Raw genomic sequence first — 56,957 nt, forward strand, 5'->3', positions numbered from 1 at the left:
CCCCGGCACGGCTTTGAAGCCGTGCCGGGGCCCACCGCCGTCCGCGGACGTCCCCCGTGGTGTGCGGGAGGGCGCGAGCGGACCGGGCTCAGATCCTGAGCAGCCGTTCGGCCAGTTCCCGGTAGTCCCGCAGGACCAGTCGGAGCTGCTCGGTGTCGGTCTTGTCGTCACCGGTGTGCCACGACGAACGCAGGGTGCGCCGGCGTTCGGCCACGGCGTCGGTGAACCGCTCCGCGACCTCCTGGAGCACATGGTCCGCCTCCTCGACCGAGCCGCGCGGCCCGTCGACGAACCCGGCGACCGCCTGCTGGAGCCGCCCCGACCACTTCTCTCCGTCGTCGTGGGCCATCAGCCGTCCACCGGTCGAGCCGTGGCCGGCCGTGCCCTTCCCGTGCGCCGCGTGGTCGCGGTCGCCATCGTGGTCACGGTCGTGGTCGCGGTCGTGGTCGCGGTCGCCGGAGAGGCCGCCGCGCTCGCCGTCCCGGGCCGCCGTACCCGTCGCGCCGGTGACGCCCGCGGGGGCACCCGTACCGCGTCCGCCGACGACGTCCTGGCCGGAACCGGGCTTCAGGCCCTCACGGGCACCGGGCCTCGACGGGGCGTCCGCCGTTCCGGGGGTGCGTGCCGGGGTGGCCGCGGGGGTGCGGGCGCCCTCGAACTCCACGGTGTCCCGGCCACCCGGGCCGCTGCCGCCGGACGCGGGTTTCCGCTCGGCCGGAATGCCCTCGCGCACCGCCGCGTCCGCACGGGCGGCGGCTCCCTCGGAGGCCGTACGGCCCTCCCGGGCGTCCTTCGCGGCGATGTCGTCACGGTCCTTGCGATCCGTGCCGTCCGTGCGGGCGGGACCGGTCGTGCGTGCGGGACCGGTCGTCTCCGGTGCCTTCGCCGCGTCGTCGCGCCCGCTCCGCTGCCCGATCGGCCGACCGCTCTCGGTGTTGTCCGGCATGCTTCTCAACTCCCCTTCACCTGACGCTTGTTGAGCGCCCACGGCGCGTGTGCGCGACCGCGGGGGCTGGTGTTCCCGGTGTCCGCGGGAGTCTCGTCGACGGTCTCCCTGGACTGTGCCCTGCGGCCCCCGCGGCTCTCGCGGCCCGATCCCGTCAGGGCGTCGAAGAGTTCACGGGCCTCGATCAGGGCCTCCCGCAGGTCCTCCGTCGAACCGGTACGGCCCCGGTCGCCGCCCGTGCCGGGGGTGTGCGCGGCCGAGTGGACGCGCCGGAAGCCGTGCACGTGGTGCGCGTGGTGCACCGACAGCGCGTCGAGCTGGTCCTCGTGGCGGTCGCCCGGGAAGCCGCGCGCCGCGGCCACTTCGCCGATCAGCCGGTCCGCCTCCACGACGGCGTCGCGGGGCGAGTCCACGAACTGCTCCTGCACGGCGGTCCAGCGGACCGCGTACCGTTCGAGAGCCGCGGGCTCCAGCGGCTTCTCCTCCAGCGAGCCGTGCCGCTGCACCCGCTCCTGGAGTTCGCGCTCGGCCGCCGCGGTGTCGCCGTCGTGCCGGGCCAGCACCCGGTCGTACTCGGGCCCGAAGCGCCGCTTGAGGCCGCGCCCGCCGCCTCCACCACGGGCCGCCACGAGCCGGGCGGCGACGAGGGCCACGAGAGCCACCGCGACCACGATCAGAAGGATGATCACGCCTGTGGACATGGAATGCCTTCCGCGTTCTGGGCCCAGCGGGCCGGTTCTCACACCGGGTTGCCCGGACTTCGGCGCCCAAACGGGCCGACCCTGCTTCCGTGCGCGACCCGTTCGGGCACGGCCCCCCGGTCGGGCGCGCGAACGGCCACCGCCGCGCGCGCCCCGGGCCCCCTCGGACAAGGCGACTTGAGCGGTCGGAAGCGACGGGGCCGGCGGGTCCGACGGGTCCGACGGGTCCGACGGGTCGGGCGGGTCCGGCGGGTCGGGCGGGTCCGGCGGGTCGGGGCCACGACGACGTGACCGCCCGGGGCCCGGGGCCCGGCGCCCATATCGACCCGCGCCGGCCGCGACCGCCGCCCGGAGGGGAGCCGGCAGCCGCCGGGGGCACGGCCCGGTACGTCCGGCAGGGTCACGGGGCCGGCGACACGGCACGGTACGCCCGGCAGGGCCACAGGGGGACCGGGACCGCCGCGCGCGGCGCCGACGTGTGCGGCGGGAGCCGGTTCGGCGAGCGCCTCAGTCGCCGGGCCGCGCCCACCGACGGACCCCGCTCCCCCGCACGGCCGCACTCATTTGCCGAGCCACACCCCGCCGGACGGTTTCACGGTCTCCGGGTGGGCCGTCTCGTGCGGCCGTTCCCCGTCGGAGCCGCACAGCTCCGCGTTCAGCTCCTCGACGAGCCGGATCAGATCGGTGGGCCGGTCCGGGCCCCACCAGTCGCCCAGCAGCGCGGCGAGCGACTCCTCACGGGCCGCCGCGAGCCTCTCGGCGGACTCCCGGCCCCGCTCGGTGAGCACGAGGTCGAGGCCCTCGCGTACGGCCAGGCGCCGCTCCTCGATCTGGCGGGCGGCCTCGATGACGACGGGCAGCGGCACGGCGCTGTGCTCGGAGAGGGCGGCGGGCTCGGCCCAGCCGTAGCGCCTGATGCGCAACAGGAGCCAGCTCGCGGCCGGCAGCAGGTCGTAGCCCGCGCGTTCGGTGATCTTCTCGTAGATCTCGCGTCTCCCCTCCCGCGTCCCCAGCACGGACAGCGCGCGGCACACCTCGTCGTACGAGGAGCGCTCCACGGGGTTGCTCGCCAGCGTCTCGGTCATGTCGGGGGCCGTCACGGAGGCCCGCAGCCGGTCCTCGCGCAGGAACCAGGCGAGCACGAACCCGATGAGCGCGACCGGGGCCGCGTACAGGAACACGTCGGTGATGGACGTGGCGTACGCGTCGACGACGGGCGGCTGCAGCGCGGCGGGCAGTTCGGAGATGGCCCTCGGGTCGGACTCCAGGGTGCTCGCGTCGACGCCCGCCGGGAGCGTCTGGCCGCTCAGCACGGAGGTCACCCTGCCGCTGAGGAGGCCCGCGAAGATCGTGCCGAAGATGGCTACGCCGAACGAGGCGCCGATCGAGCGGAAGAACGTGGCGCCGGACGTCGCCACGCCCAGGTCCTCGTAGGAGACGGCGTTCTGCACGATCAGCACGAGGACCTGCATGACCAGTCCGAGGCCCAGGCCGAAGACGAGGAAGTACGCGCTCATCTCGCCCGTGGAGCTGTGCGCGTCGAGCTGGTGCAGGAGCAGCAGGCCGATCGCGGTGACGCCCGTGCCGAGGATCGGGAACACCTTCCAGCGGCCCGTACGGCTGACGATCTGTCCGGAGACGGTCGACGAGATGAGGAGGCCGGCCACCATCGGCAGCATGTGGACGCCCGAGAGGGTGGGCGAGATGCCCTGCACGACCTGGAGGAACGTCGGCAGGAAGGTCATGGCGCCGAACATCGCGAAGCCGACCACGAAGCTGATGACGGCGGCGAGCGTGAAGGTGCGGATGCGGAACAGCTTGAGGGGGAGCACGGGTTCGGCCGCCCGCCGTTCCACGGCCACGAACGCGAAGGTCAGCACCACGCCCAGCACCGCGAGTCCGATGAGCTGGGGCGAGTCCCAGTCCCAGGTGGTGCCGCCGAGCGAGGCGACGAGGACCAGAGCGGTGGCCACGGACGCGATCAGGAGGGTGCCGAGGTAGTCGATCGTGTGCTTCCGGGAACGGACCGGGATGTGCAGCACCGCGGCGATGACGAGGAGGGCGACGATCCCGAGGGGGAGGTTGACGTAGAAGACCCAGCGCCAGCTCAGATGCTCCGTGAACAGGCCGCCGAGCAGCGGGCCGAGGACGCTGGTCGCGCCGAAGACCGCTCCGAACAGCCCCTGGTACTTGCCCCGTTCACGCGGCGGGACCAGGTCGCCGACGATCGCCATGGACAGCACCATGAGTCCGCCGCCGCCGAGGCCCTGGAGGGCCCGGAAGCCGATCAGCTGCGGCATGCTCTGCGCCATGCCGCACAGCGCGGAGCCGATCAGGAAGATGACGATGGCGGCCTGGAACAGCTTCTTGCGGCCGTACTGGTCGCCGAGTTTGCCCCACAGCGGGGTGGCGGCGGTGGAGGCGAGCAGGTACGCGGTCACGACCCAGGACAGGTGGTCCAGTCCGCCGAGTTCGCTGACGATCGTGGGCAGCGCGGTCGCCACGATCGTCTGGTCCAGCGCGGCCAGCAGCATGCCCAGGAGCAGGGCCCCGATCGACGCGACGACGCCGCTCCTCAGGTGCTCGTCACCGGGGGTCGCCCCGTGCGCGTGGTCCCTGGCGTGATGGGCGGTTCTCCGTGCGTTCGCGCCGTGCGCGTCCTCGGCCATGCAGACCTCCCGGCCGCGAGGGTGCCGTTTCCTCTTACATCCTGGGCGGTGTGACCGGTTATGGCCTGTTGAATCCGGCCGGCGGCCGGGCGTTGCGGGGGGCAGCCGGAGATTGTGTGGAGGTGGTCTGCATAATCGCTGGAATTGGCACGGGAGGGATCCAACGTGAGCGACCGGAGCGGGCACTTCTGCCCGGAATGCGGTGCTGCCCGGGAAACGGGCGGCAGTCCGCTGTGCGACTGCGGCCGCCGGGCGGCGGACGCCGTCCTTGAGGCCCGTTCGGCGGAGGTCGCCGCGGCGGAGGACTTCGACCCGCTGCGCGTACGGCCGTACGTGGACCTGCAGGCGACGGGGAACGCGGCCGGCGCTCCCGGAGCCGCGCAGACGCCCGCGTCGGCCCCGCCCGGCGCGCAGGGCGGGGGGACGGTCGCCGGCACCGCCGAGGGTGGCGGGGCCGGGGACGCGAAGGCACCCGCCGCGCCCTCCGCCGACCCGGAGGCGTCCACGCCGCCGAACGGGTCCCCGCAGGTCGCCGGGGCCGAGTTGACGATGCAGCTCGCCCGAATACCGGCGCAGGCCACGGGCTCCGACGACACCCGGCCCCTGCGTGTCGTCGCCGCGCCGGGAGCCGCCGGTGCCACGACGACCGCGACCGCGGGGCACGCGGCGGACGGCGGAAGCGCGGGGCAGCCCCCGGGGCCCGCGGACAGGCCCGGCAGGAGCCGCCGTCTCGTACTCGTCGGCGCGGCCGCCGCCGTCATCGTCGTCGCGGCCGCCGGCCTGGCGAGCGGGATGTTCTCGTACGACACTCCTTCTCGGGAGAGCGCGGCCCCGGCCGACGTCCGCGCGAGCGTTCCCGAGCCCTCGGCGGACAAGCCGTCGGCCTCGAAGTCGGCGTCGCCGTCCGCGTCGGAGTCCGCCTCGCCCTCCGCGTCGGCCTCGGCGTCCGCGAGCGCCTCGGCGTCCGCCTCGGAGTCGGCGGACACGGCCGCCTCGGCGAGCGCGTCGGCCTCGGCGAGCGCTCCCGCCGACGGCCCCTCCGCCTCGGCGAGCGCGTCGTCCGAGCCGCCGCTGCAGGCCGAGCCCGCGGTGCTGCGCCGCGGGGACGAGGGACCCGAGGTCGTCGACCTGCAGCGCCGCCTCCGGGAGGTCGGCCTGTACGGCGGCCAGCCGGACGGCGAGTTCGGCCGCCGGACCGAGAACGCGGTACGCACCTACCAGATGATCCGCGGCATAGCCGACGAGCCGGGCGTGTACGGGGCGAAGACCCGCGAACGCCTGGAGGCGGAGACCGGATAGACGCCCGCGAGCGAGCCGGGGCCCCGCGAGAGGCGGGGCGCCGGTCCGGGGACGGGCTCATGGGCGCGGACCGGGGAGCCCTCGCGCGGAGGGCGGCCTTCGACCCGGCACCCGGGGTGCCGTCGCCCGAAGCGGGGCCCCGGGGAAGCCCGCACCCGGGGTGCCCGACAGCACCGCGGCACGGGCACGGCACGGCATGGCACGGGCACGGCACGGCACGGGAGACGCGACGACGCCGGGTCCCACCGCCGCACGGGGCTCGGGGACCCGGCCGGGACACTCCCGGGGACTCGGCCCGGAGACTGCCGGGGAGTCGGGGACACGGGATCCCGCCCGGCCCCGGTCGGCCCGATTCGGCCCCGACCTCAAACGCGGGAGTCCGGGACACCCACCTGCCGCCAGAACTCCCGCGGGCGCGCCCGAAGGCGTTCGCGTCAGCCCACGTGCAGCAGGACGGACCCGTCCTCAAGGAGTTCGACCCGGACCTGCCGGAGGTCGCGCACCACGACGTCCGGGCGGTGGAACGCGGCCCCGGAGCCGACGCCGACGACCCGCATACCGGCGGCGCGCCCGGCCGCGATCCCCGCGCCGGAGTCCTCGAACACCACGCAGTCCCGGGGTGCGATCCCCAGTTCGGCCGCCCCCTTCAGAAAGCCCTCGGGGTCCGGCTTGCTCGCGCCCACGGACTCCGCCGTGACCCGCACCTCGGGCAGCCCCAGCCCCGCGGCGGCCATGCGCGCGGTGGACAGCGGGACGTCGGCCGAGGTCACGAGCGCGTGCGGCACCCGGCTCAGGGAGGCCAGGAACTCCTCGGCGCCCGGTACGGCGACGACGCCCTCCGTGTCGGCGGTCTCCTCGGCCAGCATCCGCGCGTTCTCCGCGTGGTTCTGCTCCATGGGCCGACTGGGCAGCAGCACGGCCATCGACGCGTAGCCCTGACGCCCGTGGACGACCTTCATGACCTCGTCCCCGTCGAGTCCGTGCCGGTCGGCCCAGCGCCGCCAGACGCGCTCGACCACGGCGTGCGAGTCGACGAGGGTGCCGTCCATGTCCAGCAGTAGGGCACGGGCGGGCAGCACGGTCGTGGCCGTCATCGGCATGCTCCAAAACGTGGCTGAGGGGGCACAGGCGACCCCCGGGAACAAGGCGGCCCCGCCCGCCGGTCAGGGGGTGCGGGCGAGAGCCACTTTGTTCCATCACGGTACAAAAGATTGACCGATTTGGCCAGCCGCACCGGAATCCACGCTTCCCCGCGGCCGCCCGGACGGCGGGCCGATCCGCGCTTCCGGGCGCCCACCCGGACCGAAAGGCCGTCCGCCCGGACGGCAGGCCGACCCGCCCGGACGGCGGGCCGATCCGGACGGACGGCGGGCCGATCCGGACGGACGCGACAAAGGGGCGCGGCCGGACCCGAAAGTCCGGCCGCGCCCCTTGTCCTGTCATGGGCACGTCATTAACTTCTCACCTGACGCACACCCCACGGAAACCGGCCGCCGCGAGCATTCATTCGCCCGCAGGTCAACTTCCCCCCGCCGCAAGGGAGTCACCATGCCCAAAGTCTACGCGCGTCGACGTCTCAGTGTACTGGCAGCCCTCACCGGACTGATAGCCATGGCCGGACTCTTCAACGGTCCGGCCGCCTCCGCCGCGCTGCCCACCCCGGTCAGCGCCGCCACCGCCCGCACCTACCTGGCCTCGCTCACCGTGGCCACCGAGGACCGCACCGGCTACAACCGCGACCTGTTCCCGCACTGGATCACGATCAGCGGCACCTGCAACACCCGTGAGACGGTGCTCAAGCGGGACGGCTCGGGCGTCGTCACCGACTCGGCCTGCGCCTCCACCAGCGGCAGTTGGTACTCGGTCTACGACGGCGCCACCTGGACCGCCGCCTCCGACCTCGACATCGACCACCTCGTCCCGCTCGCCGAGGCCTGGGACTCCGGCGCCGACGGCTGGACCACCGCCCGCCGCCAGGCCTTCGCCAACGACCTCACCCGCCCGCAGCTCATCGCCGTGACGGACAACGTCAACCAGGCCAAGGGCGACCAGGACCCCGCCACCTGGATGCCCTCGCGCACGGCCTACGCCTGCACCTACGTACGCGCCTGGGTCCAGGTGAAGTACTACTACGGCCTCTCCGTCGACTCCGCCGAGAAGAGCAGGCTCAGCTCCGTCCTGAACGGCTGCTGACCGAGTCTCCGCCGGAAGCTCGCCAACGGCCTCCGTCGTTCCGTACCGTACGGGGCGACGGAGGAGAGTGATCACGTGGCGAGGCTGCGCCTGGGTCCACTGCTGAGGTACGTCGACGGCTCGTCCGCGACCGTCTGGGTCGAGACGAGCCGTCCGTGCACCGCCGAGGTGCGCTGCCCGGACGGCGCCGGCGGCGAGACCCGTACGTTCCAGGTGGCGGGCCACCACTACGCCCTGGTGCCGGTGACCGGTCTGGCACCGGACACGTCGTCCCCGTACGAGGTGCTGCTCGACGGGAACCGGGTCTGGCCGCTGCCCGACTCCCCCTTCCCTCCCTCCGTCATCCGCACCCCGCGGGACGGCGACGGGACCCTGACGGTCTCCTTCGGCTCCTGCCGCTGGGCCTCGCCCCCCGAAGGCGAGAAGGACCCCATGGGCCCCGACGCGCTGGACACCCTCGCCGCCCGCATCGCGGCGGACCCGGACGGCGAACGCCCGGACCTGCTGCTGCTGCTCGGCGACCAGGTCTACGCCGACGAGGTGTCCGAGCCCACGCGCCGCTGGCTGGAGGCCCGCCGCGGTCTGGGCGAGGCGCCGGGCGCCGAGGTCGCGGACTACGAGGAGTACACGCACCTCTACTACGAGTCGTGGCTCGACCCCGAGGTGCGCTGGCTGCTGTCGACGGTGTCGAGCTGCATGATCTTCGACGACCACGACGTCATCGACGACTGGAACACCAGCGAGGCGTGGGTCTCCGACATGCGGGCCACCCCGTGGTGGCGCGAGCGGGTGCTGAGCGGCCTGATGTCGTACTGGGTCCACCAGCACCTCGGCAACCTCCCTCCGGAACGGCTCGCCGACGACCCCCTGTACGCGGCCGTCCGCGCCACCCCCGACGGCACGGACCCACTGCGCGCCTTCGCCGCCAGGGCGGACGCCGACCCGGCCTCCGTCCACTGGAGCTACCGCCGCGACTTCGGCCGCGTACGGCTGCTGATGGTCGACACCCGGGCGGCGCGGGTCCTGGACGAGCAGAACCGCTCGATGCTCGACCCGTCGGAGGCCGCCTGGCTGCGCGAACAGGCGCTGGAGGAGCCCGGCTCGTACGACCACCTCCTCGTCGGCACCTCGCTGCCCTGGCTGCTCCCCCACCTCGTGCACGACGCGGAGGGGTGGAACGCCGCGCTCTGCCGCGGCGAACGGGGGGACCGCTGGGCGCGGTTCGGGGAGAAGCTGCGGCGCGCGGCGGACCTGGAGCACTGGGCGGCGTTCCCGGAGTCGTTCGACGCGCTCGCGGACCTGCTCGCCGAGGCCGGGTCGGGTCCGCACGCGCCGGCGACCATCTGCGTGCTGTCGGGCGACGTGCACCACGCGTACATCGCGGAGCCGACCTGGCGGGACGGTTCGGCGGCGCCGGACGCCCGGGTGCTCCAGCTGACCTGCTCGCCCGTGCACAACTCCATCCCGCTGACGATAAGGCTGGGCTTCCGCTTCGGCTGGAGCTCGATCAGCCGCGCCGCCGGCCGCGCCCTCGCCCGGCACGGCAGGCGCCCCCTTCCGCCCGTCGGCTGGCGGAAGACCGGCGGCCCGTGGTTCGGCAACCAGCTCATGACGCTCACCCTGCGCGGCCGTTCGGCCCGGCTGCGGCTCGACCGGGCGTCCGGGGAGCGCGGCGGCGGCGCGCGGCTGCGGAAGGTCACCGAGTCCGAACTCGCCCGCCCGGCGGCACCGGAGAGCACCGGAGCCTGAACGGACGCTCCGGGAAGGGTTGTTGGGCAGGCGCGCTACGACCGGACGGGCCCGGTCACCCGTGCGACCGCCGGGGGCGGGTGCCTGGTGCCGTCGGGGCGGGAGTCGGACTGGGCGCCCGCCCCACGTACCACAATCGCCTGATTGCACACATCAATTGCGTACGTTGCCCGAGTGCCGCCCCGTCGACCGGGATGCTCGTGAGGCGTGCCGCAACCGGTGCCGATGATCGGTCCAGGGTCTCGGCCCCGCCCGGAACCCGACGGCATGATGAGGCGGACCGTCCGCTTCCGCCGGGCGGTATGCCACCCCGCCCCCCACCTGTCCGGGAGTCACCCCTTTGTCTGCAGCGACCGCGGAGCCCACGGAGTCCGCCGAACCGGCAGGGGGCGGCGCCGCCTCCGTCGCCCTGGTCGGCGCCGGACCCCGCGGCACCAGTGTCCTGGAACGCCTCTGCGCCTCCGCACCCGAACTCCTCGCGCCCGGAGCCCGGCTGACGGTGCATGTCGTCGACCCGTCCCCGCCGGGCGCGGGCCGCGTCTGGCGCACCGGCCAGCCCGGCGAGCTGCTGATGAACACCGTGGCCTCGCAGGTCACCCTGTTCACCGACGAGAGCGTGAGTGCGCGGGCCCGGTGCGGCCCGGGCCGAGCCTGCACGCCTGGGCCGGCGGCCGGGTCGGCCCGGACGACTACCCGACGCGCGCCCTGTACGGCCACTACCTCGAATGGGTCTTCGCCGAGGTGGTCCGCGGGGCACCGGCCCCGGTACGGGTCGAGACGCACCGGGCGCGCGCCGTCCGCCTCGACGACACGGGCGGCGGCCGCCAGACCCTCGTGCTCGACGACGGCCGCGCCCTCCCGGACCTGGCGGCCGTGGTCCTGGCCCAGGGCCATCTGCCCGCCGCGCCCGACCCGGGGCAGCGGCGCCTGTCCGCGTACGCAGGCCGGCACGGACTGCGCCACTTCCCGCCCGCCAACCCGGCGGACCTCGACCTGTCCCGCGTGGCCCCCGGGGAGAGCGTCCTGCTGCGCGGACTCGGGCTCAACTTCTTCGACCACATGGCCCTGCTGACGACGGCCCGCGGCGGACGCCACGTCCCGGGCCCGGCCGGTCTGCGGTACGTGGCCTCGGGCCGCGAGCCCCGACTGCTGGCCGGGTCCCGGCGCGGCATCCCCCACCAGGCCCGCGGCGACAACGCGAAGGGCGCGTACGGCCGCCACGTCCCCCTCGTCCTGACTCCGGAGACCGTCGGGCGCCTCCGCCGGCGCGCCGACTCCGGCGACGCCCCCGACTTCCTCGGGGAGATATGGCCGCTGGTAGCCAAGGAGGTCGAGGCCGTCTACTACGAGACGCTGCTGGGCCCGGACCGCCCGGCCGCCCGCGGGTTCCGCGCCCGCTTCCTCGCCGTGCCGCACCGCGACCCCCAGGAGGCCGACGTGCTCGGCGAGTTCGGCGTCCCGGAGGCCGACCGCTGGTCCTGGGAACGGCTCTCGCGTCCATACGGGGACCGGGTCTTCACCGGCCCCGCCGACTTCCGCTCGTGGCTGCTGGAGCATCTGCGCGAGGACGCCGCGCAGGCCGCCCTGGGCAATGTCCGGGGCCCGCTCAAGGCCGCCCTGGACGTGCTGCGCGACCTGCGCAACGAACTGCGGCAGATCGTCGACCACCGCGGACTCCCCGGCACGTCGCGCCGGGACCACCTGGACCGCTGGTACACGCCGCTCAACGCGTTCCTGTCGATCGGCCCGCCACGGCGCCGCGTCGAGGAGATGGCCGCGCTCGTCGAGGCGGGCGTCCTCGACGTGCTCGGCCCGCGCACGCGGGTGCGGGCCGAGCACGGGGCCTGGGTGGCGCACTCCCCCGACGTGCCCGGATCGGCGGTCAGGGCGAGCACGCTGATCGAGGCCCGGCTGCCGGAGCCGGACCTGCGGCGGACGGCCGACGGGCTGCTCGCCCGGCTGCTGGGGACGGGCCAGTGCCGCCCGCACGCCGTGGACGGCTACGAGACGGGCGGAGTGGACGTGACGCGGCGCCCGTACCGCCTGATCGACCGCCGCGGGCGGGCCCATCCGGGCCGGTTCGCCCTCGGGGTGCCCACGGAGGGCGTGCACTGGGTGACCGCGGCGGGGGCCCGGCCGGGCGTGGACTCGGTCACCCTGTCGGACGCCGACGCGGTGGCGCGGGCCGTGCTGCGCGCGGCAGCGGCCCGGCGGGAACCCCCGCCCGGCGACGCCCCCGGGCCCGCCGGGGAAGCCGGTCCGCGGCCGCGGACGAAGTTCGCGGGCGTCGACTGAGGGCTGCGGCCCCCGGCGGACCCGCGGACGGCACCGGAGCCGGAACCGGCCCCCCGTGCCGGCTCCGGCTCCGGCTCCGGCGCGGTGCCTGGTGGAGCCGCCGGACGAGGTACCGGCCCGGCGTTCGTTCCGATCACCGCCACCGCGTCGTTGGTACGGGGACGGGGGTCCGACCACTCCCGGGAAACGGCGGCCGGGTGAACATCACGTGGCGAACACACGAGCACCCTGCGGATCCCCTGCCGCATCCGAGGCGTACGCTCTATGGCTGTCACAGGCCACCTCCCGCCACTCCCCCGCGACACCGCGGCGGCACGGCTCGGTCGGGGCCCACGGGGGAGACACAGGGGAGCTCGGGTGCTTGAGAGTGTGGGGTCGCTGTCCGGCAACCCATGGATCTACAGCCAATGGATCTACGCCTTCGTGGCCCTGTCGGTGCTGTTCGACGTCTTCCTGCCGGTGCTGCCGAGCGGCGTACTGGTCATCACGGCGGCGACCGCCGCGGCCGCGGGCACCGGGGCGGCGACCGAGCACGTGCCGGACATCCTCTCGCTGATCCTCTCCGCCGCCACCGCCTCGGTCCTCGGCGACCTGGTGGCGTACCGGCTGGCCTGGCGCGGCGGCGACCGGCTGGACCGGGCCATCGCCCGCTCGCGCCGCCTGACGAGCGCGCAGGAACGTCTCGGCGCGGCCCTCGCACGCGGTGGCGGAGCCCTGGTGGTGCTCGCCCGCTTCGCGCCCGCCGGACGCTCGCTCGTCTCCCTGGGCGCGGGCGCGGCGCACCGCAAGGTCCGCGAGTTCCTGCCCTGGTCGATCCTCGCAGGCCTGGCCTGGGCCGCGTACAGCGTCGCCCTCGGCTACTTCGGCGGCCAGTGGCTGGGCGCGACCTGGCTCGCCGCCGGCGTCTCGCTGCTGGCGCTGTTCGGCGCGGGGGCCGGGGCGGCCTTCCTCATGCGGCGCCCGTCGCCGGTGGCCGAGGCGGGCCCCGGAGCCTGAGCCGCCACCGGACGCGGCGCCGCACGAGGAAGGCCGCCCCGGCCACGCCGGTCACGGCCCGGGCGGCGGTCCCCGGTGGCCCGCCCGGGACGACCGCCCGACCCGCCCCGGGAGGACGCCCGTCCCGGCCGGCCCTCGGCACATGCCCGGCGCGGTCAGCCCGCCCGGCTCGCGGCGGACGCCTGCCCCCGCACCTCCAGACCGTCGAGCAGTTCGGCCGTGGCCTCGGCGATCGCTTCCACCGCGCGGTCGAACACCTCGCGGTTGTGCGCGGCCGGGGCGCGGAATCCGGAGACCTTGCGCACGTACTGGAGCGCGGCGGCCCGGATGTCCTCCTCCGTGGCCTCTTCGGGAAGGACGGGCGGTCGGAGTGTCTTGATGCTGCGGCACATGCCTCCAGTCTCGCGCGCGGCACCGACAACGCGACAGGGACTGCGGCGATGCCCCTCGGCCCCGGGGCGGCTCCCCGGACCCGGGAGCGGTTCCCCGGACCCGCGGGCGGTTCCCCGGACCCGGGGGCAGTTCCCCGGACCCGGGGGCGATCACACGGCGGCGGGGCGGGACGGTGGGCCAGGGACGCCGGGAAGGGCTCAGGCCTCGGTGATCTCCCGGACCTCGGCCGTGACCGTCCAGTGCGCCGGGTGGATCCGCAGGAACCGCTTGGCCCACTCGACGGCCTCGGCCTTGTCCTCGGCCTCGATGATCGAGTAGCCGCCGACGACCTCCTTGGTCTCGGTGAACGGCCCGTCCGTGCAGCCGACCTTCCCGCCGGACCAGGTCACGCGGGTCCCCTCGGCCGTGGGCGCGAGACCGGCCGTGTCCAGCATCACCCCGGCCCTGGTGATCTCCTCGAAGAGCGCTCCCATGCGCTCGTCGAACTCGGGGCCCGGATTGTCCGTGGGGGCGTTCTGCTCGTCGATGCGGACCATCGTCAGGTAGCGCGGCATGGTGACTCCTCGATCGGGCGGCAGGGCCACTCCCCGCCTCACTCCCTGCGTCGAACGGCCGACGACGGGATCGACGACCCGCCCGGAACTCTTCCCGGAACCGCGAAAGCGGAAGCCGGACCTGCGCCCCTGCACTCGTTCGCGTGAAGTGCCCCCGAGAACCCCGGATGAACTCGCATCCCAAAATCGAACAGGCGTACCATTGCCGAGTGGCTGCGACCTACGACTTCCCGAGTGACCTCCTGGCCGGTCAGGAGGAGCTGCATCAGGTCCGGGCCGAGCTTCTCGCCCTCCTGAAGCGGCTCCCCTGGTCGGTCGAGCCCCTGGACGGCTTCACCGACGACCACGGCTGGCGCAAGGTGGAGCGCCCCGCCTCCCCCGGCTGGACCCCCGACGAGCAGGCCGAGGTGGAGAAGCTCCGCGAGCGGGAGCGGGAGCTGGCCGTGTTCGTGACCTGCCACCGCTTCTGGTCGGAGGTCGCGGCCACCGACACGGTGGAGGCCCGGATGACCCTCAAGCACGTACAGGAGGGGGAGGCCTAGCCCCGGGCTTCCCAGCGGCCCGCCGGGAAGCGGCACGGGCCGGGCCCCGGCCGCCGACCCCACACGTCGACCACCGGGGCCCGACCCCCGTCTCCCCGACCTTTCCGGCCCTGCTGGTCCCCCTGCTCCCTGCCCCCTGTCCCGTGTCCACTGCCCCCTGCCCCGGTGCCGGACCCGCGGCGGGTCGGCACCGGTGTCAGACCCGCAGCGGGTTGGTGCGGGTCGCCGCGAGCAGGTACCAGGCGGTGGCGCCGGTGTGGCGGTACGGGTAGTAGCCGAACCCGAATCCGGTGTCGAGCGGACTGCTCGCCGAGACCAGTCCGGAGCGTTCCGGGAGCGGCCTGTCGCCGACGGTCTGGCCGGTGCCGAGCAGGTCCTGGGCCCGCTCGGCGGAGGCGAGGAGCCGGCCGGCGCGGGCCTCGTCACCGCGCGCGCCCCGCTCCCGCAGGGCGAGCGCGAGGTGGGCGGTCCCCTCGAACCAGACGCCGTTGCGGTCCGGCTTGGGCTGGAACTCGGCGATGGGCGCGTCCTCGTCGGCCAGCAGGCTCGCGGAGCTGAAGGTGACGCCCTCGTACGTCTGGCCCGCGGGGACCGTGCTGTTCGGACGGTCCGCGTGGTCGGTGACGGCCAGCTCGTCCGCCGCCCAGTCCAGCGAGCGGGCGTACGACCGGGTGTCGAGGGCCAGGTACGTCCAGGTCTGGGTGTCCTCGGGGATCGGCGAGGTGTTGACGGTCACCCCGTCGTTGGTGCCCGTGTAGAAGAACCCGCCGGTCGGCTCCCACATCCGGCGCACGAAGGCCCTGGCCCTGGCCTGCCGCTCCAGCCACACCCGGTCGCCGGTGAGCCGGGCGAGCCGGCCGAAGAGGCAGACCAGGTCCGTGTTGTGCTCCGTGGAGGTGAAGGGCAGTTTGCGGTCGGCCCCGTCGACCCCGAACTTGTAGCCCCCGAGGGGTTCGTCGGTACGCCCGGTCCGTTCGATCCACGCGCCGATGCGTACGGCGCCGGCGAGGAAGCGGCGGGCCCCGGTCCTGCGGGCGAGCGCGCTCAGCGCGATGCCCGCCCAGGCCATGTCGCCCACGGCCGTACCCGTGAAGCCGAACTGCGTACCGACGTTGGCGGTGCCGTCCGCCCGGACGAACCCGTCGGGCTGGGGCACGCCGTCGAAGAAGACGTACGGCCCCACGTTGTAGGCCTGCCGCAGCCGGCCGTCGTCGTACACCGGGTCGTGGATCTGGGCGTAGAGCAGGGCGTCCCCGAGGGCGACCGCACGGCGCTCGCCGTCCCGCGTGCGCACCGCCAGGTGGGCCAGGACGGCGAGGGCGTTGTCGTACGTGAACGCGGTGCTGAACAGGCCCGCCTGGTCGGTGTAGCTCTGGGTCAGCCGGATGTCGCCGAGTTCGGGGCGGGCGTCCATGGCCGCGGCCAGGAAGGCGTGCCCCCGGCGCCTCGCGGAGCCGGCCCCGGCCGGCCCCTCCGCCCCCGCCGCGTGCGCCGCGCCGCTCCCGGCCGCGGCGAACACCGCGGCTCCGGCGCCGAGTCCGGCGCCGATGAGCGTACGACGGCTGAACGCACGGCCTTGCCTGCCGGTCATGGGTCTCCCTGGGAACTACGGGTCCGTTGATGGGTGCGCACCGCCTTGAGAGCGCTCTCAAGACGGTGCGCGCTCATTGTGCTGGCGCATCCGGGAGGGGTCAACGCCCTTGACGCATCCGTCTGTTGCGGTCAGGCGCGACCGCGCTGCCGCGTCCGCCGGTTGCAGCGTCCGGCAACTGCCCCGACCTGCGCGGGTGTTCGCCCCGGCCCGCGACGGGGGCCGATACGGGGAGTCGTACCGGGCGCTCGCGCCGGGCGCTCCGACCAAACGCCCGTGGCGGACGCTCACGCCGGGTGGCCGCGCATCGGGGTCGTCGGCGAGGGCCTCAGACGCCGCGTCCGGCGCCGCGGTCGGGTGCGCTCATGTCCCCGGTCGCGGGGATGCCGTCGGCGAGCCCGTAGCGCAGGTACACGGTGCCCTTGGGACCGGCCGCCGGCGGTTCGAGGAGCGTGAGGTTCGTGGGCACCGCGCCGCCGTCGAACACCTTCTTGCCGACGCCGAGCACGATCGGGTGCACCCACAGGTCCAGCCGGTCGAAGAGCTTCTCCCGCAGCAGTGTCTGCACGAGGTCCAGGCTTCCGACGACCTTCACGTTCTCGTGCCGGTCGCGGATCTCGCGCACCGCGCCGGCCAGGTCGGGGCCGAGCTGCCTGGACCCGGCCCACGCGAGGTCGGGCCGTCCGCGGGAGGCCACGTACTTCGGGACGCCGTTGAAGAGCGCGGCGATCTCGTTGTCCGCGCCGCCCTCCTGGTGGGGCCAGTGGGCGGCGAAGATGTCGTAGGTCCGGCGGCCGAGCAGGAGGGCGTCCGTGCCCTCGTACGCGGCGCCGACCTGCGCCCCGGTCGCCTCGTCCAGCAGGGGCGCCTGCCAGCCGCCGAACGGGAAGCCGTCCGGGTCCTCCTCGGGGCCTCCCGGCCCCTGCCCGACGAGGTCGAGGGTCGCGAACAGCTCGATGTGGATGAGGCCCATGCCGTGCTCCCGATGAGTTGGTTGTCCCGGTCTACAGGCAGACCCTCGGACCCCCGCGGACTCATCGCCGCCGGGGCCGGGAAATCACGCGGATCGACCAGGGCGGCGTAACCGGAACGGCGGACGGGGACGGTACGGAGCGGGGGCGGCGGGGGCGGGACCAGAGGCGGAGCCGGGCCGTACCCATGCCGGGGTGGGCGCGGTCGTACGGAGCCGGGGGCGGAGCCGGTCCCAACGAGCCGGGGCGGACGGGATCGGTCGCGGCGGCCGTGGCGGCGTGCCGGGCCGTCGTGCCGTGGCGGCGGGCCATGCCGTCGTGCCGTGGCGCCGTCGTGCCCGTACGGGGTCACGCTCGCGGACCGTGCCGGGCCGGCGAGGCCCCCTGGAGTGCCTCCTGCCGGTTCTTGCTGAGCATGGTCTCCCCCATCAGCGTCAGGGTGTGGATGACGGTGTTGCCGTGGCGGTGGCTGGAGATGAGGCCGGCATCGCGCAGGGCCGTGGTGTGGTGGGTGGCGGTGGCGGGGGTGACTCCGGCCCGCCGGGCGGCCTCGGTAGTCGTCGCCCCGGCGGCGGTGGCCTGCAGGACGGCCGCGCGGGCCCGGCCCAGCAGCACCTGCAGCGGCGGTGAACCGGCGCCCTCGCCCCCCGTCCTGGGCGGTCCGGTGGGCGTCTCGTGGTGCTGGGAGTAGATGAGGACGGGAGGCAGCTCCGGGTCCGCCAGGGAGATCGGCCCCTTCCAGCAGAAGTACGACGGTATGAGGAGCAGCCCGCGCCCCGCGAGATGGATCTCGTGCTCCGTCGGGTACGCGCTGATCTCCAGGCACGGGTGCTTCCACCGGACGGTCGGCCCGAGTCCTTCGAGCAGGCCCTCGGTGCCGCCGTCCAGCAGGTGGCGTGCCAGCCGTATCCGCTCGGTGTGCAGGCTCTCGCGCACCCACTCCTCGTGCGGCGCGATGACGGTCCGGTGGTAGGCCCGCAGGATGCCCACCAACTCCACGCGGGCCTCACGCTCCGTCAGCCGGGCGAGCCGGGCCGGCATCCGGGTGACCCGGGCGAGGGCGGCGAGTTCCGCGGCCACCTGGTCCGACGGCGTGCGGAGGATCGCCTCGAGCCCGGCCTCAAGCCCGGCCGTGCCCTCCAGCGGGGTGAGGAAGTCGGGAAAGTAGGACGCGCGGGGGAAGAGGGGCAGCAGGACCCGCCGCACCACGTCCTCCAGGCCCGCCTCGCGCAGCCGCTCACGCGCCGGCCCGTACCAGTGCGCGTAGGCCCAGCGGCCCGCGGGGGTCTGGAAGCGGTGCAGGCTGGAGGCGATCTCCCACAGGGGGTGCGGAGCCGCGGCGACCCGGGTTCTGGCCAGATCCTCGGCCGAGAAGTGGAAGCGAAGCACTGCCATCACCCTTTCCACCTGCGACATTTCAGCACGTTCGAATGAGCATGACAGGTGTAGGCGAAGGCCGGAGCATGAACTCGCCCTGACCCTGCGGTCTCTGACACACCGTGAGACCCAGCGTGGAACGCACCGCGTCCCCTCCGCTCCTCCCGACCGGCTCAGAACGGAGAAGGAATCCGATGGTGAAGGCCTCCGGTCCACCGTGTCCCCCGGCGCGCACGGGCGGCGGATTCACCTTCCCCACCGGCGTGGAGGTGAGGGGCGTGAGCGCCCTCGTCGACGACACTTCACTGTGCGACCACGACGACACCCGCCCGGCCTCCGGCCCTCATTGGACCACCGGCGCCACCGGCGTCGAGGACGGCACCGGCTCCGGACCGCGGGCGCCCGCCCGCGAAGTGCGCCCCGGCGTCGTGCCGTTCCGGCCCGCACACCGACCCCCCGCCCGCACGCGGCACCCGCGCACGTCCCCCCAAGGACTCACGATGACCTCCCCCCTGCTCCCCCCGAACCGCCGGGCGGTCCTGCGCGGAACCCTCGTCGCGACCGTGGGCGCCCTCGCGGGCCCCCTGCTCCTCTCGGACACCGCGCACGCCTACGCCTGGACGCGCACCCTCAACCAGGGCGCGACCGGCGCGGATGTGACGGAGCTGCAGATCCGTACAGCCGGCTGGGCCGCGGACTCCCCGAGCCACTCGCGGGTGAGCGTCGACGGCGACTTCGGCCCGGGGACGGCCGCCGCGGTCCGCAGGTTCCAGGCGGCCTACGGCCTGGCCGTCGACGGCAGCGCCGGGCCCGCCACCCAGGCCCAGCTCAACTCCCTTGAGCAGTCGGACGGTTCGACGGCCCACTTCGACTGGAGCGAGTTCACCGACCGGTCGAGCGGCACCTTCGAGGGCGGGAAGGTCAGCGCGGCGACGGCTCGGGAGAACGTCCGCCGCGCCATGTACAAGCTGGAGGCCCTGCGCAGGAAGCTCGGCGACACGCCCGTCACCGTCAACTCGGGCTTCCGCAGCATCGCGCACAACGCCGAGATCGGCGGGGCGAGCGACAGCATGCACCTGTACGGCACCGCCGCCGACCTCGACGTACCCGGTGTCGGCAACCGCACGGTGTACCAGAAGGCGGAGACCTGCGGGTTCTCCGGCCTCGAGCGGTACACCGTCGACCACCAGCACGTCGACAGCCGCGCGGACCTCGGCCGGGCCTGGTGGTGGGAGAGCGGCACCATCTGAGGCCCCGGGGGGGGCCGCACCCCGGAACTCGCCCTTCGCCCCTCGCCCTTCGACCCTCGACCCTCGCCCTTCGACCCTCGACCCTCGCCCTTCGACCCTCGGAGCCCGAATCCGCCGCCCGTCTCGCGGGTCCCGTCTCCCCGCATCCCGTCCCGCACGCCCCGTATCCCGTATCCCGTATCCCGCAGCCCGTCGATTCCGAGAACCCGCAAGCCCTGCCGTCCGACCGTCACCCGACACGTCCGGGCCTGCCCCGCGCGCCCGAAGCCACAGACCCCACCTGGAGGCACACAGATGAACCGCAGACCGTCGCGCCGGCCCATGCGGCACGCAGCGCTGTCCGTCCTCGGCACCCTGACCGTGCTGGTCGCGACGGCCCCGCCCGCGGGGGCCGTGCCCCTCGCCGGGGCCTCCCGGGACCCCGGACCCGTCGGAGGCGCCTTCAGCCGGGCGGCGGCCGAGTTCGACGTACCGCGCGACCTCCTGATCGCCCTCGGATACGGGGAGACCCACCTCGACGGCCACGACGGGCAGCCGAGCCAGGCCGGCGGTTACGGGGTCATGCACCTGGTCAGCAACCCCGACCAGCACACCCTGGAACTGGCGGCCCGGCTCACCGGCGAGTCACCCCGCGAACTCCGCGAGGACACCTCGGCGAACATCCGCGGCGGTGCGGCGGTCCTGCGCGACTACGCCGACGACGCCGGCCTCGACCGGGGTGACCGGCAGGACGCCGACGCCTGGTATCCGCTGGTCGCCCGGTACAGCGGCGCGACCGACCCGGCCAACGCGCGCCGCTACGCCGACACCGTCTACACCTTCCTGGCCGACGGCGTGACCGCCCGCACGCCCGACGGAGAGAAGGTGACCGTTCCCGCGCAGGAGGTCGCACCGGAACGCGGCCGCTACGAGACCGCCGCGGTGGCGGCGGCGCAGAGCCCGGACTACCCGCCGGCCCTGTGGGTCGCGGCCAACTCCGCCAACTACGCCGTCGGCCGCTCGGCCGCGATCAGCAAGGTCGTCGTCCACGTCACCCAGGGCTCGTACGCCGGGACGATCAGCTGGTTCCAGAACCCCGCGTCCGAGGTCAGCGCCCACTATGTGGTGCGCTCCTCCGACGGCCAGATCACGCAGATGGTCCGGGACAAGGACACGGCCTGGCACGCCCGTTCGGGCAACGCGTCCGGGATCGGCATCGAGCACGAGGGGTACGTCGACAACCCGAGCTGGTTCACCGACTCGATGTACCGCTCCTCGGCGGCGCTGACGGCCTCGCTCTGCAACCGCTACGGCATCCCCAAGGACCGCGCCCACGTCGTCGGGCACTCCGAGGTGCCGGGCAACGACCACACCGATCCGGGGCCGAACTGGAACTGGACGTACTACATGCAACTGGTCGGCGGCAGCACGGGTGGCGGCGAGGTCCAGTTGAGCTTCCCGTCCTACAGCACGCTCCGCGCCGGCTCCTCGGGAGCCCAGGTGTCGGCCGCGCAGTGGCTGCTCAACCAGCAGGGGTTCGACGCGGGCACCGTGGACGGCAGCTTCGGCACGAGGACCACCGCGGCCGTCACCGCCTTCCAGCAGGCGCGGGGCCTCGGTGCCGACGGGGTCGTCGGCGCGCGCACGTGGACCGCACTCCTCTCCGCCGGCAGTGTGCCGACGCTCCGTCAGGGCAGCACGGGTGCAGCCGTCCAGCGTCTCCAGCGGGCCCTCACGGCCGCCCTGGGACGTACGGTCTCCGCCGACGGCGACTTCGGCTCCGGGACCGACCAGGCGGTCCGGGACTACCAGAGCAGCCGTTCGCTGGGCGTGGACGGCGCGGTCGGACCCGCGACCTGGGGCGCCCTGCAGGCCGGTCGCTGAGCGGGCCGCGACGACCGGGGCCCGGGCGGCCCGGATCCCTCCGACCACCCGGGCCCCGTTCCTGCTCCTGCTCCTGCTCCCGATCCCGTCCCTGCTTCCGTTCCTGTCCCTGCTGCCGTTCCCGGTTGCCGCCCGGCCGGTCACGCCCCGGACGCGTCCCACCAGTTCAGCGGCTCCCCGTCCGGCCCGAACACGTTGCTGAAGCCCCATTCGACCAGGACGTCCAGGTCCGCAGCCCACGTTTCCATCACGGCCTCGACCTCGGGAAATCCCGCGGCGGCCGGGACGGTCACCACGATGAACCGGCGGTCGGCGGGTGCCTCGACCAGGCCGCCCAGGGGGACGAAGGCACTGGTCAGGAGTTCCAGCGACTCGGCATCGAAGGGCGGCCGGCCGAAGGCCTGGACGCAGAGGTTGGGTCCTCGCCGCTCGATCCGGAACGAACCGTCGTCCCCGACCTCCAGCAGGTCCCCGGCCGCGCAGCCCTCGACCATGCCGGGGCTGCCGGTCAGTTCGTGGACGCCGGGACCGACGGCCCTCGCGGGAAGCGTCTCGAACACGGGTTTCCCGGCGCCGGCGAAGCCGACCCGGAGGGCCACGTGACAGTGCTGGGAGGACTCCGGGTTCTCGATGCTCATCGCATCATCCTCGCAAACGCCAGACGACGCGTCGGCGAGCACGTGCCCGTACGGGCCGGGGAGCATCGACGGCCGTCCGTGCCGACCCGGCCTCTGGAAGCCGACGCCACCGAGTGCAGCAGTTGGTTCGGGACCGCGGGCACCTTCCGCGACTTCCTCGTGCGCTGCTTCGACCGCATCGACCAGCCGATGTCGTCGGGCGCCATGACCGACTGGACCGGGGTACGCGAGCGGGTTCTGGCCCTGGCCGCAAGCCCGAGCAGGGACGAGGTGTTCGGGTCGTCGGGGCACGGCTTCGCTCTCGACGCACCCCTGAAGGCGGCCGAGGCGGCCGATCTCGCGGCCTGGTCGGGTGTCGAGCTGCCCGAGGACCACCGCTCGTTCCTGCTCCATGTCGGAGCCGGCGGGGCGGATCCGGAGGCCGCAGTGGCGATCCTGGCCGATCAGCCGTTCGCTGCGGGCTGACGGTCCGGTTGGTCGTCACGGGATCGGAGCGCGGCCGGATCTAACGTGACCCTCGCTCCGACGGCGAGGATCTGCATCCGGCGCGTGACGCGGGCGGCACTCCGCTGGACTTCGCGGGCTGGTATCTCGGATGGCTCACGGCCGCCGAGGCGGAAGGGAACCGCGGATCAGGAGTTCCAACGAGCACGTGGAAGGCTTCGTGGGACAGCTCGTGGTGGTGCGGGGGCGCGCCGTCGGCGCCGGTCCTGAGCGCTGCTCCGCATCGGGGTGGGCGGTGCCTTCGGGTTCAGCCGTGGTCTTCCCATTCCGCCTGGCAGAACCGTGCTTCGCTCACCATCGCGTCCCCGGCTCTGGTGGCCCGTACGTACATGTTGAGACCGTCCACCCCCAGATCGCCGGCACAGCCGAACACCAGGCCCGGATCGGCTCCCTCGGTGTACCGGGTCAACGCCGTGTCGACGGCCGTGACGCTCATGCCGATCAGGCGGATGCCCGCGAAGTCGACCTGCGGGCCGGTGCGTCCGTGAACGGTGACAGCGCCCAGCGCGGGCCTGCCGTCATGGCCACCCGAGTAGTGCGCGGTCACGCCCACACGGTCGAAGCGGTCGGCTTCCAGGTTCCACTGCGCCGGGCCTTCCCACGGCGGCCCGAGCGGAAAGCGGCCGTGGCGGGACGCGGGCTCCTCGCACAGTGCGGCAGCCACCTCCTGTGGACTCATGCCGAAGCCCAGAGGGCCGACGCTCTTCAGGGGCGACCACTCCCACTGCTGCCGCTCCTGTTCGGCACGAACCGGCCACACCCCTGTGTTCGTCGGTTCGTCACGGACGTCCCACCAGTTGACGACCGGCTCCGCCCCGTACGGATCCGCCGCCAACTCGGGGCACACGAGCAAGGCGCTGGTGATCACCGTGTCCAGCCGCCGCGTGTATCCCTCGGGCGACAGACCGTGCTCCTGCGAGGCACCCATGGAGACACCCCATGCCTCGATCTCCGGATCACCGCCCCTGTTCAACCGCACCGACACCCCCTCCCGCAGTGCGAGCTCCCGAAGATCCGCGCACACCTCGGACGGCACGCGGGCCACGAGGCCGACGTCCCGCAGACGCACCAACGGCCCGTCCATCGCGTCGACCGCCACGGCGACCAGACCGTTGCCCTCGCCGTAGACCCCGGTGACACCCCAGTCGGTGTAGTGGCCCCAGCCGATGCCGTTGCCCAGCCCCTGCGAGACATGGGCGACCGCACCGTCCAGGGCGACCTCCACCTCGTCGGGGTGCATCCCGAACCTCAAGGGCCCGACTCCCACCAACGGTTCGAGCACCCACTCCACCCGCACCCCGGGCTTCCTCTCCCACCCACGCACGACAACCCCCACGATCGCTCCGGATTTTCGGCGGCCTCGGCGGCGTCCGTCAAGCACGTGCCTCCGTCCGTGCGGTGCCCCGCTGCTGCACCGTTGGCCGGACCGCCCGTCGCCCCTGACCTGCCCCGCGACCACCTTGAACGTGTTCAAAAATGATGTCACCATACGCCATGCTCTTCGAGGTCATGTCCCCCTGGCGACGGCTCGGCCGTGTCGGCCTGTGCATCGCCGATGCCGTCGGTCGCTACCTGCTGGTCTGGGTGGCGGCATGGCTGGTCCACGCGCTGACCGCTCCCCGGCGGCACGAGCTTGCGTCCTACCTGCCACGCACCCACTCGTACTGGGAGGACACCGTCCACTACCTGTGGGACGGCTCGATTGCCCTGGTGGGGCTCATGGTGGGCATCCCCTCGCTGCTGATAGTCCTGTCGTTCGGGCTGCTCAACAAACGCAAGGGGGCGGACTTCCGCATCCGACTGGCGGGGCTCCTCCTACTGCCCGCATGGTTCTTGCTCTTCCAGAACTTCGTGGAACTCCTCGTCGTCCCGGTCCTGGCGCAGGTCACCTTCGCGCTCTGCCTGATGCCGGTTCCCCTGGTTCGCTTCCCTGGGACAGCCGAGGACTGATTGCCCGGACGGGCACGCGCCGAGTCGCGGCGGACGCGCAAGGCCTTGCGGATCGACAGACACGGATTCGACCGACCGTCCGCTCGGGTGCGCCCCGGTCCCAGGCGCGGATGTCAGGAGTTCGCGCCCTCCTGACGAGCACGCTCGCCCTGCCGAAACCCGTACCAGAGCCCACTCCGTGTACTGGTGCCATACGCGGCCGCCGGTTGTCGCCGACGTCCGTGCTCGTTGATGTCAACGTTGGATGTCAGCGGAACAGTTGCGGGACCGGGCAGATCTCCAATGGTTCGCCCGGCCGGTCTGCCCAGCTCCACCAGAGATGCCGATCGGGACACCGCCACAGTGCCCGGCAGGTCCGTCGGCCGTCGTCCTCGCGCTCGGAGAGCATCAGGCCGCCAGACTCCGTAGGCTGGCGGCCACTCTGGACAGGCGGGGGCTCGTAGGGCACGGGGCGCACCTTAACGGAGTGACCTCTTCGTCCCGAAGCAACTTGGGTGGGGGTGGTGCCCTGGACTGGTGTGGCACTCACCTGCGCTGATGGTCCGCAGACGTTCGCGTGCGTCCGCCGCTGTCCGTCGGCGCCGCGCAGTTAGACACTCATGGCTGCTGCGCAGCTTGCTTCGCTGCCGTGTTCCGGGCGTGAGCTTCGCGTCGCAGTCGGCGTTCGTAGTCCTCGATCTGGCGAGCTATGGGGATGCTGGTGGCAGTTCGGATCAACCGCTCGTTTTCACGATCCACCAGGAAAGGACCGTTGCCTCCAAACTGAGGGCGCTGTCCGCTCTGACCGTCCCGGACCGCCCCCCAGTAGAAGATCCACCCGAACGGCAAGTCCTCCACGCGCAGGATCTGGAGGTCGTACGTGACGTGGCTCCGTGCGTCGTGGATGTGGCTCCGCGCTTCGTGGATCTCGGCCAGCACCAGCCGGCGCGCATCCTCCTTGGTCAGCATTATCCGATGATGGCATGGTGTCTTCACGTGCTGGATCGCGTACACCCGCTTTAGGAGCGAGGTTGGGGGTCCCCGGGCCTGACCTGGAATCCCTGCCTTGGGCGACGTAGGCCGTGCTCACCCTGGGGAACCTCGATTCCCCGTGAGGCCCCGCCCGTTCCGGCACGGAAGTGGCACGCCCCGCGGGCCTCCTCGATGCGAACTACGGACGGGGAGGTCGCTGAGGTCTCCCGACCTGATCACGAGGGTGGCAACGGCTCGTGCCGGTTGCCCGCGGTCGCCACGGTTGCTGTACTTCCCTGCTGTACCGCAGATCAGTCGCCGATGATCCGCACGATCGGCACCTGAGACACGACCTCGATCGCTCCCCAGTCGCCTTCGAGTTGGTAGACGACCCGAGCTGTCGCAGCGCATCGATCCCGCCCCAGTCCTGCTCGCCGCTGGCATCCACTGCCGGCCTGATGCTGCTCTGGCGGGTCCAGGTGAGTTCCTGAACAGCGGGAAACTCGATCACGGCCTTCCGGAAGCAGGCCACCTCACCTTCGAGTGGGTCTCGGTGGAACGGGTGGGCCCACCCGATCATGAGGTCCAACGTGATGTTCAGTCGGCCCGGTGTTGCCTGGATCTCCAAGACGAACCTGTCTTCCAGGCTGGTGCCCTCGAAGCCGGGAAAGCTCGTGTAGTGAATCGGTTCTGCCATGAGTTCCTCGCGGACAGGAGCCCATCGGGGCGCCGTCCATAGGCCGCGGACGGCGCCCCAGTTGGGCACAGGATTTGACCAGGTGGCCTCATCCTTATCAGGTCGATCACGGGGGCTGTGGACGTCGGCCAACCCGCTCCGGTACTCGACCGACCGTCCGCTGAGGTTCGGCGTCGACCGCCTGTGTCCGCCCTTGTTGGTGTCAGGTGTTGGTGTCAGCAGTCGAGTGCGGCCTTGACAAGATGATGGCGAAGTCCGAAGTCCATCAATCAGTGACCTTGTGGTGAACGGCCTGCTCTCCAGTCGCATCACCAAGTTGCTGTGCGATCTCAGCGGCGATCAGATCCGCCGACCCGGAGGACTCGGAGCCTTCGATGTCGACGTACCAGGTACCGGCAAGCTCCCAAGAGACACTGACAGTGGCCTTACCAACGCGAAAGACCAGCACATCGCCGTCGTCCACGATCTTGCATTGCAGAGACTTCGGCAGGAGGCGACTGGAGAGGTCGCCAGCGGGCATGTCGGGCCAGTCGCGTCCGCTCTGGGTGCTGATCGTGTACTCGGGCATGGCTGCATCCTGTCAGCTTGGCGTTGCTGACAACTCACACCCCAACCCACCACCCTCCCCAGCTCCCCACGCACGCCCCACTCGGCCGGCACCCGCGAGCGGCACCCCCTCCATCCCGGAGTCGGAGCGCCCCCGCCGGAGGCATGTCCTTGACCGTGGCCGCGTTCGTGCGGTGGTCGCCGCTCATGGAACCGGCCATCTGCTCGTCGGCGCGCGTCGGCGCAGCGCCCGCAGCGCGGGCCGAAGGTATGAGCGCGCAGGGCGGCGGAGCGGAGCGCAGCCGGACTTGATGACGTAGGGAAAGTTTGACCGCACCTTCGAGGCGGTCTTGTCCCGTGCCAGGTCGGCTGCTCCCATGGCAGGTGAGGACGCGCTGATGAGCTTGGGGGCGGGCTCCATGAGTGATCTGTCAGTGAACCCGTGGAAGCGGCACGGCCGGGATCGTCTCTACGTGAACCTGCGGAATGGCACCGCGGTTGCGTGGGCGGACCGGGTCACCAAGGAAGTCACGATCAAAGTTGAGGAGTATCGCGCCGAGGCTCTCGTTCTACTGCGGCAACACCTCGGGGACTCCCTGATCGTCCGACCGGCAGCTCCTCACCGGACAAACGCGGCATCGGAGCCGCAGCCGCATCGAGCCACGCATCCGCCGTCGCGCGACGCGCCGGCCCCGTCACGGCCTCACCGAACAGTGAAACTGCCACAACTGACCGTCGCTGATGATCTGGCCCGGAATCCTCCTGGTGCAGGACTGATCGAGTCGACGGCCGTACGCGGGCCCTCGAGCGCGGAACGGCTTTGGTCCAAGCTCCGCAGGCAGCCTTCGGAGTGGGACTCCCACTTCGCCGGACTCGTAGGAGAACGCCGCGTCGGTCGCGAACTGGAGCGGCTCAGGAGCCAGGGCTGGCGAGTACTGCACGGGTTGCCCAACGGACGTGGTGGAGACATCGACCACCTGCTCATCGGCGCCGGCGGAGTCTTCACCGTCAACACCAAGCGGCATCCCAACGCTGTGGTGTGGGTCGGGGACACCATGGCCAAGGTCAACGGTGGACGCCCGTACCCGTACGCGGCTGCGGCCAAGTCCGAGGCTGCGGCGGCTCGGAGGGTCCTGGAGCTCCACTGCGGCTTTCTGGTGCCGGTCGAGCCCGTGCTCGTATTCGTGGACATCGAGTCGCTGGATCGGGCCGTCACGCAGTACGTCGTGCACATCTACGAGGAGCGGCAGGTGTCAGCCCTCGGTCCCCTCACGGGTGCGTTCACTCCGGAGGAGGTTGAGCAGGTCTACGCCGTCGCACGGCACCGGCGAGCATGGCTTCGGGCCTAGACCTGTCGAATGTGATCGTCCCTGCTCGCAGAGGGCGCCATCGTGGTGCAGGGACGTAGTTCCTACCGCGTGCCGGATCGCTCGACCTCTGTGGCGCCGCCGACCGACCTCGAACGTCGGCAGATCCACGGAGAGCGGACTCTGCACGACAACCGATGGGTGAAGTGTCGGATCTGGATGTCAAAGACCCCCAGCCATGATCGGCGGGGGGTCTTCGGCCCGGTGGGCGCGGACGGTTTCGAACCGCCGACATCCGCCTTGTAAGGGCGGCGCTCTACCACTGAGCTACGCGCCCGGGACGATTCGACAGCCTACATTGCCCGGGGCGGTGCCCGGCAAACCCGTATCGCGGGCCGCGGGGCGGGGATGCGATGCGGGGGTTTACCCCACCCCCGATCCGGGAGCCGCCCGGATCCCCCGGCCGGGCCCGGCTCCGTACGGTCGAAGTGTGCCCGGGCCACATCGTGGAGCCGCGGGCGTCCGACCAGGGGGAGTCCCGTCATGAGCAGTCGCCATCGTCCATCGGTCCGCGACGAGCGGCGGGCGGCCGGTGCCGTCGCGCGTCGTCGCCGGCGTTCGCTCGTCGCCGTCGGCGCGTGCGTCCTCGCCGTCGGCCTCCTCGCCACCGGGTGCGGGGGCGACGCGGGCGACGACAGCGACCCGGAACACCGGTCCTTCGCACTCGACGGCCGGACGCTGACGGTCGACTCGGCCGACTCCGCGCTCGAACTGGTCCCCGCGGACGTCGACGAGGTCCGGGTGACCCGGTGGTTCGACGCCCGCGTCGTGCTCGGCGGGGACCCCGAGGTGACCTGGGCCATGAAGGACGACACCCTGACCCTCCGTGTGCACTGCTCGGGCGTGGTCGCCGACTGCTCGGCCCGGCACCGTGTCGAGGTGCCGCGCGGTGTCGCGGTCACCGTGAAGGGCAAGGACGGCAGTGTGCGGGCGAACGGGTTCGACAAGGCGCTGCGGATCGAGGCGAGCGACGGCTCCGTACGCGTCGACGACGTCTCCGGACCGCTCACCCTGCGTACCAGCGACGGCTCGGTGACCGCGACCGGCGTCGATTCCCGGCGGGTGGACGTGGACACGCGGGACGGCTCGGTGCGCCTGGACCTCACGACCGTTCCGGACCGCGTGTCGGCGCGCGGCCAGGACGGCTCCCTGACGATCGGGCTGCCGGACGCGACGTACCGCGTCACGGCCGAGGCCGACGACGGCGCCGTGGACGTGTCCGTGCCCCGCGACGAGCGCAGCCCCCACGTCGTGTCCGCCCGCACCCAGGACGGGAAAGTCACGGTGCGTACGGCGAACTAACCGACCCGTGTGTTCGTCCTTACCTGGTGGGAGAATGACACCGGGCAGGGCGGATGACAGCACGGGAGAGGGAAGTGACGGCGACACCGACGCAGCCGTACACACCGTTTGTGCCATGCGCACAGCAGACATCCCGCCCCCGTGCCGGGTCGCGGCCCGCGGGGGCGCGCCGTGCCGCCCGGGACCTGCTCGCCCTGGTCCTCCTCCCGCTCCCGCTGCTCGCGCTCACGCTGCCCGCCGCGTTCGCCGGCGGCGGCACCCGGCGGTGGTTCGGCGGGCGCTCGGAGAGCGTGCGCGCCGAGGCGCAGGCCGCGAAGGACGAGGCGGCCGCCGCGTTCTACGAACTGGACACCGCCCAGCGCGATCTGCGCATCTCCATCGAGACGATCAGGGCCGTCGACGACACCCCGGCGGCCCGCCGCGCGGTCTCCGACTTCGAGGACCTCGGCCGGCGCATCGACGAGGCCAGCCACACGTACATCACCGCGGTCGACGCCCACGACCTGGACCGCGACGACCTCGAGGCCTCGGTCGCCGCCCAGGCGCGTACGGAGCTGACCCGGGCCAAGGGGGACCTGGACCGGGTCAGGCAGGAGCTGGACCGCTTCGAGCGCGGGCTCGGTCCGCTGCTCGACAAGGCGGAGACCCGGCTTGCCCGTCTCGCCCCGGCCGTGGAGCGCGCCCGCCAGTCCCTGCTGGCCGCGTCGAACGCGCTCGACGCGGTGCGCGGTACGCGGCTCAGGGCGGACGACCTCGCGGCGCGGCTCGCCGCTCTCGCGCCCGAGCTGACCATGCTCAACCAGGGTGCGGGTCAGCACGGAGTGGCGGAGACGCTGGAGCGCGCCGACCGGGTCGCGCGGGACGCCGAGGCCGTGCGCGTGGAGGCCGAGCGGCTGCCGGAGCGTGCCGCCGAGATCGACCACCGTCTCGTGTCGCTGCGTACGCGCGCGCAGGCCCTCACCACGCGCTCGGAGCAGGTGGACCCGGTGCTGAGCGAGTTGCGGCGCCGGTTCACGGCGGCCTGCTGGCAGGACCTCCAGCATGTGCCGGACCAGGCGGCGGAGACCGTCCGGCAGGCCGAGGCGAAGCTCGCGGAGGCGCGGACCGCCCGTGACGCCCAGCGGTGGGCGGACGCGCTGTCGCTGCTGACCACGGTGCGTGCCCTGCTGAACACGACGGACGAGGCCGTCTCCGCCGCCGGCGACCGGTTGCGGCAGCTGAACGCGGTGTCGAAGGACCCCCAGCAGGAGATCGAGCGGACGCGTTTCGCGATCCGGGACGCCCAGCGGCTCGCGATGGCGGGGCGCAACACCCCCGACCCGCGGCACGCCCGCCCCCTCGACGACTCGGTGGCCCGGCTTGACCGGGCGATCGGCACGCTGGAGGGGCGCCACCCCGACTACTGGCACTTCCTCACCGAGCTGGAGGCCGTGCGCGGCACGGTGGCGCGGGTCGTCTCCCAGATCCGTGACGACCGCGGCGGCGCGGCCTGATCCCCACCGCCCCGGCGGACGAACCCCTCCATGGCCCGCGGGCCCGCGGGCCGGACCCGCGGGCCCGAGCCCGCCCGTGGGTGGCTGTCGCGCCCCTTCGGGCGGATGCTGGGAAGTACGTACGGCCTCCGCCAGCTTCCGACCCGAGGAGGCGGACATGGCGACGCACTCGCTGCACACCCTTCGCAACGCTCCGGGCCTGCGGGCCCGGCTCGACGAGCACCTGCCGGTCGACCACCGGCTCAGCACCTTCTACCGGATCGGCGCGGGGCTCATGGGCCTCGTGCTGCTGGCCTTCGGCATCCTCGGCCTGATCGACAAGGTCGGGTTCTTCGACACCGGCGGGGACACGGTCGCCGGGCTGAACACGAACGGCGCGCTCAGCGTGCTGTCGATCTGCGTCGGACTGCTGCTCTTCGTGGGCATGGTGATCGGCGGGAACTTCGCCTCCACGGTCAACATGGTCCTCGGGGTCCTCTTCATCCTCAGCGGCTTCGTGAACCTCGCCCTGCTGGAGACGGACCTCAACTTCCTCGCCTTCGAGATCCAGAACGTGCTGTTCAGCTTCGTGGTCGGCGTGCTGCTGATGTTCTTCGGCATGTACGGGCGCGTGGGCTCGGCCCTGCCGCACGACAACCCGTACTGGCGGGCCCGCCACCCCGACCAGGCCGAGGACGAGCGGCGGCTGGGCCCGGGGCACCGGACGAGGGCGCTGTCGGGGCACGACGACGGGTCGCCCCGCCGGTAGGGGGAACACCGCGTGCGGAAGGGGCGGCCCGCTCCCGCCCGAGCCCGGCGGGCACCCGCTAACCTGTGCCCATGCCTCGCTACGAGTACCGCTGCCGGACCTGCGGCGACACCTTCGAGAAGTCCCGTCCGATGGCCGAGTCCTCCGCGCCCGCGGCCTGCCCCGCCGGGCACGACGACACGGTCAAGCTGCTGTCCGCGGTCGCGGTCGGCGGCTCGGCCTCGGCCTCGGCGCCCGCACCCGGCCCGGGCGCCGGTGGCGGGGGCGGCTGCTGCGGCGGGGGCTGCTGCGGCTGACGCTCTTCAGCGGGGCTTCAGCTTCGGTTCCCTAGCGTCGGTGGGGTGACCGACAGCAGCGCACCCCAGTGGATCAACAGCCTGATGGACACGCTCGGAGCGCCGGGCGCGGGCATCGCCGTCGCCCTGGAGAACCTCTTCCCGCCCCTGCCGAGCGAGGTCGTCCTCCCCCTCGCCGGATTCGCGGCGAGCACCGGGAGGATGGACCTGTTCGCGGCCCTGCTGTGGACCACGGCGGGCTCCGTCGTCGGGGCGCTCGCCCTGTACTGGGTGGGCGCGCTGCTCGGCCGCGACCGCACGGTGGCGATCGCGGCCCGGCTGCCGCTGGTGAAGGTCTCCGACATCGAGCGGACGGAGGCGTGGTTCTCCCGGCACGGCACCAAGGCGGTGTTCTTCGGCCGGATGATCCCCGTCTTCCGCAGCCTGATCTCGGTGCCCGCGGGCGTCGAGCGGATGCCGCTGCGGGTCTTCCTCGGTCTGACCGCGCTGGGCAGCGCCATCTGGAACACCGTCTTCGTCCTCGCCGGCTATCTGCTCGGCGAGAACTGGACGGACGTCACCGGCTACGTCTCCGCGTACTCGAAGATCGTGCTGGTCGCGGCGGCACTCGCGGTACTCCTCCTCGCGGCCGTGCGGCTGCTCCGAAGGCGTGCCGGCGGGGGGCGCCGCGACCGGCGCGCTAGCGGCACTCCCGAAGGAACTCCCGCAGAATCCGTTCGCCCGCGAGGACGCCCGTCTCGGTGAGCGACGTGATGCCGGGTGCCGTCCATCCCACGTCGGCCAGTTCGCCGTGCCCGGGGCGCCAGCCCCGGTCGGCGGCCAGCAGCAGGTCCGCGTCGAGCAGGGAGTCGCCGGCCCCGAGCGTCAGGGCCGTGCCCGTGCGGCGGGCGACCTCGCGCACGGCGGCGCTCTTCGTGAGCGGCTTCGGCACGGCGTAGATCTTGCGGCCCTGGAGCGAGACGGTCCAGCCGCGGTTCTCCGCCCAGACGGCCAGGTCCTTCACCCAGTCCTCGGGGAGCAGTTCGCGCTCGACGACGACGTACGCGAAGAGGTCCTCGGCGACGCGGTGCTTGCGCACCCAGGACGGGTCCGAGGTGGCCTCCATGTGGGCGCGCACCTCGTCGAGCGAGGCGCATTCGCTGGCCAGGCGCGCGAGCACGGAGGCGTGCCAGGCGGCGTCGGAGACACCGTCGACGAGGATGTGCCCGCCGTTGGCGCAGATCGCGTACTTCGGCGCGGGGCCGGGCAGCCTGATGCGCTGGTACTGCTTGCGGGTACGGGTCGTGGTCGGCACGAAGTCGGCCAGGCCGCCGAGTTCACCGAGCAGACCGGCCGCGACCTCGGTCATGTACGACAGCGGCCTGCTCTCGTGCACCTCGACGCTGAGCAGCCGGGGCGCCTCCGCGTCGGGCATGGTCAGCGCGAGCGCGGCGGCGGAGTAGATGAGGGTGCGGTCCAGGTCGCTGGCGACGAGGACCCGGGGAGCGGAGGCGGTGTCCGTCATCAGAGCGACACCGCCCGGCCGTCGGCGCCGGTCGCTCCGCGCGTGTACTTGGGGTGGATCAACCCGACGCAGGTGTACGGGAGCTCGGCCACCTCCTCGACGGGCACACCGCGCTGCTCGGCGAGCAGGCGGACATGGTCGAGGTCGGCTCCCGCGCCCGCCCGGGCGAGGATCTTCCAGGGGACTCGGCGCAGCAGGACACGGGTGGTCTCGCCGACGCCGGGCTTGACGAGGTTCACGTCGTGGATCTCGTACTCCTCGCTGATCCGCTCGACCGCCGCCCAGCCCTCCCAGGTCGGGCTGCGGTCCGCGGAGAGCAGTTCCTTGAGCTGGGTGTCGACCGCGTCGTCGACCTCGGCGAAGCGGTCCGCGACGACGTCCAAGAAGTCGGCGGAGACGTCCGATCCGGCGAGTTCGCGGTAGAACTTCGCGCCGTGGTAGTCGTGTTCACCGACGAGGTCGGCTCGCAGAACAGTGCGCGAAATGAGTCCGGAGACCGTCGAGTTGAGGCAGGCGGACGGTATGAGGAAGTCCTCGCGGGTGCCGTAGGTGCGCACGCAGGAGCCCGGGTCGGCGAGCACCGCGATCTCCGGGTCGAAGCCGGTGATGCCGTCGGACGCCTCGAACTCCCGGACGGCCTCGGCGAGTTCCCGGGTGATGGCGCCCTTGCCCGTCCAGCCGTCCACGAAGACGACGTCGGCCGGGTCGTGGTGGGCCGCCAGCCAGCGCAGCGCGTTGGCGTCGATGCCCCGGCCGCGCACGATGGAGACGGCGTAGTGCGGGAGGTCGAGGCCGTGCCGGTGCCGGGCCCAGCGGCGCATCAGGACGCCGACGGGCGTACCGGCGCGGGCCAGCGAGACGAGCACGGGCCGGGGCGAGCGTTCGGCGAGGACCAGTTCCGTGACCGCGCCGACGGCCTGGGCGATACGGGCGGCCGAGGCGCCGAGGGCGCTGTGGAACAGCTCCTGGTAGGCGTCGCTCGGCTGGTACTCGACGGGCAGCGACTCCGCGTAGTGGGCGCCGCCGCTCTGGATGGCCTCCTCGCGCTCCTCCGTCGGCGCCTCGAGCCGGGTGTCCGAGAGGTCCTGCAGCAGCCAGCCGACCTCGTCGGCCGCGTACGAGGAGAAGTCGGGACCGCGGAGGGGCTCAGCGAGCATGGATGACCTTTCGGTGGACGGCCGTTCGGGGACGTACGAGGGCACGACGGCGAGCAGGACGGTCCGGGCGTGGGCGGCGAGGCGCGCCAACAGGCCGTCGGGGGCGTGGAGTTCGGGGGTGTCGGCGACGGAGTCGACCACGGCGACGACGGCGTCGAAGCCGCCGCCCGCGACGTTGTAGGCGTAGCGCTCGCCCGGGCCGTCGGCGGGGCCGTCGTGGGCGGGGAAGGTGAGCCGGGTGCGGATCGCGTAGCCGGGGTCGTCCACGGCGAGCACCGGGGAGCGGGTGGTCGTGGAGTAGCGGACCTCGGCTTCGGTCAGTTCCTCCAGGGCCACACCGAGCCGGAGCGGCGCGTACATGAGTTCCTCGAAGCCGAGTACGAGAACGCGGCGGGCCGTTCCGGGCAGCGCGTCGGCGATCCGTCCGGCCATGGCGGGCAGGGCCCGCTCCAGCCGTTCGCGGTGTCCCGCGGTGAAGCCGTGCCGCCCCCCGTCGGGCAGGCCGGCGGGCCACTCCAGCTCGACGCGCCGGGCCGGCGCGGGCGCCCCGGCGCCCGGTCCCGCGGGAGCCTCGGCACCGCGGGCGGCCTCGTGGCGGGCGACCAGGGCCTGTCCCTTCTCCAGGACGCCCTCGGGGAGCCGTACCGTGCCGCTCGCCGCGGCGACGAGGTCGACGCGGGCGCCGATCTCGCGGGCGAAGTCCGCCAGCCGGCCGTGGTCGGCCGGGGAGCGCATGTCGACCAGGGCGACTATGACGTACCGGTCGCGCGGATAGCGGTCGTGCAGGTCGCGGATGGTGTTGAGGACCGTGTTGCCGGTGGAGAACTCGTCGTCCACCAGGACCAGCGGGCCGTCACCGGCGAGCAGTGCCGGGTCCTCGGGGAGCAGGAGGTGGGAGGTGGCGTGCGAGTGGGCCTCCTCGAAGCCGCCCGCGCGTGCGACGCCCTCGACCGGGCGCCGGGTCGAGTGGAGGCAGGGCGCCGGGCCGAGGCCGTCCGCGACCGCGTGGCCGAGCCCGGTGGCCGTCTCGGCGTAGCCGAGGACGACGGAACGGCCGGCCTCGTCCCGGCCGAGCAGCTCGCGAACCCGCAGACCGAGCGCGAAGCCGTGCCCGTACACGACGGCGGGCGACTGCGGGACGTGCTTGCCCAGCACGTGGGAGACGAGCAGGTGCGCCCGCTTGGGGTTGCGGCGCAGGGCCAGTCCCAGGAGTTCGCCGAGTCCCTCGTCGCCGACGAGTTCGACGCCGAGCCTCTCGGCGACCCAGGACCCGGACCACACCCCGGCCGCCGGGAGCGCGGCGCCCGTGCCCGGGCCGCCGTCGGCCCGCGCGGCGGTCGCGTCCGGGCCGCCGTCGGCCTGGCCGGCGGTCGCGTCCGAGGCCCGGAACCCCGTCGCGGACCACACGCCGAGCCCGGGCCGTACGCCTTGCGCCGACCGGGTGGCGCCCGACCGGCCGGACCCCGCCGAGGAGCCGGGGTCGGGGCCCGGGCCCGGTTCGGCCTCCGGCCCGGAGGCGGACCCGGTGTCGGGGCGTGCTCCGGCCCCGGGGCCGGCACCCGTCCCGGCCCCGGCCCCGTCGTTCACAGCGTTGTTCATGGATTCCTTGGGTGTGTGCGGGTGGGTCAGCCGGGGATTCCGGCGGCGAGCAGCTCCACGAAACCGATGTCCTCGTTGGCGACGCCGAAGACCTCGGCGCGCTGGAGGGTCCGCTCGGCCCAGGCGCGGTGCGGCTTCACCTCGTTCATCTTGTTCGTGTACGCGGACCGGAGCACACCGCCCCCGCAGCGGTCGGGGCGCAGGATGTCCTGGGCGTCGCTGAACTCCTCGTGGCTCACGACGGACAGCGCGTGCACCGGCGGGACGTGCGAGGGGTGGATGCAGGTCTTGCCCAGCAGCCCGTTGGCCCGGTCCAGGGAGATCTCCCGCAGCAGCCCGTCCATGTCGTGCTCGATCAGCGCCGCGCGCAGGTCCTCCGCCTCGGGGCTGAAGGGGCTGCGGCGCAGTTGCGGCTTGAACATGCGCTCCTGGACCCGGAAGTACTCCCAGACGGGCCCGGTCACGGTGAACCCGGTGCCGTCGGCCCGTCCCAGCACGTTCACCACGTCGGCGATCACCGACGCCACGATCTGCACGTCGTACGCGGTCATGTCGGGCGCCCTGCGGAGTCCGTACGCCGAGCAGAAGTCGGTGACGCCGAGCCGCAGCGCGAGCACCCGGTCCCGGTACTTGTCGACGGCCCGGAAGATCCCGGCGAGGGTCTCCCCGCGCGACTCCCGGTACAGCAGGTCGGGCGATTCGAGGACGGGCATCGCGAACAGGCGCCGTCCGCTCGCGGCCTCGGCCGAGGTGAGCGACTCCAGGAACGGGATGCCCCGCTCCTCGGTGAACTTCGGCAGCACGAATCCGGACAGCAGCCGGACCGAGGTGCCGAGCCGCCGGACCAGGTCGGGGATCTGCTCGGGCGCCCTGACCCGGATGAAGAGCAGCGGCAGCTCCGTGTCCGCACACTGTTCGGCGAGGAGGCCGAACTGCCGGACAAGGTTCGCCTCGGCGTCGGGGACCTCGGCGTCGTCGATCGAGTCCTCCAGGCACAGCACCATCGAGACGACACCGCGCCGGGTCTGCTTCACGATGTCGTCGGCCAGTCGGGGCCTGGTCGCGGGGCTGTAGAGGGTGGCGCCGAGGGCCGCGGCCAGCACTCGGGCCGGGGAGTCCGCGGTGAAGTCGCACGGCTCCCGGTGGAAGAGGCGTTCCCGCACCTCAGGGGCAACGTGCCCGAAATGACGCATGAGTCTCCCCCGGGGCGGCTAGAAGGGCTGACGATATATGGCCGGTAATAGTACGTAGGTATCCATGACAAGGGTTCCCATCGGGCATGAAGTTCAGGTAACGGACGCGCACACGATTGTGTCGCCCTGCCGGGTACCCGGCACCACGGAGCGCACCCCACGTTGTCGTGACCAGGCCCCAGAAGGCAGGATGACCGTATGACGCACGCGATGCTGAAAGGGTCGAACGTCCCGCTGGAGGCCACGGCGGTACGCGCCGTGCTGCGCTGGACACCGGGACGGGGCGCTCCGGACGTGGACGCCTCGGCGCTCCTGCTGGGACCCGACGGTCGTGTGCGATCCGACGAGGACTTCGTCTTCTACAACCAGCCCCGGCACCCCTCCGGCAAGGTCTGGCGGCTCGGCAAGAAGCGGGTGGCCGACGGGCTCACCGACACGATCCAGTCGGAGCTGTCGGGTGTCGACCCCGAGGTGGGCCGCATCCTGCTCGTCGCCTCGGCCGAGGGTGTCACCTTCGACCGGGTCAGCGCGCTGCGCATCCTGCTGTACGACGCCTCCGTCCCCGATTCCGAGCCGATGGCCCGCTTCGACATCACGCCGCAGACCGGCCGGGAGACCGCGCTGATCTGCGGTGAGCTGTACCGGCGGGGCGAGGGCTGGAAGTTCCGGGCGCTCGGCGAGGGCTACTCGAACGGCCTGAAGGGCCTGGCCTCCGACTTCGGCATCTCGGTGGACGAGTCCGAGGCGGAGGAGGAGCGGGTCGCGGCCGGCTCCGGGCCGCTGCCCCCCGAGCAGCCGCCGCAGGTGCCCCAGCAGCCCGTCCAGCCCGCCTACGGCTATCCCCCGGCCGCCGCGGGCCCGGAGCCCACCCGGCAGCAGCCGCCGCCCACGCAGCCCGCGTACGGGTATCCGCAGCCCACGAGCCAGCCGGGCTACGGCTATCCGCCGCCGGCTCCGGCCCAGCCCGCCGCCGCGCCGTCGGGGTACGGCTACCCGCAGCCGGTCGGCACGCTGCCCGATCCGGACTTCAAGCTGCCGCCGCAGGGACCGCAGTTCATCGGCCGCTGACCGGCACGGGGGCGCCTGCCCGGCGAGGGCACGCGTCACCGCCCGGCGGGACCCCGCCCGGCCCGCGGCGCACACCTCGGGGCCGCCGCCCCCGATCCGGTGGCCACCGGCCGATTCGAGCCCACGGCCGCCGTCGGCCCCTGCCCCACGGCCACCGCGGGGCTTGAGCCCGGGGCCGCCCTCCGGCCCGAGCCCGCGGCCACGGCCCGGCTCGGCCTCGCGACGACTGTCGGGGGCTGCACCGCGGCCACTGTCCGGGGCGGCACCACGGCCGGAGTCGGGGCCGACCTCGCGTGCGGCGTCGGGCCCAGGCCCAGGCCGAAGCCCGGGCTCACGGTCGGCGACGGAACCGAACCCGCGGCCGCCGTCCGGGGCGGCACCACGGCCGGAGTCGGGCCCGGCCTCGCGTCCGGCGTCGGGGCCACGCCCGAACCCGAACCCGCGGTCGTCGACCGACCCGAGCCCGCGGTCACCGTCGCCGTCCGGCCGGGCCCCGCGCGCCCGGCGGGCGCCGTGCGTGTCGTCGGGCCGGGCGCCGTGTCCAGGCGTGCCCGTCCGCCGGCCCCGGCGGTGGCGCCCCGTCAGCGGTCGGCCTTCGCCTTGAAGCCGCGGCCCCACTGGAGTCCCCAGCCGTAGAGCCGGTCCAGCTCTGCCTGGAAGCCGTACACGAACTTCACCTCGCGACGCACCACGAGTTCGTTCCGCACGTTCTCGATCATGACGACCGCACAGGACCTGGCCTGGGGGTGCCGCTCGTCGAGGCCGACCTCGATCCTGGGGCCGTTGCTCGGGTACAGCGTCACTATCGCGTGGGTGCGGTCGAAGGCCGGTGTCTGGTCGTAGATGTACACGAACACCAGGAGCCGCTTGATCTGCTCGCGGTGGTCGAGGTTGACGAAGATCGTCTCGCCGGAGCCGGAGCCGAAGCGGTCGTCGCCGCTGAGCTTCACGTAGGGAGCCGTGTTCAGTTCGCCGAAGAAGCCGCCCAGCGGCTGCACCACGCCCTTGGTGCCGTCGGTGAGTTCGTACATGCACCCGAGGTCCAGGTCGACGTTGACCATGCTCTGGGTGTGCGCCTGCACCACTTCCGGCTTGAACGCCTGGAAGGGGTGGCGCAGCAGGCTGCCCCGGTGGGGGCCGCCTATGTCCGAGGTGCGCATCCGCCAGGAGAGGTTGACGCGGAGGTTGCCGGTGTCCGCGCCCTGCTTGCTGAGCGAGATGGTCTGATGCCGTTTGGTCAGTTCTATGGCGTTGGTCGCCGCGCTGCCCGAGTCGAACTGTGTCGACCGTCCGCGCCACAAGCCTTCCCAGAAGCCCATTCCCGCCCCCCACGCCTCTTCTTCGCGCCGGCCGTACGGCCCGACGCACGGAGGCGGCCGCGAGACCCCCCGCGGCCGCCCCTCAGTGAGCGTTCCTCAACAGGACCCGTGTCACACCCCGGACGAGACTTCCGACTTGTCGCCCGAGGCGTCGGCCTTCCCCTCGGCCTCCGCGAGCGCCTTGTTGCGGCGGACGGAGGACCAGAAGGACCAGGCGATCAGGACCACGCCGACCAGGCCCGTGATGACCTCGTTGATCTGGTACTGGATGGTGATCAGGAGGATCGCGGCCAGCGCGCCGATCGCGTAGTGGGCGCCGTGCTCCAGGTAGACGTAGTCGTCCAGGGTGCCCTGGCGGACCAGGTAGACCGTGAGCGACCGGACGTACATGGCGCCGATGCCGAGGCCGAGGGCCATCAGGACGATGTCGTTGGTGATGGCGAAGGCGCCGATGACGCCGTCGAACGAGAAGGACGCGTCCAGGACCTCGAGGTACAGGAACATGAAGAAGGCCGCCTTGCCGGCGAGTGCGACGGCGGAGACCTCCTTGCCGCTGCGCCTGGCCTCCTCCTCGGCCTCGTGCTCGCGCTCTTCCTCCTCCTCCAGGCGGTTCTCGAAGAAGCTGGAGAGTCCGCCGACCACCAGGTAGGTGACCAGACCGGCGACGCCGGCGAGCAGGACCGTCTCCGCCTTGTCGGCGTGACCGGCGTGCAGGTGCGCGTTCTTGGCGAAGGTCAGGGACGAGGCCAGCAGGACGATCAGCGCGATGCAGACCGACAGCATGTCGACCTTGCCGAGCTTCGCGAGCGGGCGCTCCAGCCAGCCGAGCCACTTGATGTCACGGTCCTCGAAGATGAAGTCGAGGAAGATCATCAGCAGGAACATGCCGCCGAACGCCGCGATGGACGGGTGGGCGTCGGTGACGAGTTCCTCGTAGCGCGTCGGGTTGTTCAGCGCCAGGTCGACGGCCTCGATGGGACCGAGCGACGCGCTGACCGCGACGATGACGACGGGGAAGACGAGCCGCATTCCGAAGACGGCGATGAGAATGCCGATGGTGAGGAAGATCTTTTGCCAGAAGGGGCTCATCTTCTTCAGGATTCCGGCGTTGACCACCGCGTTGTCGAAGGACAGCGAGATCTCGAGGATGGAAAGGATCAATACGATCCCGAACGCGGTCCATCCGTCGATCAGCACCGCTGCGACCAGGCCGAGCGCGGTGACCGCGAACGACCAGCCGAAGGTTTTCAGAACCACTGGCTACCCAATCGTGAGTTGGGGGGCTACCCCCGGACGAAGTCCGGAGAGGGTTCACCCCCCGCCGTACCCGGCTTTACGAAACGTTGACCACGAAGTCTAGAGGGCGGACCCACCGGGCGAGCGGGCCGGGCCCATCTCGTCCGTGGAGCCGCGCCCCCAGGGGGTACGGATACCCATGACGCACCGTGCGCACCAGGGAGAACAGCCCTTTCCGGGCAGGGCGGCCGTTCACCGGATCGGCCGGTGCCGGCCGCCGAGGCCCGGCTTTACGAGACGTTGACCCCGAAGTCCATGGCGATGCCCCGCAGGCCCGAGGCGTATCCCTGGCCCACCGCCCGGAACTTCCACTCGCCGCCGTAGCGGTAGACCTCGCCGAAGATCATCGCGGTCTCGGTGGAGGCGTCCTCGGAGAGGTCGTAGCGGGCGAGTTCCTGGCCGTCGGCCTGGTTGACGACGCGGATGAACGCGTTGCTGACCTGGCCGAAGGTCTGGCCGCGGTTGTCGGCCTCGTGGATGGAGACCGGGAAGACGATCTTCTCCACATTGACCGGCACCCGGGAGAGGTCGATCAGGATGGACTCGTCGTCGCCGTCGCCCTCACCGGTGAGGTTGTCGCCGGTGTGCTCCACCGAGCCGTCCGGACTCGTGAGCTGGTTGTAGAAGATGAACCACTCGTCACCGAGCACCCGCCCCGCGTTGCACATCAGTGCGCTGGCGTCGAGGTCGAAAGGGGCTCCGGTGGTGGAGCGCGCGTCCCAGCCGAGCCCGATCATCACCTGGGTGAGATTCGGTGCGGCCTTGGAGAGGGAGACATTGCCCCCCTTGGCGAGCGTGACGCCCATGATCCTTGTCCTCCCCGGTCAAGCCGTTGGGTTGTCGAGCAGGACCGGCGCCGCACGAGAAGTGTGCGGCGCCGGTCGGCGTGCGGTGAATCGGCGGGCGCCCACCGCCGCCCCGGAGGGACGAGGGGGTGCCCGGGTGGGGTCGGGCGCCGGCTCCGCAGGGAACCGGGCACCCGCCCCGAGACGGTCAGACGTTGACGCCGAAGTCCTGCGCGATGCCGCGCAGGCCCGAGGCGTAGCCCTGGCCGATGGCGCGGAACTTCCACTCCGCCCCGTGCCGGTACAGCTCGCCGAAGACCATCGCGGTCTCCGTCGAGGCGTCCTCGGAGAGGTCGTACCGGGCGAGTTCCGCCTCGCCCGCCTGGTTCACGACGCGGATGAACGCGTTGCGGACCTGGCCGAACGACTGCTGGCGGTTCTCGGCGTCGTAGATCGAGACCGGGAAGACGATCTTCTCGATGTCCGCCGGGACGGCGGCGAGGTTGACCTTGATCTGCTCGTCGTCGCCCTCGCCCTCACCGGTGATGTTGTCGCCGGTGTGCTCGACCGAGCCGTCCGGGCTCTTGAGGTTGTTGAAGAACACGAAGTTGGCGTCGCTGCTGACCTTGCCCTCCGTGTTCGTCAGGATGGCGCTGGCGTCGAGGTCGAAATCGGTACCGGTGGTGGTACGGACGTCCCACCCCAGACCGACGATGACCGCGGTGAGGCCCGGGGCCTCCTTGGTCAGCGATACGTTGCCGCCCTTGCTGAGGCTGACTCCCACGAGTCCTCCCATTGGTGTCCAGGGGCGGGAAGCCCCGTACTGCGCTGGTATCGGATCAACGTGCCGATCCTAGTGACGGGTTCCCGGTCACCGCAGGCCCTGCACGCGAAGAATCCCGATGTGTCGGGTCACAGGGTGTCGAGGGCCGCCACGTACTCGTTCAGGTCACGCGCGTCGGGCAGGCCGTTGACGACGGTCCACCGGACCACGCCCTCCTTGTCGATGACGAAGGTGCCGCGCACCGCGCAGCCCTTGTCCTCGGCGAAGACGCCGTAGGCGCGCGAGACCTCGCCGTGCGGCCAGAAGTCGGACAGCAGCGGGTACTCCAGCCCCTCCTGCTCCCCGAAGACGCGCAGCGTGTGGATCGAGTCGTTCGAGACGGCGAGCACCTGGGTGTCCCGGTCGGAGAACCTCGGCAGGTTGTCGCGCAGGGCGCACAGCTCGCCGGTGCAGACGCCGGTGAAGGCGAACGGGTAGAAGAGCAGCACCACGTTCTTCGCGCCGCGGAAGTCGGAGAGCCGCACGGTGGCGCCGTGGTTGTCCCTGAGCTCGAAGTCCGGGGCCTTGTCGCCGACCTCGATCGTCATCGTCCTGTGTCCCTTCCATCAGGCTGTTCGGGTGACGCCCACCCTACGCAGCGCCCCGCCCCCGCCCATGAGCGAGGCCCCCGCCGACCTGGGTCGGCGGGGGCCTCTGTGACGTCGACTGCGGCTCAGCGCTTCCTGGCCGCCGCCTTCGGTGTCGCCAGCCTGGTGCCACTCCAGTCCTTGCCCACGCTGATGCTCTTGGTCTGGGACAGACCCGCGGTCGTCGCGGCTTCGGCGATGTCGCTGGGCTCCACATAGCCGTCTCGGCCGGTCTTCGGCGTCAGCAGCAGGACGGCGCCGCCCTCTTCGACGTACGTGGTGGCGTCCACCAGCGCATCCGTCAGGTCGCCGTCGTCGTCACGGAACCAGAGCACCACGGCGTCGGCGACGTCGTCGTACTCCTCGTCCATGAGCTCACTGCCGATGACTTCTTCAATGGCCTCGCGGAGCTCCTGGTCGACGTCGTCGTCGAAGCCGATCTCCTGGACCACCTGCTCGGGCTGGAATCCCAGCCTGGCGGCCAGGCTCGTCCGTTCCTCCGCGTGGTCCGCGGTCGCGCTCACGGGTTGCCTCCTGATCATGTTCGGTAATGGGGTCCTCCCCGTACCCGGGCGAAGCCGGGAGCCTGGGGAAGTTCAAGCCACGCGCGTGCGCGCAGCATTGGCCGTAGTCCACACGGGCGGGGCGGATCGCGCAAGTACCCGGCCGTCGAGACCGCCGAAACGGTGACGATCCCGACCGTGTCGCCGCAACTCCCGCCATGGGAATCACGGGCATTGGTGACGCACACCACACCACTGTGCCCGCTTTGTGAATTTCGGAACCCTATGAGGGTACGAGACTCGAATGGCTTTGCGGTACGCGTCATGACCCGGGCGTATCGTGGCGATTTGCCGGGCCTGCCCCCGGTGGGGCGGGTCGAACGCCTCGGTTACCTCTCGGTAGAGATGACGTTTCGGTTCCCTAGGTACACGATGGGGGACGGTGCAGACACCCAGGAAACCAGAGAAACAGCCGACACAGAACCAAGAAAAGCGGCCCCCGAGAGCGAAGGAACAGCGTGGCTTCCGGACCCGATCGCAATCCGATCATCATTGGCGGCCTTCCGAGTCAGGTCCCTGACTTCGATCCCGAAGAGACGCAGGAGTGGCTCGACTCCCTCGACGCCGCCGTGGACCAGCGCGGCCGGGAACGGGCCCGCTACCTCATGCTCCGGCTGATCGAACGGGCCCGTGAGAAGCGCGTGGCCGTGCCCGAGATGCGCAGCACGGACTACGTCAACACGATCGCCACCAAGGACGAGCCGTTCTTCCCCGGCAACGAGGAGATCGAGCGGCGCATCCTCAACGCGACCCGCTGGAACGCGGCCGTGATGGTGTCCAGGGCCCAGCGCCCCGGTATCGGGGTCGGTGGCCACATCGCCACCTTCGCGTCCTCCGCCTCCCTCTACGACGTGGGCTTCAACCACTTCTTCCGGGGCAAGGACAAGGGCGACGGCGGCGACCAGATCTTCTTCCAGGGGCACGCCTCCCCCGGCATCTACGCCCGCGCGTTCCTCCTGGACCGGCTCTCCGAGCAGCAGCTCGACGCGTTCCGCCAGGAGAAGTCCAGGGCTCCGTACGGGTTGTCCTCGTACCCCCACCCGCGGCTGATGCCGGACTTCTGGGAGTTCCCGACCGTCTCGATGGGACTCGGCCCGCTCGGCGCGATCTTCCAGGCGCGCATGAACCGCTACATGGAGGCGCGCGGCATCGCGGACACCTCCAAGTCGCACGTATGGGCGTTCCTCGGCGACGGCGAGATGGACGAGCCGGAGTCGCTCGGGCAGTTGTCCATCGCCGCCCGCGAGGGCCTGGACAACCTCACCTTCGTGGTGAACTGCAACCTCCAGCGCCTCGACGGTCCGGTGCGCGGCAACGGGAAGATCATCCAGGAGCTGGAGTCGCAGTTCCGCGGCGCCGGCTGGAACGTCGTCAAGCTGGTGTGGGACCGCAGTTGGGACCCGCTGCTCGCGCAGGACCGCGACGGCGTGCTCGTCAACCGGCTGAACACCACGCCCGACGGCCAGTTCCAGACGTACGCCACCGAGACCGGCGCGTACATCCGCGAGCACTTCTTCGGTGACGACCACCGGCTGCGGGCCATGGTCGAGAACATGACCGACGACCAGGTCCTGCACCTCGGCCGCGGCGGCCACGACCACAAGAAGATCTTCGCGGCGTTCTCGGCGGCCAAGGAGCACAAGGGCCAGCCGACGGTGATCCTGGCGCAGACGGTCAAGGGCTGGACGCTCGGCCCGAACTTCGAGGGCCGCAACGCGACGCACCAGATGAAGAAGCTGACGGTCGCCGACCTCAAGGGATTCCGCGACCGGCTGCACCTGCCGATCTCCGACAAGGAGCTGGAGTCCGGCGCGCCGCCGTACTTCCACCCGGGCCGGGACTCCGAGGAGATCCAGTACATGCACGACCGCCGCAACGGGCTCGGCGGGTACGTCCCGACGCGCGTCGTGCGGGCGAAGCCCCTCGCACTGCCCGGGGACAAGCTGTACGCGAACGCGAAGAAGGGCTCGGGCCAGCAGTCCATCGCCACCACCATGGCGTTCGTGCGGTTGCTCAAGGACCTCATGCGGGACAAGGAGATCGGCAAGCGGTTCGTGCCGATCGCCCCCGACGAGTACCGCACGTTCGGCATGGACTCGCTGTTCCCGAGCGCGAAGATCTACCACCCGCTCGGCCAGCAGTACGAGTCCGTGGACCGTGAACTGCTGCTCGCGTACAAGGAGTCGCCGACCGGGCAGATGCTGCACGACGGCATCTCGGAGGCGGGCTGCACGGCCTCGCTGATCGCGGCCGGCTCGGCGTACGCGACGCACGGCGAGCCGTTGATCCCGGTCTACGTCTTCTACTCCATGTTCGGTTTCCAGCGCACCGGCGACCAGTTCTGGCAGATGGCCGACCAGTTGGCGCGCGGTTTCGTACTGGGTGCGACCGCCGGGCGTACGACACTGACCGGTGAGGGACTCCAGCACGCGGACGGCCACTCGCAGCTGCTCGCCTCGACCAACCCGGGCTGCGTCGCGTACGACCCGGCCTACGGATTCGAGATCGCGCACATCGTCCAGGACGGGCTGCGCAGGATGTACGGCCCGGACAGCGAGGACGTCTTTTATTACCTCACCGTCTACAACGAGCCGATCCAGCACCCGGCCGAGCCGGAGGACGTGGACGTCGAGGGCATCCTGAAGGGCATCCACCGCTACGCGCCGGGCACGGCGGGATCGATCCCGGCGCAGATCATGGCGTCCGGCGTGGCCGTGCCGTGGGCGGTCGAGGCGCAGCGGATGCTCGCCGAGGACTGGGACGTCAGGGCCGACGTCTGGTCGGCGACCTCCTGGAACGAGCTGCGGCGCGAGGCCGTCGAGGTCGAGCGGCACAACCTGCTGCACCCGGAGGAGGAGCAGCGGGTCCCCTATGTGACGCGGAAGCTGTCGGGGGCCGAGGGGCCCTTCGTGGCCGTCTCCGACTGGATGCGGTCCGTGCCCGACCAGATCTCCCGCTGGGTGCCGGGCACCTACCAGTCGCTTGGCGCGGACGGGTTCGGCTTCGCGGACACGCGCGGTGCCGCCCGGCGGTTCTTCCACATCGACGCGCAGTCGATCGTGGTGGGCGTGCTCACCGAGCTGGCCCGCGAGGGCAAGGTCGACCGCTCGGTGCTGAAGCAGGCGATCGACCGGTACCAGCTGCTGGACGTGGCGGCCGCCGACCCCGGCCCCGCGGGCGGCGACGCCTAGGCACACCGTTCGGAGCGAGGGGGCGACGGGCCGCGGGCCCGTCGCCCCCTCGCGTTTCCTACGATGCGCGCATGAAGGTGATATCGGCGCAGGACCGTTGGGAGCGGGCCACGCAGCGTCCGCTGCTGGGGCTGGCTGTGGTGTTCGCGGTCGCGTACGCCGTGCCGATCGTGTGGCCCGGCGCACGCCTCGAGGTCGCCCTGGCGTGCACCGCCGTGGAGTGGGGGGTGTGGGGCCTGTTCGCCGCGGACTACCTCGTGCGGCTCGCCCTCGCCGAGCGGCGCCGGGAGTTCGTCCGGACCCACTGGCTCGATCTGTGCGCTGTGCTGCTGCCGCTGATCCAGCCGCTGCGGCTGCTGAGGCTGGTCTCCACGCTGCTGCTCGTCGGGCAGCGTGCCCGCACGGCCCCGCAGATCCAGCTCACCACGTACGTGGTCGGCGCGGTGGTGGCGCTGCTGATGTTCGGTTCGCTCGCCGTGCTGTCCGTCGAGCGGGAGTCCGCCGACGGGAACATCCGAACGCTGGGCGACGCGGTGTGGTGGGCGTTCACGACGATGACGACCGTGGGCTACGGGGACCACTCGCCGACGACCGGGCTCGGCCGGATGATCGCCGTCGGGCTGATGCTCTCCGGGATCGCCCTGCTCGGTGTGGTGACCGCCAACATCGCGGCCTGGTTCATCTCGCGGTTCGAGTCGGACGACGAGGAGGAGCGCCGGCAGACCGCGGCGATCGAGGCGCTCACGGCGGAGGTGAAGGCCCTGCGGACCCAGGTCGCCGCATTCACAGCCGTACCGGGTGCCGTACCGGGTGCCGTACCCGGAGCCGTCGCGGCGGCCGCCCCGGGAGCGGTCGTCCCGCGGCCCCCGGAGCCGGCCGCCGGGGAACGGGCGTGACGGGCGGTCACCGTGGGCGCCGCCCGCGGGCGTGTCCCCGCACCCCCCTTCGCGGGGTGCGGGGACACGGTCCTGTGTCGTCCCGGGGTCCGGGACGGCCCTCAGAGCAGTCCGCTTCCGGGGCCCGCCGTCCCGGCGATCCACAGGATCGCCAGAACGGTGTCGATCGCGCCCAGCACCAGGGCAACCAGTGCGGGCAGCGGGCGGGCGCCGTTCCAGCGGCGCCCCATGGCCAGCCAGCCGCAGACGACCGCGACGGGGCCGAGGACGATCCCCAGCACGAAGAATCCCGCGATCGCGCAGATGACTCCGATGATCCCGAGCGTCGCGCGGTCCGGCCCGCTCCGTGACCTCGTACGGCGACGTGAGCGGGGGTGCTTGCGCGTGGTGTGGCTGAAGCCCGCCATCATCAACTCCCTGGACCTGTGAGCCGGCCTCATGGTGGCCGGTTCGGGCTCACTCCCCGGGTACCCCGCGCCTCGCGCTTCAGACTCGCCCGTTCCCCAACCGGCCCCGGAACGGGCCTCCTTCGGCTTCGGCGGCGTGCCGCCCCCCTCCGGCGGCACGCCGCCGCCCACCGAACCGCCCGACACCCGGGGCCCGGTCGGAAGCACTCTGACCCGCGACGCCTTCGGTATGACAGTCGGACGGGACGGTGTCACCCGGATGAGCGAAAGCCCCGCCGGGTTCGCCCGGCGGGGCCTTCGGGACGGAGGTCCGGGACTAGATGTGCCCGACTCCCGCGCCCGCTTCCGCGTTCTCGCCCTTCTTGGTGAGGAAGGCGACGAAGACGGCCACCACGGCGACGCCCGCGGCGACGAGGCTCGCGAGGCTCATGCCGGAGATGAACGTGTCGTGCGCGACGTCCGTGATCTTCGCGGCGATCTCCGGCGGCGTGCCCGGAGCCACGGGCGGGGCGCCGACCTGGACCGCCTCCGCGGCCTGGCCGTGCTGCTCCGGCGTGAGTTTCGGGAGCCCCGCGGCCGCCCAGTTGCCCGCGAGGTCGCTGTCGACCTTGGAGGCCATCACGGCGCCCAGGACCGCCGTGCCGAGGCTGCCGCCGATCTGCATGGCGGCCTGCTGGAGTCCGCCGGCCACACCGGAGAGCTCCATCGGGGCGTTGCCCACGATGACCTCGGTGGCACCGACCATCACGGGCGCGAGGCCGAGGCCGAGCAGCGCGAACCACAGGGACATGAGCCCGCTGCCCGTGTCCGTCTCCAGCGTCGACACACCGAACATCGCGACGGCCGTCAGCGCCATGCCGCCCGCGAGCGGGACGCGCGGACCCGTCTTGCTGATGAGCGCCCCGGCGAGCGGCGAGCCGACGATCATCATGCCGGTCAGCGGCAGCAGGTGCAGGCCCGCGTCGATCGGGCTCATGCCGTGCACGTTCTGCAGGTAGAAGGTGACGAAGAAGAGCCCGCCCATGAAGGCGATGGCCATGAGCACCATCAGGACGACACCGGCCGACAGCGGTACGGAGCGGAAGAGGCCGAGCGGCACGAGCGGCTCGCGGACCTTGGTCTCCCAGACGGCGAACAGCGCGAAGCCGAGGACCGAGACGAGCAGGAAGGTCCAGGTGAGTCCGTCGCCCCAGCCCCACGCGGGGGCCTTGATGAGCGCCCAGACCAGGCAGAACATGGCGCCGGACAGCAGTCCGATGCCGAGCAGGTCGAACGAGCGGGGTGCCTTGTCGGCGCGGTGGTCGACGAGGAACAGCGCGCCGAGGACGACGGCGAGGATGCCGACCGGCACGTTGATGAAGAAGACGGACTGCCAGCTCACGTGCTCGACGAGGACACCGCCGAGGATCGGGCCGCCCGCGGTGGAGGCACCGATGACCATGCCCCAGATGCCGATCGCCATGTTCAGCTTCTCGGCCGGGAACGTGGCGCGCAGCAGGCCGAGCGCGGCCGGCATGAGCAGCGCTCCGAACAGGCCCTGGAAGACGCGGAAGACGACCACGAAGGCGATGCTGTCGGACAGGCCGATGGCCCCCGAGGCGGCGGCGAAGCCGACCACGCCGATGAGGAACGTCTGGCGGTGCCCGAAGCGGTCACCGAGCTTGCCCGCGGTGATGAGCGCGACCGCGAGCGCCAGGAAGTAGCCGTTGGTTATCCACTGGACGTCGGCGAAGGTCGCGCTCAGGTCCTTCTGGATCGCGGGGTTCGCGATCGCCACGATGGTGCCGTCCAGGGCCACCATCATCACGCCCACGGCCACGGTGAACAGCGTGTACCAGGGGTGGCCCCGCAGACCCTTGCCCGGGGTCGGACCGGAGGCGGCGGCCGGGGCCTTGTCGGCCGGTCCCGTCGTGTCGACGGTGGTCTGACTAGTCATGGCGCGAGGCTAGTGACAGTCACTGACAATTGACAAACCGATTCACAATTCGGTAACTGTCACGTCACCGGAGTTGCGGGCCGGGTTCACGGGTGGACACCGGGGTGCCCGTCGCAGGAACGAAAAGGGGACCCATGGACACGGCGCCGCGGCCGGGGCTGCGCGAACGCAAGAAGAGGCGCACCCGGGACGCGCTCGTACGGGCCGCGCTGGAGCTGTTCACCAGCCAGGGCTACGAGCGGACGACCGTGGACGAGATCGTGGAGGCCGTCGACGTCTCGCAGCGCACGTTCTTCCGGTACTTCGCGGGCAAGGAGGACGCCGCCTTCGCCGTGCAGCGGATGTCCGAGTCGCACTTCGTCGAGGCGGTGCGCCAACGCCCCGCCCACGAGACCCCGTTGGAGGCGCTGCGCAACGCCGTCATGGCGAACTGGGACACGATCGGGGAGGCCATCGAGGCCGTGGTGCCGATCGAACTGCACATGCGCACGTTCCAGTTGATCGAGTCGACGCCCGTGCTGCTCGCCGCCCACCTGTGCCGCCAGGAGGGACTGGAGGAGGAGATCGCCCGGGTGATCGCGGAGCGTGAGGGCCTCGACGTGGACGCGGACCCCCGCCCACGGGTCGCGGTGGCCCTGTTCGGCGGTGTGATGCGGCTCGCCGGCCGACTGTGGGGGGCCGGCGACGACTTCAGCGTGGCGGCGCTGCGCGAGTTGACCGCCTCGCACCTCGACCAGGTGATTCCCGCGCTCGCGCGGGACTGGCGCACGGACCGCTCCGGCGGGGTTCCGGACACGCGGTAACTCCTGCCGCACACACGGTCGCCGGGCCCCTGCGCGGGGAGCGCGGAGCAGCGCACACAGCATCAAGGCCTGCCGTGAACCCGGTCCGCTTTGCCCCAATTACCCCAGGGGAAACGTGATCCGCCTCACTCGGTTAACGCGAGCCTCCCCCGTTCTCCTAGTGTGTCCTCCCAGTGACTTCCTTCGACTCCACCCCGCAACTCAACGTCTGGCGCATGCTGCTCGCGCTGGCCGTGGTGTTCGTGATGCTCGCGACCACCGGCTGGACGGCCGTGCGCAACCACCAGGGGGCGGCGACGCCCCTCGGTGCCTCGCAGTCGGCCTGGGAACGGGGCCACATGGGCGGACACCGACTGCCCGACCTGGACCGCACGACGCCCGCGCGGCTGGCCGACTTCTTCGCCTCGCTCGACGCGCGCCAGAGCGCCCGGCTCGCCGCCCGCTACCCGCTCGCGGTGGGCAACATGAACGGGGCCCCGGCCGAACTCCGCTACCGCGCCAACCGCATCGCCCTCGACCAGGCACGCAAGGTCGAACTGACCCGCCTGCACGACCAGCGGCTCTCGGCGACCGGCCAGCGCGACGCGGGCCGCCGGATGGAGCGGTACGAGGCGCTGATGAGCGGGGACCGCCGCATCCTCGCCTTCGACCCCCTGGGCCCCGGCCGGGTCGCGGAGGTCTTCGGAGACCTCGACCGTGCCGACCGGGTCTCGGTCGTGGTCCCCGGCGTCGACACCGACCTGCTCACCTTCCAGCGCACGGAACGCCAGTACTCGGCGCCCGTCGGCATGGCGAAGGCCCTGTACGACGAGGAGCGGTCGGCCGACCCGCGGGCGCACACGGCCGTGATCGCGTGGGCCGACTACACCTCGCCCAGCGGGCTCGGCATGGACGCGGCCACCGGCATCCGGGCCGAGGAGGGCGCGGTCCGTCTCGGCGCCCTGGTCCGGGCGCTGCCCGGCCACTCGCGGGTGGCCCTCTACTGCCACAGCTACGGCTCGGTGGTCTGCGGGGTCGCCGCGCCCTCGCTGCCCGCCAGGGTCTCCGACATAGCGGTGGCGGGCAGCCCCGGCATGCGGGTCGAGAAGGCCGCGAACCTGCGGACCTCGGCGCGCGTGTGGGCCACACGGGACGCGGACGACTGGATCCAGGACGTGCCGCACCTGGAGGTCGGCGGGCTCGGCCACGGGGCCGATCCGATGTCCAGGGCGTTCGGGGCGCGGGTGCTGTCGGCGCAGGGCGCCAAGGGCCACGGCGGCTATTTCGAGCCGGGCACCGAGAGCCTGCGCAACTTCGCCGAGATCGGTATCGGCGCGTACCGCGCGGTGCGCTGCGCACACAAGGATGACGGGTGCCGGAAGGGTTTGTCCGGCACGGTGTGAGCCGGACGCGCGTAGAGAACGAAGAAAGTGCGGTCTGCTCAGGGAGGGGACTAGGAAGCGCATGCCGCATACGATGGCCCGCATGGGTGACGTACTGGCCGGATTTCATGCCGCCTGGGAGTTCGAGTCCGACTCCGTGCTCATCCGCTTCGAACGGGGGATCAGGACGCCGAAGCTGTTCCAGGCGCTCGGTGAGCGCCGCATCCCGCTCGACGCGATCGCGGCCGTGACTGTGACGCCCGGCAGACGCGGGACGGTGGTCCTGCGCGCCGAGCCGAGACCGGGGGCGGACCCTCTCATGGAGGCCGCCGCGGGACAGCTCAAGGAGACCTCCGACCCCTACCGGCTGGTGCTGCCGGCCGAGCGCGAGACGCTCGCCGAGTACTACGCGGACGAACTGCGCTCGCTCCTCGCACCCGCCGACGCGGGTCCCGCGGAGCGCTACCTGGTGCAGCCGCCCGAGGCGCCCCAGCAGTTCAAGGCGTACGACGGCAAGGCGTCCTTCGACGGCAGGTCCGTGCACTTCCGGTGGTTCTGGACCGGAGCCTCCTCCGCCAAGTGGAAGGCCGGCGACCAGAGCTTCGCCGTCTCCGACATCGGCGGCGTGGAGTGGCGCTCGCCCGAGGTCTTCGAGGGGCACCTTCGGCTCCTGCACCGCGATCCGGCGACGGGCCGGCCCGCGCAGGCCGACCAGGACCCGGCGGCCGTCGTGTTCGGCCTCGGCTACGGGCCGGTGCACGAGTCCCTGCCCTTCGCCGCGTCGGTGCTCGCTGCGGTGCGGGCGGCCGGGCCCGGCGTGCCCAAGCCCGAGGCCTCGGTGCCGCGGCGCGACCCCGCCGACATCGCCGACCGCATCCGCCACCTCGGGGAGCTGCACGAGGCGGGACTCGTCACCGACGAGGAGTTCTCCGTGAAGAAGGCCGAACTGCTGGCCGAGCTGTAGGCGCGGGGGCACCGCGGGCCGGGCGGGTCCGGACACGCGGTGCCGCGGCGGGCCTCGCTACTCCCGGCCCGCCGACGTCAGCGCCATGTCGTCGTAGCGGTTGCCCGCCACCTGCGACGCGATCGGCTCCAGCAGGGCCATCTCGCCGTCGGTGAGGACGACGCGGGTCGCCGCGGTGTTCTCCTCCACCCTGGTCCGGCTGCGGGTGCCGGGGATCGGGACCACGGCGAGCCCGTGGACCAGGGCCTGCTGGTGCACCCAGGCGAGCGCGACCTGCCCGACCGTCGCGCCGTGCCCGGCGGCCACGGCCCGCACCGGCTCCAGCAGGGCCGCGTTGGCCGCGGCGTTCGAGCCCGTGCAGCGCGGCAGCTGCCGGCGGAAGTCGCCCTCGGTGAGATCCGTGTCGGCGTCGGCGAAGGAGCCGGTGAGGAAACCCCGGCCGAGCGGCGAGTACGGGACCAGGGCCGCCCCCAGTTCGCGGGCGGCCGGCACGACACCCGCCTCGATGTCCCTGCTGAACAGCGACCACTCCGACTGGACGGCCGCGATCGGGTGCACCCGCTGCGCGGCGCGCAGTTCGCCGCCCGTGACCTCGCTCAGGCCGAGGTGCTTGACCTTGCCCTCGCGGACCAGGTCGGCCATGACGCCGACGGTCTCCTCCACGGGCACGTCCACGTCCCGGCGGTGCATGTAGTAGAGGTCGATCACGTCGACGTCCAGGCGCCGCAGGCTCTCCTCCACGGCCCGGCGGACGTACGGGGCGTCGTTGCGGATGATCCGGCGCGTCGGGTCGTCGGGCGGGATCGTCAGCGCGAACTTCGTCGCGACCGCCACCTCGTCGCGGTGGGCCTTGAGGAAGGGGGCGAGGAAGCGCTCGTTGGCGCCCGCGCCGTAGGCGTCCGCCGTGTCGTACAGCGTCACGCCCAGTTCCAGCGCCCGCTCGAGGGTGGCCCGCGCCTCGCCGGCGTCCGTCGGGCCGTACGCGGCACTCATGCCCATGCAGCCGAGCCCCTGCACCCCCACCTCGGGGCCGCCGGTGCCGAGCCGTGTCCTCGCGAGCGTGCCGTCCGTCATCAGGACCTCTCCGACGCCAGGGCCCGCCCGGCGTCCGCATAGAAATTGATCTTCCGGTCGAGCACCGCGAGGGTGTCCTGGAGCTCGGCGATCCGCTCCCGGACGTCCCTGCGCGTCGCCTCCAGCAGCTCGAAGCGGTCGGTGTACGTGTGATCGCCCTCGCGCACCATCTCCGCGTACCGCACCATGCCGGCCACCGGCATCCCGGTCAGCCGCAGCTTGCCGACGAGGTCGAGCCAGTCGAGGTCGCGGTTGGTGTAGCGGCGCTGGCCCGTGTGCGAGCGGTCGATGTGCGGCATCAGCCCGATCCGCTCGTACCACCGCAGGGTGTGCGCCGTCAGGCCGGTGAAGGCGACGACCTCGCTGATCGTGTACTGGTCCCGGCCGTCCGGACGCCGGGCCGCCGGCTCCGGGCCCGCGCAGGTGTCGGCCGTGGTTGCCGTGGTCTCCATCACCGTCATGACCTCCACGCTAAAACCTTGGAGTGCACTCCAAGCAAGCGGATCCGGCGGAAAATCCCGCGACACCCGCCGGAGTCCGCCGTTACGGTTCCGATCATGATTCCGGTACGCCGTGCCCTGCCCGAGGACGCCGAGGAACTGCTCCGGCTGCGCCAGGTGATGATCGACTCCCTGGCCGGCGCGGACACCTCCGACACCTGGCACGCGGAGTCGCTGCCCACGCTGCGCGGCCGGCTGGCCGATCCGCGGGAGACGCTGGCGGCCTTCGTCGTGGACCGTCCCGGGCGGCCCGGCGCGCTGGCCGCGCTGGTCGTCGGGACGGTCGAGTACCGCATCGGGCGGGCGGGGAACCCGCACGGGCGGATCGGCTACGTCTTCAGCGTGGCCACGGACCCGGACGCCCGCCGCCGCGGGTACGCCCGCGCCTGCATGGAGGCGCTGGTGGAGTGGTTCAGGGAGCAGGGCGTGGCGCAGGTCGACCTCACCACGTCGCCCGACGCGGAGCCGCTGTACGCGTCGCTGGGCTTCGCCCGCAAGCCCGACCCCTTCATGCGCCTCACGTTCTGAGTCTCCTAAGCTCGGGGCCATGTCCTTGCAGAGCCTCGCCCTGATCGAGAACTGGCCCGTTCCCACCGCCGCCGCGGCCGTCGTACGGGCGGACGGCACCGTGCGGGGCACGCACGGGCCGACCGGGCGGCGCTTCCCGCTGGCCTCGGTCACCAAGCCGCTGGCGGCGTACGCCGTGCTGGTCGCGTACGAGGAGGGGGCCGTCGAGTTCGACGAGCCGGCCGGGCCCGAGGGCTCGACGGTGCGTCACCTGCTCGCGCACACCAGCGGGCTCGCCTTCGACGAGCACCGGGTGACGGCGCCCCCCGGGCAGCGGCGGCTGTACTCCAACGCGGGTTTCGAGCAGCTCGGCGACCACATCGCGAAGGTGACCGGGATCCCTTTCGCCGAGTACCTGCGGCAGGCCGTGCTCGAACCGCTCGGGATGACGGGTACGGCCCTGGAGGGCTCACCGGCCAAGGACGGCGTGTCGACCGTCGACGACCTGGTGCGCTTCGCCGCCGAGGTGCAGCGGCCCCGCCTCCTCGACCCGCGTACGGTCGCCGAGGCGATGACCGTGCAGTACCCGGGCACCAAGGGGGTCCTGCCGGGGTACGGGCTCCAGAACCCCAACGACTGGGGCCTCGGCTTCGAGATCCGGGACAGCAAGTCCCCGCACTGGACCGGCGGTTCGTCCTCACCGCGCACCTTCGGGCACTTCGGCCAGTCCGGCACGTTCCTGTGGGTGGACCCGGACGCCCGGTGGTCGGACGGGCGGGGCGTCGGCGCGGCCTGCGTGGCGCTCACGGACCGGGCGTTCGGGCCCTGGGCCGTCGAGGCGTGGCCGGCCTTCACGGACGCGGTCCTCGCGGAGCTCTGAGGGCGCCGGCGGCGCTCCCGGCACCGGCTCAGGGCGCCCCGTCGGACGGGTGCGGACCGACCCGCGGGCGGGCCATCTCCCACAGCAGCAGTTCCGCCGCCTCCATGGCCACCGCCTCCAGGTCCTGAGCGTCGGTCACGCGGGCCGAGTCGCCGGGACCCAGCGTCCGTCCGCCCAGGACGACTTCCCCGCGGACGACCTGCGCGTACACGAAGGCCGCGTCGGGCACGGCGGTCCGCTCCCCCGGTGCCAGGCGCCGCACGTGCAGCATCGCCGCCGCCTCCGGGACCGCGTACGGGGTGGAGTCGGCGATGCCGTGGACCAGATCGTAGGCGGGCTCGCCGCCCGGCTCCAGCGGCGCCAGCCACATCTGGACGAAGCGCAGCGGCACGTCCCCGGCGTTGCGCTCGACGTGCCGGACCCCGCCGGCGGAGCTGAGCCGCTGGACGTCGCCGGGGCGCACGAGCGACTCGTGCCCGGCCGTGTCGCGGTGCGTCAGCTCGCCCTCGACGACCCAGGTGACGATCTCGGTGTGGCTGTGCGGGTGCTCGTCGAAGCCCGCGCCGGGCGCGAGGGTCTCCTCGTTGCAGGCGATGACGGCACCGAAGCGCAGATTGTCCGGGTCGTAGTGGGGCCCGAAGGAGAAGGCGTGCAGGGACTCGA

50 protein-coding genes, 1 tRNA gene and 1 pseudogene (1 of these 52 running past the window's edge) are annotated in these 56,957 nt (G+C 72.4%); 24 read left to right on the plus strand and 28 right to left on the minus strand.

The features are described 5' to 3' along the window. Window positions 1-88: 88 nt before the first annotated feature. The 3 genes from IE265_RS38685 to IE265_RS29840 form a co-directional block, all read right to left on the minus strand. The gene (locus IE265_RS38685; protein WP_229916710.1) at window positions 89-946 is read right to left on the minus strand and encodes a hypothetical protein; all 858 of its coding nucleotides are present in this window, start codon (window positions 944-946) and stop codon (window positions 89-91) included. 5 nt (window positions 947-951) lie between these two features. Next, entirely contained in the window at window positions 952-1,647 is a 696-nt protein-coding gene (locus IE265_RS29835; protein ID WP_190038849.1) for a hypothetical protein, read from the minus strand. A gap of 560 nt (window positions 1,648-2,207) precedes the next feature. Further along, a complete protein-coding gene (locus IE265_RS29840; RefSeq protein WP_190038850.1) occupies window positions 2,208-4,316 on the minus strand; it encodes an MDR family MFS transporter in 2,109 nt (702 codons plus the stop codon). Window positions 4,317-4,481: 165 nt separating this feature from the next. Between IE265_RS29840 and IE265_RS29845 the strand changes: the two genes are divergently transcribed. Next, window positions 4,482-5,615, plus strand: coding sequence for a peptidoglycan-binding domain-containing protein (locus IE265_RS29845; protein WP_190038851.1), 1,134 nt, complete (start codon window positions 4,482-4,484; stop codon window positions 5,613-5,615). A gap of 434 nt (window positions 5,616-6,049) precedes the next feature. Here IE265_RS29845 and IE265_RS29850 read toward each other — a convergent pair whose 3' ends face one another. After that, window positions 6,050-6,715, minus strand: coding sequence for an HAD-IA family hydrolase (locus tag IE265_RS29850; protein WP_190038852.1), 666 nt, complete (start codon window positions 6,713-6,715; stop codon window positions 6,050-6,052). A gap of 448 nt (window positions 6,716-7,163) precedes the next feature. Here IE265_RS29850 and IE265_RS29855 point away from each other — a divergent pair, with 448 nt between their 5' ends. The 4 genes and pseudogenes from IE265_RS29855 to IE265_RS29870 all read left to right on the plus strand — a co-directional run bounded on the left by IE265_RS29855 (window position 7,164) and on the right by IE265_RS29870 (window position 12,848). Beyond that, window positions 7,164-7,808, plus strand: coding sequence for an HNH endonuclease family protein (locus IE265_RS29855; protein ID WP_190038853.1), 645 nt, complete (start codon window positions 7,164-7,166; stop codon window positions 7,806-7,808). A gap of 75 nt (window positions 7,809-7,883) precedes the next feature. Then, window positions 7,884-9,557, plus strand: a complete 1,674-nt coding sequence (locus tag IE265_RS29860; RefSeq protein WP_190038854.1) for an alkaline phosphatase D family protein — start codon at window positions 7,884-7,886, stop codon at window positions 9,555-9,557. Between the two features lie 340 nt (window positions 9,558-9,897). Beyond that, window positions 9,898-11,852: pseudogene (locus tag IE265_RS29865) on the plus strand (FAD/NAD(P)-binding protein). Between the two features lie 357 nt (window positions 11,853-12,209). Beyond that, on the plus strand, window positions 12,210-12,848 hold the full coding sequence (locus tag IE265_RS29870) for a DedA family protein (RefSeq protein WP_190038855.1): 639 nt from the start codon (window positions 12,210-12,212) through the stop codon (window positions 12,846-12,848). Between the two features lie 155 nt (window positions 12,849-13,003). Here the strand turns inward: IE265_RS29870 and IE265_RS29875 are convergent, their stop codons facing one another. Further along, window positions 13,004-13,240, minus strand: a complete 237-nt coding sequence (locus IE265_RS29875; protein WP_190038856.1) for a DUF2277 domain-containing protein — start codon at window positions 13,238-13,240, stop codon at window positions 13,004-13,006. 198 nt (window positions 13,241-13,438) lie between these two features. Beyond that, window positions 13,439-13,795 (minus strand): YciI family protein, encoded by a 357-nt coding sequence (locus IE265_RS29880; protein WP_190038857.1) that lies wholly within the window; start codon window positions 13,793-13,795, stop codon window positions 13,439-13,441. A gap of 209 nt (window positions 13,796-14,004) precedes the next feature. Here IE265_RS29880 and IE265_RS29885 point away from each other — a divergent pair, with 209 nt between their 5' ends. Next, window positions 14,005-14,337, plus strand: a complete 333-nt coding sequence (locus tag IE265_RS29885) for a DUF8825 domain-containing protein (RefSeq protein ID WP_190038858.1) — start codon at window positions 14,005-14,007, stop codon at window positions 14,335-14,337. Window positions 14,338-14,533: 196 nt separating this feature from the next. On the opposite strand, the gene IE265_RS29890 is transcribed toward IE265_RS29885, so the two are convergent. From IE265_RS29890 to IE265_RS29900, 3 genes are all read right to left on the minus strand, one after another. Further along, window positions 14,534-15,928 (minus strand): Tat pathway signal sequence domain protein, encoded by a 1,395-nt coding sequence (locus tag IE265_RS29890; protein ID WP_190038859.1) that lies wholly within the window; start codon window positions 15,926-15,928, stop codon window positions 14,534-14,536. 328 nt (window positions 15,929-16,256) lie between these two features. Next, window positions 16,257-16,901, minus strand: coding sequence for a dihydrofolate reductase family protein (locus IE265_RS29895; protein WP_190038860.1), 645 nt, complete (start codon window positions 16,899-16,901; stop codon window positions 16,257-16,259). 346 nt (window positions 16,902-17,247) lie between these two features. Next, window positions 17,248-18,288 carry a helix-turn-helix domain-containing protein gene (locus tag IE265_RS29900; RefSeq protein ID WP_190038951.1) on the minus strand — a complete coding sequence of 347 codons (1,041 nt, stop codon included), beginning with the start codon at window positions 18,286-18,288 and terminating at the stop codon, window positions 17,248-17,250. A 488-nt stretch (window positions 18,289-18,776) separates the two neighbouring features. On the opposite strand from IE265_RS29900, the gene IE265_RS29905 reads away from it, so the two are divergent. Next, window positions 18,777-19,526, plus strand: coding sequence for a D-Ala-D-Ala carboxypeptidase family metallohydrolase (locus IE265_RS29905; RefSeq protein WP_190038952.1), 750 nt, complete (start codon window positions 18,777-18,779; stop codon window positions 19,524-19,526). Window positions 19,527-19,820: 294 nt separating this feature from the next. Continuing rightward, window positions 19,821-21,389 (plus strand): N-acetylmuramoyl-L-alanine amidase, encoded by a 1,569-nt coding sequence (locus IE265_RS29910; RefSeq protein WP_190038861.1) that lies wholly within the window; start codon window positions 19,821-19,823, stop codon window positions 21,387-21,389. A 140-nt stretch (window positions 21,390-21,529) separates the two neighbouring features. Here IE265_RS29910 and IE265_RS29915 read toward each other — a convergent pair whose 3' ends face one another. Beyond that, the gene (locus IE265_RS29915; RefSeq protein ID WP_190038862.1) at window positions 21,530-22,027 is read right to left on the minus strand and encodes a DUF4265 domain-containing protein; all 498 of its coding nucleotides are present in this window, start codon (window positions 22,025-22,027) and stop codon (window positions 21,530-21,532) included. A gap of 78 nt (window positions 22,028-22,105) precedes the next feature. Between IE265_RS29915 and IE265_RS38690 the strand changes: the two genes are divergently transcribed. Beyond that, a complete protein-coding gene (locus IE265_RS38690; RefSeq protein ID WP_229916714.1) occupies window positions 22,106-22,492 on the plus strand; it encodes a hypothetical protein in 387 nt (128 codons plus the stop codon). 286 nt (window positions 22,493-22,778) lie between these two features. On the opposite strand, the gene IE265_RS29925 is transcribed toward IE265_RS38690, so the two are convergent. Continuing rightward, window positions 22,779-23,828, minus strand: coding sequence for a hypothetical protein (locus IE265_RS29925; RefSeq protein ID WP_190038863.1), 1,050 nt, complete (start codon window positions 23,826-23,828; stop codon window positions 22,779-22,781). A 179-nt stretch (window positions 23,829-24,007) separates the two neighbouring features. On the opposite strand from IE265_RS29925, the gene IE265_RS29930 reads away from it, so the two are divergent. After that, the gene (locus tag IE265_RS29930; RefSeq protein WP_190038864.1) at window positions 24,008-24,481 is read left to right on the plus strand and encodes a hypothetical protein; all 474 of its coding nucleotides are present in this window, start codon (window positions 24,008-24,010) and stop codon (window positions 24,479-24,481) included. Between the two features lie 597 nt (window positions 24,482-25,078). Here the strand turns inward: IE265_RS29930 and IE265_RS29935 are convergent. Together IE265_RS29935 and IE265_RS29940 are read right to left on the minus strand one after the other, a co-directional pair. Then, complete coding sequence (locus IE265_RS29935) at window positions 25,079-25,429, minus strand: hypothetical protein (RefSeq protein WP_190038865.1); 351 nt, start codon at window positions 25,427-25,429, stop codon at window positions 25,079-25,081. 965 nt (window positions 25,430-26,394) lie between these two features. Beyond that, the gene (locus IE265_RS29940; protein WP_190038866.1) at window positions 26,395-26,697 is read right to left on the minus strand and encodes a hypothetical protein; all 303 of its coding nucleotides are present in this window, start codon (window positions 26,695-26,697) and stop codon (window positions 26,395-26,397) included. A 691-nt stretch (window positions 26,698-27,388) separates the two neighbouring features. On the opposite strand from IE265_RS29940, the gene IE265_RS29945 reads away from it, so the two are divergent. Continuing rightward, entirely contained in the window at window positions 27,389-28,024 is a 636-nt protein-coding gene (locus IE265_RS29945; protein WP_308434832.1) for a nuclease-related domain-containing protein, read from the plus strand. Between the two features lie 223 nt (window positions 28,025-28,247). Here IE265_RS29945 and IE265_RS29950 read toward each other — a convergent pair. Further along, window positions 28,248-28,319: transfer RNA gene (locus IE265_RS29950), tRNA-Val, on the minus strand. Window positions 28,320-28,525: 206 nt separating this feature from the next. On the opposite strand from IE265_RS29950, the gene IE265_RS29955 reads away from it, so the two are divergent. The 5 genes from IE265_RS29955 (at window position 28,526) to IE265_RS29975 (ending at window position 32,625) form a co-directional block, all read left to right on the plus strand. Next, complete coding sequence (locus IE265_RS29955; protein WP_190038867.1) at window positions 28,526-29,344, plus strand: DUF4097 family beta strand repeat-containing protein; 819 nt, start codon at window positions 28,526-28,528, stop codon at window positions 29,342-29,344. A 74-nt stretch (window positions 29,345-29,418) separates the two neighbouring features. Beyond that, entirely contained in the window at window positions 29,419-30,837 is a 1,419-nt protein-coding gene (locus tag IE265_RS29960) for a hypothetical protein (protein WP_190038868.1), read from the plus strand. A 157-nt stretch (window positions 30,838-30,994) separates the two neighbouring features. After that, window positions 30,995-31,585 (plus strand): DUF4383 domain-containing protein, encoded by a 591-nt coding sequence (locus IE265_RS29965; protein WP_190038869.1) that lies wholly within the window; start codon window positions 30,995-30,997, stop codon window positions 31,583-31,585. Between the two features lie 71 nt (window positions 31,586-31,656). Then, window positions 31,657-31,881, plus strand: a complete 225-nt coding sequence (locus IE265_RS29970; protein WP_190038870.1) for an FmdB family zinc ribbon protein — start codon at window positions 31,657-31,659, stop codon at window positions 31,879-31,881. 84 nt (window positions 31,882-31,965) lie between these two features. Then, window positions 31,966-32,625, plus strand: a complete 660-nt coding sequence (locus IE265_RS29975) for a DedA family protein (protein WP_190038954.1) — start codon at window positions 31,966-31,968, stop codon at window positions 32,623-32,625. On the opposite strand, the gene IE265_RS29980 is transcribed toward IE265_RS29975, so the two are convergent. The 3 genes from IE265_RS29980 to IE265_RS29990 are packed head-to-tail and all read right to left on the minus strand — an operon-like array spanning window position 32,561 to window position 37,334. Next, a complete protein-coding gene (locus tag IE265_RS29980) occupies window positions 32,561-33,385 on the minus strand; it encodes an HAD family hydrolase (protein ID WP_190038871.1) in 825 nt (274 codons plus the stop codon). The two genes, IE265_RS29975 and IE265_RS29980, sit on opposite strands and share 65 nt — an antisense overlap. Then, window positions 33,385-36,141, minus strand: a complete 2,757-nt coding sequence (locus IE265_RS29985; protein ID WP_229916716.1) for a phosphoribosyltransferase — start codon at window positions 36,139-36,141, stop codon at window positions 33,385-33,387. The genes IE265_RS29980 and IE265_RS29985 overlap by 1 nt, the downstream gene beginning before the upstream one ends. 26 nt (window positions 36,142-36,167) lie before the next feature. Beyond that, the gene (locus tag IE265_RS29990; protein WP_190038872.1) at window positions 36,168-37,334 is read right to left on the minus strand and encodes an HpcH/HpaI aldolase/citrate lyase family protein; all 1,167 of its coding nucleotides are present in this window, start codon (window positions 37,332-37,334) and stop codon (window positions 36,168-36,170) included. 198 nt (window positions 37,335-37,532) lie between these two features. Between IE265_RS29990 and IE265_RS29995 the strand changes: the two genes are divergently transcribed. Next, window positions 37,533-38,402 carry a TerD family protein gene (locus IE265_RS29995; RefSeq protein WP_190038873.1) on the plus strand — a complete coding sequence of 290 codons (870 nt, stop codon included), beginning with the start codon at window positions 37,533-37,535 and terminating at the stop codon, window positions 38,400-38,402. A 581-nt stretch (window positions 38,403-38,983) separates the two neighbouring features. On the opposite strand, the gene IE265_RS30000 is transcribed toward IE265_RS29995, so the two are convergent. The 6 genes from IE265_RS30000 to IE265_RS30025 form a co-directional block, all read right to left on the minus strand. Beyond that, window positions 38,984-39,721: a TerD family protein gene (locus tag IE265_RS30000; RefSeq protein WP_190038874.1), complete on the minus strand. Its 738-nt coding sequence runs from the start codon at window positions 39,719-39,721 to the stop codon at window positions 38,984-38,986. 111 nt (window positions 39,722-39,832) lie between these two features. Beyond that, the gene (locus IE265_RS30005) at window positions 39,833-40,978 is read right to left on the minus strand and encodes a DUF475 domain-containing protein (RefSeq protein ID WP_190038875.1); all 1,146 of its coding nucleotides are present in this window, start codon (window positions 40,976-40,978) and stop codon (window positions 39,833-39,835) included. Between the two features lie 269 nt (window positions 40,979-41,247). Then, complete coding sequence (locus IE265_RS30010) at window positions 41,248-41,823, minus strand: TerD family protein (RefSeq protein WP_190038876.1); 576 nt, start codon at window positions 41,821-41,823, stop codon at window positions 41,248-41,250. A 187-nt stretch (window positions 41,824-42,010) separates the two neighbouring features. Further along, the gene (locus IE265_RS30015; protein ID WP_190038877.1) at window positions 42,011-42,586 is read right to left on the minus strand and encodes a calcium homeostasis/redox stress adaptation protein; all 576 of its coding nucleotides are present in this window, start codon (window positions 42,584-42,586) and stop codon (window positions 42,011-42,013) included. Between the two features lie 128 nt (window positions 42,587-42,714). Beyond that, a complete protein-coding gene (locus IE265_RS30020; protein ID WP_190038878.1) occupies window positions 42,715-43,173 on the minus strand; it encodes a peroxiredoxin in 459 nt (152 codons plus the stop codon). A 125-nt stretch (window positions 43,174-43,298) separates the two neighbouring features. Beyond that, window positions 43,299-43,736, minus strand: coding sequence for a DUF3052 domain-containing protein (locus IE265_RS30025; protein ID WP_190038879.1), 438 nt, complete (start codon window positions 43,734-43,736; stop codon window positions 43,299-43,301). Between the two features lie 497 nt (window positions 43,737-44,233). Here IE265_RS30025 and aceE point away from each other — a divergent pair, with 497 nt between their 5' ends. After that, complete coding sequence (aceE, locus tag IE265_RS30030; protein WP_190038880.1) at window positions 44,234-46,966, plus strand: pyruvate dehydrogenase (acetyl-transferring), homodimeric type; 2,733 nt, start codon at window positions 44,234-44,236, stop codon at window positions 46,964-46,966. 71 nt (window positions 46,967-47,037) lie between these two features. Beyond that, window positions 47,038-47,862: a potassium channel family protein gene (locus IE265_RS30035; RefSeq protein ID WP_190038881.1), complete on the plus strand. Its 825-nt coding sequence runs from the start codon at window positions 47,038-47,040 to the stop codon at window positions 47,860-47,862. A 101-nt stretch (window positions 47,863-47,963) separates the two neighbouring features. Here IE265_RS30035 and IE265_RS30040 read toward each other — a convergent pair whose 3' ends face one another. Both IE265_RS30040 and IE265_RS30045 read right to left on the minus strand, forming a co-directional pair. Further along, complete coding sequence (locus tag IE265_RS30040; RefSeq protein ID WP_190038956.1) at window positions 47,964-48,272, minus strand: small hydrophobic protein; 309 nt, start codon at window positions 48,270-48,272, stop codon at window positions 47,964-47,966. Window positions 48,273-48,585: 313 nt separating this feature from the next. Further along, window positions 48,586-50,205: an MFS transporter gene (locus IE265_RS30045; RefSeq protein WP_190038882.1), complete on the minus strand. Its 1,620-nt coding sequence runs from the start codon at window positions 50,203-50,205 to the stop codon at window positions 48,586-48,588. 134 nt (window positions 50,206-50,339) lie between these two features. On the opposite strand from IE265_RS30045, the gene IE265_RS30050 reads away from it, so the two are divergent. From IE265_RS30050 to IE265_RS30060, 3 genes are all read left to right on the plus strand, one after another. Then, entirely contained in the window at window positions 50,340-51,008 is a 669-nt protein-coding gene (locus IE265_RS30050) for a TetR family transcriptional regulator (RefSeq protein ID WP_190038883.1), read from the plus strand. Window positions 51,009-51,181: 173 nt separating this feature from the next. Next, entirely contained in the window at window positions 51,182-52,390 is a 1,209-nt protein-coding gene (locus IE265_RS30055) for an alpha/beta hydrolase (protein ID WP_190038884.1), read from the plus strand. Between the two features lie 73 nt (window positions 52,391-52,463). Beyond that, entirely contained in the window at window positions 52,464-53,333 is an 870-nt protein-coding gene (locus IE265_RS30060; RefSeq protein ID WP_229916727.1) for a DUF4429 domain-containing protein, read from the plus strand. 57 nt (window positions 53,334-53,390) lie between these two features. Here IE265_RS30060 and IE265_RS30065 read toward each other — a convergent pair whose 3' ends face one another. Both IE265_RS30065 and IE265_RS30070 read right to left on the minus strand, forming a co-directional pair. Continuing rightward, on the minus strand, window positions 53,391-54,407 hold the full coding sequence (locus IE265_RS30065; protein WP_190038886.1) for an aldo/keto reductase: 1,017 nt from the start codon (window positions 54,405-54,407) through the stop codon (window positions 53,391-53,393). Continuing rightward, entirely contained in the window at window positions 54,407-54,868 is a 462-nt protein-coding gene (locus tag IE265_RS30070) for a MerR family transcriptional regulator (RefSeq protein ID WP_190038887.1), read from the minus strand. Before IE265_RS30070 ends, IE265_RS30065 begins: the two co-directional genes overlap by 1 nt. A 96-nt stretch (window positions 54,869-54,964) precedes the next feature. On the opposite strand from IE265_RS30070, the gene IE265_RS30075 reads away from it, so the two are divergent. Together IE265_RS30075 and IE265_RS30080 are read left to right on the plus strand one after the other, a co-directional pair. Further along, window positions 54,965-55,435 carry a GNAT family N-acetyltransferase gene (locus IE265_RS30075; protein WP_190038888.1) on the plus strand — a complete coding sequence of 157 codons (471 nt, stop codon included), beginning with the start codon at window positions 54,965-54,967 and terminating at the stop codon, window positions 55,433-55,435. A 19-nt stretch (window positions 55,436-55,454) separates the two neighbouring features. Beyond that, the gene (locus IE265_RS30080) at window positions 55,455-56,294 is read left to right on the plus strand and encodes a serine hydrolase domain-containing protein (protein WP_190038889.1); all 840 of its coding nucleotides are present in this window, start codon (window positions 55,455-55,457) and stop codon (window positions 56,292-56,294) included. Window positions 56,295-56,322: 28 nt separating this feature from the next. On the opposite strand, the gene IE265_RS30085 is transcribed toward IE265_RS30080, so the two are convergent. After that, window positions 56,323-56,957: the 3' portion of a pirin family protein gene (locus IE265_RS30085; protein ID WP_190038957.1), read on the minus strand. Its footprint extends 55 nt past the window's final position; the window shows 635 of its 690 coding nt (coding positions 56-690); the start codon falls outside the window, past its right edge; the stop codon is at window positions 56,323-56,325.

Source organism: Streptomyces fructofermentans, assembly GCF_014651055.1.
In the GTDB taxonomy this organism is placed as follows: Bacteria; Actinomycetota; Actinomycetes; order Streptomycetales; family Streptomycetaceae; genus Streptomyces; species Streptomyces fructofermentans.

Bases quoted from the DNA above. Each gene is read 5' to 3' on its own strand.
- IE265_RS29840 (WP_190038850.1), bottom strand. From the start codon at position 4,316: ATGGCCGAGGACGCGCACGGCGCGAACGCACGGAGAACCGCCCATCAC.
- IE265_RS30035 (WP_190038881.1), top strand. From the start codon at position 47,038: ATGAAGGTGATATCGGCGCAGGACCGTTGGGAGCGGGCCACGCAGCGT.
- IE265_RS29955 (WP_190038867.1), top strand. From the start codon at position 28,526: ATGAGCAGTCGCCATCGTCCATCGGTCCGCGACGAGCGGCGGGCGGCC.
- IE265_RS29990 (WP_190038872.1), bottom strand. From the start codon at position 37,334: ATGCGTCATTTCGGGCACGTTGCCCCTGAGGTGCGGGAACGCCTCTTC.
- IE265_RS29915 (WP_190038862.1), bottom strand. From the start codon at position 22,027: ATGAGCATCGAGAACCCGGAGTCCTCCCAGCACTGTCACGTGGCCCTC.
- IE265_RS30080 (WP_190038889.1), top strand. From the start codon at position 55,455: ATGTCCTTGCAGAGCCTCGCCCTGATCGAGAACTGGCCCGTTCCCACC.
- IE265_RS30075 (WP_190038888.1), top strand. From the start codon at position 54,965: ATGATTCCGGTACGCCGTGCCCTGCCCGAGGACGCCGAGGAACTGCTC.
- IE265_RS29930 (WP_190038864.1), top strand. From the start codon at position 24,008: ATGATGTCACCATACGCCATGCTCTTCGAGGTCATGTCCCCCTGGCGA.
- IE265_RS29890 (WP_190038859.1), bottom strand. From the start codon at position 15,928: ATGACCGGCAGGCAAGGCCGTGCGTTCAGCCGTCGTACGCTCATCGGC.
- IE265_RS29835 (WP_190038849.1), bottom strand. From the start codon at position 1,647: ATGTCCACAGGCGTGATCATCCTTCTGATCGTGGTCGCGGTGGCTCTC.
- IE265_RS29975 (WP_190038954.1), top strand. From the start codon at position 31,966: ATGGACACGCTCGGAGCGCCGGGCGCGGGCATCGCCGTCGCCCTGGAG.
- IE265_RS29970 (WP_190038870.1), top strand. From the start codon at position 31,657: ATGCCTCGCTACGAGTACCGCTGCCGGACCTGCGGCGACACCTTCGAG.
- IE265_RS29910 (WP_190038861.1), top strand. From the start codon at position 19,821: ATGAACCGCAGACCGTCGCGCCGGCCCATGCGGCACGCAGCGCTGTCC.
- IE265_RS29995 (WP_190038873.1), top strand. From the start codon at position 37,533: ATGACGCACGCGATGCTGAAAGGGTCGAACGTCCCGCTGGAGGCCACG.
- IE265_RS29940 (WP_190038866.1), bottom strand. From the start codon at position 26,697: ATGCCCGAGTACACGATCAGCACCCAGAGCGGACGCGACTGGCCCGAC.
- IE265_RS30060 (WP_229916727.1), top strand. From the start codon at position 52,464: ATGGCCCGCATGGGTGACGTACTGGCCGGATTTCATGCCGCCTGGGAG.
- IE265_RS30010 (WP_190038876.1), bottom strand. From the start codon at position 41,823: ATGGGCGTCACGCTCGCCAAGGGGGGCAATGTCTCCCTCTCCAAGGCC.
- IE265_RS29855 (WP_190038853.1), top strand. From the start codon at position 7,164: ATGCCCAAAGTCTACGCGCGTCGACGTCTCAGTGTACTGGCAGCCCTC.
- IE265_RS29985 (WP_229916716.1), bottom strand. From the start codon at position 36,141: ATGAACAACGCTGTGAACGACGGGGCCGGGGCCGGGACGGGTGCCGGC.
- IE265_RS30070 (WP_190038887.1), bottom strand. From the start codon at position 54,868: ATGACGGTGATGGAGACCACGGCAACCACGGCCGACACCTGCGCGGGC.
- IE265_RS29850 (WP_190038852.1), bottom strand. From the start codon at position 6,715: ATGCCGATGACGGCCACGACCGTGCTGCCCGCCCGTGCCCTACTGCTG.
- IE265_RS38685 (WP_229916710.1), bottom strand. From the start codon at position 946: ATGCCGGACAACACCGAGAGCGGTCGGCCGATCGGGCAGCGGAGCGGG.
- IE265_RS30050 (WP_190038883.1), top strand. From the start codon at position 50,340: ATGGACACGGCGCCGCGGCCGGGGCTGCGCGAACGCAAGAAGAGGCGC.
- IE265_RS30065 (WP_190038886.1), bottom strand. From the start codon at position 54,407: ATGACGGACGGCACGCTCGCGAGGACACGGCTCGGCACCGGCGGCCCC.
- IE265_RS30045 (WP_190038882.1), bottom strand. From the start codon at position 50,205: ATGACTAGTCAGACCACCGTCGACACGACGGGACCGGCCGACAAGGCC.
- IE265_RS30000 (WP_190038874.1), bottom strand. From the start codon at position 39,721: ATGGGCTTCTGGGAAGGCTTGTGGCGCGGACGGTCGACACAGTTCGAC.
- IE265_RS30040 (WP_190038956.1), bottom strand. From the start codon at position 48,272: ATGATGGCGGGCTTCAGCCACACCACGCGCAAGCACCCCCGCTCACGT.
- IE265_RS29935 (WP_190038865.1), bottom strand. From the start codon at position 25,429: ATGCTGACCAAGGAGGATGCGCGCCGGCTGGTGCTGGCCGAGATCCAC.
- IE265_RS29875 (WP_190038856.1), bottom strand. From the start codon at position 13,240: ATGTGCCGCAGCATCAAGACACTCCGACCGCCCGTCCTTCCCGAAGAG.
- IE265_RS29965 (WP_190038869.1), top strand. From the start codon at position 30,995: ATGGCGACGCACTCGCTGCACACCCTTCGCAACGCTCCGGGCCTGCGG.
- IE265_RS29980 (WP_190038871.1), bottom strand. From the start codon at position 33,385: ATGACGGACACCGCCTCCGCTCCCCGGGTCCTCGTCGCCAGCGACCTG.
- IE265_RS30020 (WP_190038878.1), bottom strand. From the start codon at position 43,173: ATGACGATCGAGGTCGGCGACAAGGCCCCGGACTTCGAGCTCAGGGAC.
- IE265_RS29895 (WP_190038860.1), bottom strand. From the start codon at position 16,901: ATGGGCCTCATCCACATCGAGCTGTTCGCGACCCTCGACCTCGTCGGG.
- IE265_RS29905 (WP_190038952.1), top strand. From the start codon at position 18,777: ATGACCTCCCCCCTGCTCCCCCCGAACCGCCGGGCGGTCCTGCGCGGA.
- IE265_RS29880 (WP_190038857.1), bottom strand. From the start codon at position 13,795: ATGCCGCGCTACCTGACGATGGTCCGCATCGACGAGCAGAACGCCCCC.